The organism is Halorubrum rutilum, from assembly GCF_024494565.1.
Genome location: NZ_JANHDN010000002.1, coordinates 492,613 through 546,536 on the forward strand (window position 1 = coordinate 492,613; position 53,924 = coordinate 546,536).

At 71.4% G+C, this 53,924-nt stretch carries 57 protein-coding genes and 2 tRNA genes (2 of these 59 only partly in view); 33 read left to right on the forward strand and 26 right to left on the reverse strand.

Translation table 11 applies throughout. From position 1 onward, the window contains the following. From NO900_RS06045 to NO900_RS06075, 7 genes are all read left to right on the forward strand, one after another. Positions 1-189, forward strand: partial view of a GNAT family N-acetyltransferase gene (locus NO900_RS06045; protein ID WP_256408311.1) — the end only. The gene continues 339 nt to the left of window position 1, outside the view; only the last 189 of its 528 coding nucleotides appear in the window; its start codon lies off the left edge, out of view; the stop codon is at positions 187-189. 68 nt (positions 190-257) lie between these two features. Then, positions 258-331: transfer RNA gene (locus tag NO900_RS06050), tRNA-Thr, on the forward strand. 264 nt (positions 332-595) lie between these two features. Then, complete coding sequence (locus NO900_RS06055) at positions 596-1,690, forward strand: ABC transporter substrate-binding protein (RefSeq protein ID WP_256408312.1); 1,095 nt, start codon at positions 596-598, stop codon at positions 1,688-1,690. 1 nt (position 1,691) lies between these two features. Then, positions 1,692-2,807 (forward strand): ABC transporter ATP-binding protein, encoded by a 1,116-nt coding sequence (locus NO900_RS06060; RefSeq protein WP_256408313.1) that lies wholly within the window; start codon positions 1,692-1,694, stop codon positions 2,805-2,807. Between the two features lie 107 nt (positions 2,808-2,914). Continuing rightward, positions 2,915-3,694: an ABC transporter permease gene (locus tag NO900_RS06065; protein ID WP_425492662.1), complete on the forward strand. Its 780-nt coding sequence runs from the start codon at positions 2,915-2,917 to the stop codon at positions 3,692-3,694. Continuing rightward, a complete protein-coding gene (locus tag NO900_RS06070; protein WP_256408315.1) occupies positions 3,687-4,490 on the forward strand; it encodes an ABC transporter permease in 804 nt (267 codons plus the stop codon). Before NO900_RS06065 ends, NO900_RS06070 begins: the two co-directional genes overlap by 8 nt. Positions 4,491-4,533: 43 nt before the next feature. Then, the gene (locus tag NO900_RS06075; protein ID WP_256408316.1) at positions 4,534-4,740 is read left to right on the forward strand and encodes a hypothetical protein; all 207 of its coding nucleotides are present in this window, start codon (positions 4,534-4,536) and stop codon (positions 4,738-4,740) included. 37 nt (positions 4,741-4,777) lie between these two features. Here the strand turns inward: NO900_RS06075 and NO900_RS06080 are convergent, their stop codons facing one another. Next, positions 4,778-5,197, reverse strand: coding sequence for a universal stress protein (locus NO900_RS06080; RefSeq protein WP_256408317.1), 420 nt, complete (start codon positions 5,195-5,197; stop codon positions 4,778-4,780). Positions 5,198-5,279: 82 nt separating this feature from the next. Then, positions 5,280-5,804, reverse strand: a complete 525-nt coding sequence (locus tag NO900_RS06085; protein WP_256408318.1) for a CinA family protein — start codon at positions 5,802-5,804, stop codon at positions 5,280-5,282. Positions 5,805-5,863: 59 nt separating this feature from the next. Here NO900_RS06085 and NO900_RS06090 point away from each other — a divergent pair, with 59 nt between their 5' ends. The 3 genes from NO900_RS06090 to NO900_RS06100 all read left to right on the forward strand — a co-directional run bounded on the left by NO900_RS06090 (position 5,864) and on the right by NO900_RS06100 (position 7,310). After that, entirely contained in the window at positions 5,864-6,484 is a 621-nt protein-coding gene (locus NO900_RS06090) for a class I SAM-dependent methyltransferase (protein ID WP_256408319.1), read from the forward strand. Further along, the gene (locus NO900_RS06095; RefSeq protein ID WP_256408320.1) at positions 6,477-6,977 is read left to right on the forward strand and encodes a transcriptional regulator FilR1 domain-containing protein; all 501 of its coding nucleotides are present in this window, start codon (positions 6,477-6,479) and stop codon (positions 6,975-6,977) included. Before NO900_RS06090 ends, NO900_RS06095 begins: the two co-directional genes overlap by 8 nt. An 81-nt stretch (positions 6,978-7,058) precedes the next feature. Further along, entirely contained in the window at positions 7,059-7,310 is a 252-nt protein-coding gene (locus tag NO900_RS06100) for a DUF6199 family natural product biosynthesis protein (protein ID WP_256408321.1), read from the forward strand. A gap of 22 nt (positions 7,311-7,332) precedes the next feature. On the opposite strand, the gene NO900_RS06105 is transcribed toward NO900_RS06100, so the two are convergent. The 4 genes from NO900_RS06105 to NO900_RS06120 all read right to left on the reverse strand — a co-directional run bounded on the left by NO900_RS06105 (position 7,333) and on the right by NO900_RS06120 (position 11,034). Continuing rightward, positions 7,333-8,019 (reverse strand): thymidine kinase, encoded by a 687-nt coding sequence (locus NO900_RS06105; protein ID WP_256408322.1) that lies wholly within the window; start codon positions 8,017-8,019, stop codon positions 7,333-7,335. A gap of 89 nt (positions 8,020-8,108) precedes the next feature. Further along, positions 8,109-8,561, reverse strand: a complete 453-nt coding sequence (locus tag NO900_RS06110) for a hypothetical protein (protein ID WP_256408323.1) — start codon at positions 8,559-8,561, stop codon at positions 8,109-8,111. Between the two features lie 27 nt (positions 8,562-8,588). Continuing rightward, on the reverse strand, positions 8,589-9,698 hold the full coding sequence (locus tag NO900_RS06115; RefSeq protein WP_256408324.1) for an amidohydrolase family protein: 1,110 nt from the start codon (positions 9,696-9,698) through the stop codon (positions 8,589-8,591). Between the two features lie 67 nt (positions 9,699-9,765). Continuing rightward, positions 9,766-11,034: an HD domain-containing protein gene (locus tag NO900_RS06120; RefSeq protein WP_256408325.1), complete on the reverse strand. Its 1,269-nt coding sequence runs from the start codon at positions 11,032-11,034 to the stop codon at positions 9,766-9,768. A 103-nt stretch (positions 11,035-11,137) separates the two neighbouring features. Here NO900_RS06120 and NO900_RS06125 point away from each other — a divergent pair, with 103 nt between their 5' ends. Then, a complete protein-coding gene (locus tag NO900_RS06125; protein ID WP_256408326.1) occupies positions 11,138-11,542 on the forward strand; it encodes a universal stress protein in 405 nt (134 codons plus the stop codon). Positions 11,543-11,583: 41 nt separating this feature from the next. Here the strand turns inward: NO900_RS06125 and NO900_RS06130 are convergent, their stop codons facing one another. From NO900_RS06130 to NO900_RS06140, 3 genes are all read right to left on the reverse strand, one after another. After that, positions 11,584-12,825 carry an HD domain-containing protein gene (locus NO900_RS06130; RefSeq protein WP_256408327.1) on the reverse strand — a complete coding sequence of 414 codons (1,242 nt, stop codon included), beginning with the start codon at positions 12,823-12,825 and terminating at the stop codon, positions 11,584-11,586. A 79-nt stretch (positions 12,826-12,904) separates the two neighbouring features. Continuing rightward, complete coding sequence (locus tag NO900_RS06135; protein ID WP_256408328.1) at positions 12,905-13,474, reverse strand: helix-turn-helix domain-containing protein; 570 nt, start codon at positions 13,472-13,474, stop codon at positions 12,905-12,907. A gap of 78 nt (positions 13,475-13,552) precedes the next feature. After that, on the reverse strand, positions 13,553-14,872 hold the full coding sequence (locus NO900_RS06140) for a phosphoribosylamine--glycine ligase (protein WP_256408329.1): 1,320 nt from the start codon (positions 14,870-14,872) through the stop codon (positions 13,553-13,555). Positions 14,873-14,976: 104 nt separating this feature from the next. Here NO900_RS06140 and NO900_RS06145 point away from each other — a divergent pair, with 104 nt between their 5' ends. Next, positions 14,977-15,321, forward strand: a complete 345-nt coding sequence (locus NO900_RS06145) for a glutamyl-tRNA reductase (protein WP_256408330.1) — start codon at positions 14,977-14,979, stop codon at positions 15,319-15,321. Between the two features lie 25 nt (positions 15,322-15,346). Here NO900_RS06145 and NO900_RS06150 read toward each other — a convergent pair whose 3' ends face one another. Then, positions 15,347-15,580 carry a DUF2249 domain-containing protein gene (locus NO900_RS06150; protein WP_256408331.1) on the reverse strand — a complete coding sequence of 78 codons (234 nt, stop codon included), beginning with the start codon at positions 15,578-15,580 and terminating at the stop codon, positions 15,347-15,349. 185 nt (positions 15,581-15,765) lie between these two features. Here NO900_RS06150 and NO900_RS06155 point away from each other — a divergent pair, with 185 nt between their 5' ends. Both NO900_RS06155 and katG read left to right on the forward strand, forming a co-directional pair. Further along, entirely contained in the window at positions 15,766-16,152 is a 387-nt protein-coding gene (locus NO900_RS06155; protein WP_256408332.1) for a cupin domain-containing protein, read from the forward strand. A gap of 183 nt (positions 16,153-16,335) precedes the next feature. Next, positions 16,336-18,489 (forward strand): catalase/peroxidase HPI, encoded by a 2,154-nt coding sequence (gene katG, locus NO900_RS06160; RefSeq protein ID WP_256408333.1) that lies wholly within the window; start codon positions 16,336-16,338, stop codon positions 18,487-18,489. A 467-nt stretch (positions 18,490-18,956) separates the two neighbouring features. On the opposite strand, the gene NO900_RS06165 is transcribed toward katG, so the two are convergent. Further along, positions 18,957-19,940 carry a nucleoside recognition protein gene (locus NO900_RS06165; protein WP_256408334.1) on the reverse strand — a complete coding sequence of 328 codons (984 nt, stop codon included), beginning with the start codon at positions 19,938-19,940 and terminating at the stop codon, positions 18,957-18,959. 112 nt (positions 19,941-20,052) lie between these two features. On the opposite strand from NO900_RS06165, the gene NO900_RS06170 reads away from it, so the two are divergent. Continuing rightward, the gene (locus tag NO900_RS06170; RefSeq protein ID WP_256408335.1) at positions 20,053-20,982 is read left to right on the forward strand and encodes an HVO_0234 family beta-propeller protein; all 930 of its coding nucleotides are present in this window, start codon (positions 20,053-20,055) and stop codon (positions 20,980-20,982) included. Positions 20,983-21,478: 496 nt separating this feature from the next. Here NO900_RS06170 and NO900_RS06175 read toward each other — a convergent pair whose 3' ends face one another. Beyond that, positions 21,479-22,429 carry an aminopeptidase gene (locus NO900_RS06175; RefSeq protein ID WP_256408336.1) on the reverse strand — a complete coding sequence of 317 codons (951 nt, stop codon included), beginning with the start codon at positions 22,427-22,429 and terminating at the stop codon, positions 21,479-21,481. A gap of 177 nt (positions 22,430-22,606) precedes the next feature. Between NO900_RS06175 and NO900_RS06180 the strand changes: the two genes are divergently transcribed. Then, positions 22,607-23,674 carry a type II glyceraldehyde-3-phosphate dehydrogenase gene (locus NO900_RS06180; protein WP_256408337.1) on the forward strand — a complete coding sequence of 356 codons (1,068 nt, stop codon included), beginning with the start codon at positions 22,607-22,609 and terminating at the stop codon, positions 23,672-23,674. 28 nt (positions 23,675-23,702) lie between these two features. Here NO900_RS06180 and NO900_RS06185 read toward each other — a convergent pair whose 3' ends face one another. The 3 genes from NO900_RS06185 to NO900_RS06195 form a co-directional block, all read right to left on the reverse strand. Beyond that, positions 23,703-23,879 (reverse strand): hypothetical protein, encoded by a 177-nt coding sequence (locus tag NO900_RS06185; RefSeq protein WP_256408338.1) that lies wholly within the window; start codon positions 23,877-23,879, stop codon positions 23,703-23,705. A gap of 132 nt (positions 23,880-24,011) precedes the next feature. Beyond that, a complete protein-coding gene (locus NO900_RS06190; protein ID WP_256408339.1) occupies positions 24,012-24,311 on the reverse strand; it encodes a WNWW family protein in 300 nt (99 codons plus the stop codon). 122 nt (positions 24,312-24,433) lie between these two features. Then, positions 24,434-25,441 carry a hypothetical protein gene (locus tag NO900_RS06195; protein ID WP_256408340.1) on the reverse strand — a complete coding sequence of 336 codons (1,008 nt, stop codon included), beginning with the start codon at positions 25,439-25,441 and terminating at the stop codon, positions 24,434-24,436. Positions 25,442-25,588: 147 nt separating this feature from the next. On the opposite strand from NO900_RS06195, the gene NO900_RS06200 reads away from it, so the two are divergent. Beyond that, positions 25,589-25,951, forward strand: a complete 363-nt coding sequence (locus NO900_RS06200; RefSeq protein WP_256408341.1) for a DUF5518 domain-containing protein — start codon at positions 25,589-25,591, stop codon at positions 25,949-25,951. A 455-nt stretch (positions 25,952-26,406) separates the two neighbouring features. On the opposite strand, the gene NO900_RS06205 is transcribed toward NO900_RS06200, so the two are convergent. Beyond that, entirely contained in the window at positions 26,407-26,880 is a 474-nt protein-coding gene (locus NO900_RS06205) for a redoxin domain-containing protein (protein WP_256408342.1), read from the reverse strand. A 105-nt stretch (positions 26,881-26,985) separates the two neighbouring features. Next, positions 26,986-27,489 (reverse strand): DUF367 family protein, encoded by a 504-nt coding sequence (locus NO900_RS06210; RefSeq protein WP_256408343.1) that lies wholly within the window; start codon positions 27,487-27,489, stop codon positions 26,986-26,988. Positions 27,490-28,009: 520 nt separating this feature from the next. Here NO900_RS06210 and NO900_RS06215 point away from each other — a divergent pair. The 3 genes from NO900_RS06215 to NO900_RS06225 all read left to right on the forward strand — a co-directional run bounded on the left by NO900_RS06215 (position 28,010) and on the right by NO900_RS06225 (position 31,593). Further along, a complete protein-coding gene (locus NO900_RS06215) occupies positions 28,010-28,765 on the forward strand; it encodes a coenzyme F420-0:L-glutamate ligase (RefSeq protein ID WP_256408344.1) in 756 nt (251 codons plus the stop codon). Positions 28,766-28,767: 2 nt separating this feature from the next. Continuing rightward, complete coding sequence (locus tag NO900_RS06220) at positions 28,768-29,751, forward strand: 5,10-methylenetetrahydromethanopterin reductase (protein ID WP_256408345.1); 984 nt, start codon at positions 28,768-28,770, stop codon at positions 29,749-29,751. A 159-nt stretch (positions 29,752-29,910) separates the two neighbouring features. Continuing rightward, positions 29,911-31,593: a methyl-accepting chemotaxis protein gene (locus tag NO900_RS06225; RefSeq protein ID WP_256408424.1), complete on the forward strand. Its 1,683-nt coding sequence runs from the start codon at positions 29,911-29,913 to the stop codon at positions 31,591-31,593. A 14-nt stretch (positions 31,594-31,607) separates the two neighbouring features. On the opposite strand, the gene NO900_RS06230 is transcribed toward NO900_RS06225, so the two are convergent. After that, on the reverse strand, positions 31,608-31,850 hold the full coding sequence (locus NO900_RS06230) for a DUF8024 family protein (protein WP_256408346.1): 243 nt from the start codon (positions 31,848-31,850) through the stop codon (positions 31,608-31,610). 184 nt (positions 31,851-32,034) lie between these two features. Between NO900_RS06230 and NO900_RS06235 the strand changes: the two genes are divergently transcribed. The 7 genes from NO900_RS06235 (at position 32,035) to NO900_RS06265 (ending at position 39,579) form a co-directional block, all read left to right on the forward strand. Continuing rightward, complete coding sequence (locus NO900_RS06235; RefSeq protein WP_256408347.1) at positions 32,035-33,906, forward strand: site-2 protease family protein; 1,872 nt, start codon at positions 32,035-32,037, stop codon at positions 33,904-33,906. A gap of 67 nt (positions 33,907-33,973) precedes the next feature. Beyond that, positions 33,974-34,531, forward strand: a complete 558-nt coding sequence (locus tag NO900_RS06240; protein ID WP_256408348.1) for a GNAT family N-acetyltransferase — start codon at positions 33,974-33,976, stop codon at positions 34,529-34,531. Between the two features lie 71 nt (positions 34,532-34,602). Then, positions 34,603-35,028, forward strand: coding sequence for a universal stress protein (locus NO900_RS06245; RefSeq protein ID WP_256408349.1), 426 nt, complete (start codon positions 34,603-34,605; stop codon positions 35,026-35,028). Between the two features lie 107 nt (positions 35,029-35,135). Next, on the forward strand, positions 35,136-36,008 hold the full coding sequence (locus NO900_RS06250; RefSeq protein ID WP_256408350.1) for a sulfurtransferase: 873 nt from the start codon (positions 35,136-35,138) through the stop codon (positions 36,006-36,008). 132 nt (positions 36,009-36,140) lie between these two features. Further along, a complete protein-coding gene (locus NO900_RS06255; RefSeq protein ID WP_321169211.1) occupies positions 36,141-37,856 on the forward strand; it encodes an FAD-binding domain-containing protein in 1,716 nt (571 codons plus the stop codon). Positions 37,857-37,905: 49 nt separating this feature from the next. Continuing rightward, complete coding sequence (locus NO900_RS06260) at positions 37,906-38,139, forward strand: YgaP family membrane protein (RefSeq protein ID WP_256408352.1); 234 nt, start codon at positions 37,906-37,908, stop codon at positions 38,137-38,139. A 201-nt stretch (positions 38,140-38,340) separates the two neighbouring features. After that, positions 38,341-39,579, forward strand: a complete 1,239-nt coding sequence (locus NO900_RS06265; RefSeq protein WP_256408353.1) for an FAD-dependent oxidoreductase — start codon at positions 38,341-38,343, stop codon at positions 39,577-39,579. 38 nt (positions 39,580-39,617) lie between these two features. Here the strand turns inward: NO900_RS06265 and NO900_RS06270 are convergent, their stop codons facing one another. Together NO900_RS06270 and NO900_RS06275 are read right to left on the reverse strand one after the other, a co-directional pair. Beyond that, positions 39,618-40,202, reverse strand: a complete 585-nt coding sequence (locus tag NO900_RS06270) for an NAD(P)/FAD-dependent oxidoreductase (protein ID WP_256408354.1) — start codon at positions 40,200-40,202, stop codon at positions 39,618-39,620. A 113-nt stretch (positions 40,203-40,315) separates the two neighbouring features. After that, complete coding sequence (locus NO900_RS06275; RefSeq protein WP_256408355.1) at positions 40,316-41,275, reverse strand: hypothetical protein; 960 nt, start codon at positions 41,273-41,275, stop codon at positions 40,316-40,318. A gap of 151 nt (positions 41,276-41,426) precedes the next feature. Between NO900_RS06275 and NO900_RS06280 the strand changes: the two genes are divergently transcribed. Continuing rightward, positions 41,427-41,500: transfer RNA gene (locus NO900_RS06280), tRNA-Tyr, on the forward strand. Positions 41,501-41,790: 290 nt separating this feature from the next. On the opposite strand, the gene NO900_RS06285 is transcribed toward NO900_RS06280, so the two are convergent. Then, entirely contained in the window at positions 41,791-42,915 is a 1,125-nt protein-coding gene (locus tag NO900_RS06285) for a hypothetical protein (protein ID WP_256408356.1), read from the reverse strand. Positions 42,916-43,049: 134 nt separating this feature from the next. On the opposite strand from NO900_RS06285, the gene NO900_RS06290 reads away from it, so the two are divergent. Beyond that, positions 43,050-43,406, forward strand: coding sequence for a nuclear transport factor 2 family protein (locus NO900_RS06290; RefSeq protein ID WP_256408357.1), 357 nt, complete (start codon positions 43,050-43,052; stop codon positions 43,404-43,406). A 153-nt stretch (positions 43,407-43,559) separates the two neighbouring features. Next, complete coding sequence (locus NO900_RS06295) at positions 43,560-44,033, forward strand: universal stress protein (RefSeq protein ID WP_256408358.1); 474 nt, start codon at positions 43,560-43,562, stop codon at positions 44,031-44,033. Between the two features lie 6 nt (positions 44,034-44,039). Here NO900_RS06295 and NO900_RS06300 read toward each other — a convergent pair whose 3' ends face one another. Continuing rightward, complete coding sequence (locus tag NO900_RS06300; protein ID WP_256408360.1) at positions 44,040-44,693, reverse strand: DJ-1/PfpI family protein; 654 nt, start codon at positions 44,691-44,693, stop codon at positions 44,040-44,042. A gap of 111 nt (positions 44,694-44,804) precedes the next feature. Beyond that, positions 44,805-48,026, reverse strand: a complete 3,222-nt coding sequence (carB, locus tag NO900_RS06305; protein ID WP_256408361.1) for a carbamoyl-phosphate synthase large subunit — start codon at positions 48,024-48,026, stop codon at positions 44,805-44,807. A gap of 244 nt (positions 48,027-48,270) precedes the next feature. Here carB and NO900_RS06310 point away from each other — a divergent pair, with 244 nt between their 5' ends. Next, positions 48,271-49,281 carry a hypothetical protein gene (locus tag NO900_RS06310; protein ID WP_256408362.1) on the forward strand — a complete coding sequence of 337 codons (1,011 nt, stop codon included), beginning with the start codon at positions 48,271-48,273 and terminating at the stop codon, positions 49,279-49,281. A 66-nt stretch (positions 49,282-49,347) separates the two neighbouring features. Here the strand turns inward: NO900_RS06310 and NO900_RS06315 are convergent, their stop codons facing one another. From NO900_RS06315 to NO900_RS06325, 3 genes are all read right to left on the reverse strand, one after another. Beyond that, entirely contained in the window at positions 49,348-49,563 is a 216-nt protein-coding gene (locus tag NO900_RS06315) for a hypothetical protein (protein WP_256408363.1), read from the reverse strand. Between the two features lie 166 nt (positions 49,564-49,729). After that, positions 49,730-50,260, reverse strand: coding sequence for a DUF5815 family protein (locus NO900_RS06320; RefSeq protein WP_256408364.1), 531 nt, complete (start codon positions 50,258-50,260; stop codon positions 49,730-49,732). Positions 50,261-50,328: 68 nt separating this feature from the next. Continuing rightward, a complete protein-coding gene (locus NO900_RS06325) occupies positions 50,329-52,548 on the reverse strand; it encodes a CDC48 family AAA ATPase (protein WP_256408365.1) in 2,220 nt (739 codons plus the stop codon). Positions 52,549-52,776: 228 nt separating this feature from the next. On the opposite strand from NO900_RS06325, the gene NO900_RS06330 reads away from it, so the two are divergent. Together NO900_RS06330 and larC are read left to right on the forward strand one after the other, a co-directional pair. Further along, positions 52,777-52,965, forward strand: coding sequence for a hypothetical protein (locus NO900_RS06330; RefSeq protein ID WP_256408366.1), 189 nt, complete (start codon positions 52,777-52,779; stop codon positions 52,963-52,965). A gap of 79 nt (positions 52,966-53,044) precedes the next feature. Then, positions 53,045-53,924: the 5' portion of a nickel pincer cofactor biosynthesis protein LarC gene (larC, locus tag NO900_RS06335; RefSeq protein ID WP_256408367.1), read on the forward strand. Its footprint extends 494 nt past the window's final position; only the first 880 of its 1,374 coding nucleotides appear in the window; its start codon is at positions 53,045-53,047; the stop codon falls past the right edge of the window.

Below are 53,924 nucleotides of genomic sequence, written 5' to 3' on the forward strand. Positions count from 1 at the left end.
GCCGAACGCGCCCTCGCGGCGGCCGGGGCCGAGGCCGTCGCGCTGGAGGCGCTCGCCGACAACGACCGGGCCCGCGCGTTCTACGCCGACCGGGGGTACGACCTCCACCGCGTCGAACTGACGAAGTCGCTGTCGGGATCGGCGGCGGGCGAGCCGACGGACGGCGACGCCGCGACCGGAACCGAGTGACCCGGAGCGGGCGCCAGCCTCGCCGAAAGCGACACGCACTCATACGAGGCCCGAGTACGCCAGCCTGCGCCAGGGGAGCATGGGCGGTTCATGCACTCGACTTGTAATCGAGACTTCCGGGGTTCAAATCCCTGCCCTGGCTTCACCGACCGAGCCGTCCCGTCGACGCCGCCTCCCCGCCGGCACCGGGGACGGACCGGGACACCGACGGCGACGAGGGGCGGGAAGGAGTCAGTGATGCCGGACTCACGCCCGTCGCGACCGCCGGACTGGGCGCCCGCCACGTCGGTCTCGACCGACGAACGGCAGTCGTTCGTCACCCGCGGACAGGACCGAGTGGACGCGGCCGGGCGTCCGTCGCCGGCTGTACCGACCGTTTTTATTTGTCCGTGCCGTTACAACGGTGATGGCAAATCAGCCTGAAGGCGCCCCTGTCGGTGCCAGTCGACGGCGGTTTCTGACAGCGGCCGGCGGCGCGGCGGCGGCGGGGGTCGCCGGCTGTATGGGTGGAACGGCCAGCGGGACGGACACGCTTCGCGTCTCGGTCTGGAGCGGCACGAACGAGACGGTGTTCCGCGAGGTGATCAAGCCGATGTACGAGGAGCGGACGGGGAACACGCTCGAACTGAGCGGGAACTGGCAGGGGATCCTCTCGAAGATCCGCCAGTCCCCCGACGACGACCCGCCGTTCGACGTGACGGTCGGCGTCGGGCGAACGAACTACCGCGGCCAGCAGGACGACTTGTGGATTCCGGTCGACTACGGCGACCTCTCGAACGCCGGCGGGATCAAGGACGGCCTCCGACAGTTCCGGATGTCCGAGTCGGGCGTCCCCGTCGCCTACGGTGCACACGCCTACGTCTACAACGAGGACTCCGTCACGTGGTCGCCCGAGTCGTGGAGCGACCTCCAGTCGGACGCCGCCGAGAACGTCGCGCTTCCGAGCGACTTCTGGCTAAAGCTGTTCATGATGGCGGCGCTGCTCAGGGACGACGAGCCGATGGCCGAGGAGGTGTACGACCCCGAGTACATGGACGCCCTCTTCGACACCGTCGAGGGGCTGCCGGTGTCGACGTTCTACCAGGGTACCCAGCAGCTCTGGACGGCGCTCAGCGAGGGGCTCGCCGATGTCGGCCACTACTTTTTCGCCTACGGCCTGCGGAAGGCGAGCAACACCGACGAGTACCCGATCGGCGTCACCGTTCCCGAGCCGACGACGGGGTACATCGACTACTACCAGATCGTCCGCGGCGCGTCGGACGAAGCGATGGCGACCGAGTTTATCGATTTCATGCTCGACCCGGAGGTCCAGAGCGCGTACGCCTCGGAGTTCAACCTCGGGTTCTCCCACGAGGGGACGACGCACCCGTCGGCGACCGCGGACGCGCTGCAGATCGCGAACGACGAGCTCGACCAGATCGCGTTTCAAAACTTCGCCGGCGTCGCCAGCTTCTCCGGCGACATGAACGACCGCTTCCGCGCGTTCGTCCAGGACAACTGAGATGCTGGAACTGGACGGACTCACCGTCGAGTACGGCGACCTGACGGCGGTCGACGACGTCTCGCTCGCGGTCGGGGAGGGCGAGCTCTGCTGTCTCCTCGGTCCGTCCGGCTCCGGGAAGTCGACGGTACTCCGCGCCATCTCGGGATTCGAGACGCCCGCGGCCGGGCGGATCCGGATCGACGGCGTCGACGTGACGGACGCGCCGCCGAACGAGCGCGACTGCTCGCTCGTGTTTCAGGACTGGGCGCTGTTCCCGCGTCAGACCGCCTCGGAGAACGTCGCCTTCGGCCTGAGGATGAACGGCGTCGGGACCGCCGAGCGTGAGACGCGGGCCCGGGAAATGCTCGAACTCGTCGAGATGGAGGGACACGGAGACGCGTACCCGGACCAGCTCAGCGGCGGGCAGAAACAGCGCGTGGCGCTCGCGCGCTCGCTCGCGGTCGATCCCGACCTCCTGCTGCTCGACGAGCCGCTGTCGAACCTCGATCGGCGGCTCCGCGAGACGATGCAGCTCGAACTCAACGAGATCCACGACCGCGTCGGGACCACGATGCTGTACGTGACCCACGATCAGGACGAGGCGTTCACGCTCGGCGACCGGCTCGGGGTCATGGAATCGGGGCGGCTCGTCCAACACGACACCCCGGAAGCGGTGTACGACGACCCGGCGGACCGCTTCGTCGAGTCGTTCCTCGGGACGACGAACTTCGTCGAGTGCACCGTCGCGGAGCCGGGCCCGCGACCCCGCCTAGAGACGCCGATGGGCGTCGGGTTCGAGGCCGGGATCGAGGGCTCATCGCTGGCGCCCGGTGACGCGGTCGTCGCCTCGTTACGTCCGGAGCGGCTCTCGCTGTCCGTCGCTCCCGCCGAGGAGACGCCGGAAACGACCGTCAGCGACGGCGGCGAGTCCGCGGTCGCGGTGCCGGCGCGCGTCGAGGAGACGGTCTACCGGGGCGCCGACCTCCGGATCCGGCTGTCGGCCGGCGAGACGACGCTGTTCGTCGAGCCGTCGGTCGCGGGGGCGCCCCCAGTCGGCGCGGGCGACGCGGTAGTCGTGCGCTTCCGGCCCGCCGACGCGCTCTATTTCGACGGGACGGGTGCCAGATGTCGGTGAGCGACGCGCGGGCGGCGCTGCCGGCCGTCGAGCTGTCCGCGCGGTGGCGGACCCTGGCGCTCCTCGTCCCGCTCCTCCTGCTCGACGGGCTCGTCTTCCTCGTCCCGATGGGCTACCTGCTCCGGCTGAGCTTCGCCGAGCGCACGTCGGGCGGCGCCTTCGTCGAGAGTTCGTGGTCGCTCGCGGGGTACGAGTACGTCGTCGAGACGCCGCTCGTCCACGAGATATTCGCGTTTACCCTCGGGTTCGCCGTCCTCGTGACCGCCCTTGCGGTCGCGATCGGCGTGACGTACGCCTACGCCGTCTGGCTCGCGAGCGGCCCGTGGCGGACGGTCCTCCTGGGCGGTGCGATCTGTTCGCTGTTCACGACCGTCGTGGTGAAGCTGTTCGCGGTCGTGCTCGTGTTCTCGCCCCGGGGAGTGCTCAACGAGTTCCTCACCGGAGTCGGGGCTCTCTCCGACCCCGTCTTGCTCGTCGACAATCTCGCCGGCGCGGTCATCGCGCAGCTGTACATCGTCGTTCCCTACGCGATCCTCACCGTGTACGCCGTGTTGACGACGCTCGACGACAGCCTCGTCGAGGCCGCACAGGACCTCGGCGCGAACCGGCCGGCCGTCTTCCGCGAGGTCGTGTTGCCGCACGTCCGGCCGGGGGTCGCCGTGGCGGCGATCATCAGCTTCACGTGGTCCGTCGGCGCGTACCCCGCGCCGCTGCTCGTCGGGTCTGGGAGCGAGCAGACGACGGCGATCCTCGTCTCGCAGCTCCTGTTGACCGAGTTCGACTGGCCCGCCGCCGCCGCGCTCTCGGTGATCACCGTGGCGGTGGTGCTGACGACGCTGCTCGCCGGACTGTGGCGGCTCGACGACGGGGGTGAGATCCTTGAGTAGCGTCCGCGCGGTCCGCGGCTGGCTCGCCCGCGGGGTCGTCGCCGCCCTGTTCGGCCTGCTCGTGTCGCCGCTCGTCATCGTGGTCGCCACCGCGTTCGACGCGTCGAGCGCGGTCGTCTTCCCGCCGACGGACCCGTCGCTGCGGTGGTTCGGCGAGTTGCTCGCGTCGCCGACGTGGCTGCGGTCGCTCGCCAACAGCCTCGTCGTCGCGACCGGCACGAGCGCCCTCTCGATGGCCGTCGGAACGACGGCCGCGCTCGGGCTCCGCGGGTACGACGGACGGCTCCGCAGGGGGCTCGTAGGCCTCGCGCTACTGCCGTTACTCGTGCCGGGAGTCGTCATCGCCGTAACGCTCCTGACCTTCTTCAGTGCGTTCGGGCTGCAGCAGAGCTACCTCGCGCTCGTGTTGGCGCACTCGCTGTGGGCGACGCCGCTCACATTCTCGGTGATGCAGTCGGCGTTCGCCCGCTTCGACTGGGCGCTCCACGAGGCGGCCCTCGACCTCGGCGCGTCGCGTCTCACGGCGTTCCGGACCGTCGTCGCCCCCGAAGTCCGTGCGGGGCTGGCCGTCGGGGCGCTGGTCGCGTTCATCGTCAGCCTCCAGGAGTTCGTCATGGCGCTCTTCCTCTCCGGTCCCGAGACTCGGACCGTCCCGGTGCAGGCGTGGAACTCCCTCAGACAGAGCCTCGACCCGCTCGTGAGCGTGGTGTCCACGATCCTGTTGGCCGCGGTCGTGCTGCTCGTCCTCCTCGCCGGCGGGCTCGCCGGACTGGACCGACTGGCGACCGACACCTGACTCGCCGGGATCCGTTTATATAGGCTCCGAACCGATTCGCGATATGGATCGGACCGACACCGCGCTGCTCGGCGTCGCCGGGGTCGTCGCGGCCCTCGTCCTCGCGATGACATTCGCCGCGGGCATCCTGTTCGGTCCCGGAGTGTCGGTCCTCCGGCCGATACGACTCCTCGCCGTCGAGCCGTTCGCGTGGGTCGTCGTCGCGGCGCTGGTCGTCGCGGTCGTCGGCCACGCGTACATCGACGACTGACCGCGCGGCTCGGAGCACGTCCGGACTGACCGGTGGCTCAGCGCACGACCGTCACGGGGACCGGCGAGTGCTGGAAGACAGACTTCGCCACGTTGCCGACGAGGAGCCGGTCGGCCAGCGACCCGCCGTGGGTCCCGATCACGACCACGTCGAACTCGTCGGCGCGCTCGACGATCCGGCGCGCCGGCGACCCCACCTCGGTCATCGTCTCGATCGCGACCCCCCGCTCCGCGGCGATCGCCTCCGCCCGCTCGAACACGTCCTCGGAGAGCTCCCTGACGCGCTCCTCGCTGTCGTCCGCGAGGGCGATCCCCGTCGCCGCCCCCATCATCCGGGAGGGCTCGCCGACGACGTGTAACACGGTCACGTCGGCGTCCCGGTGCACGTCGAGCGCGTAGCGCAGCGCCCGCTCGGAGAGCTCGGAGTCGTCCATCGGCACCAGCACGCGTTCGACCATGGGAACCGTACGCGGTGCGCCGGGATAAACGCTCGCGCGCCCCGCGGCCTCCGCCGGCGCCGGCTCGGGTCGCGACCGCCCCTCAGTCGGCCTCCTCGGCGTCGACCTCGCGGACCGCCGCCACCAGCGCGTCGAGCGCGGCGTTGACCGCGCCGCGCCTCACCGCGTCGCGGTCGCCGTCGAGGACGACGCGCTCGCTCCGGACGAACGACGCCTCGGTGCCCCACGGCGCGGCGTGCGCGACGGCGACGTAGACGAGGCCGACCGGCTTCTCCGCGGTGCCGCCGCCCGGACCGGCGATGCCGGTGGTCGCGACCGCCCACGTCGCGTCCGCGCGGTCCCGCGCGCCGGCCGCCATCTCCTCGGCGACCGCAGCGCTCACGGCCCCCTCGGCGTCGAGCGATTCGCGGGAGACGCCGAGCACCTCCCGCTTCGCGTCGTACGCGTAGGTGACGAACCCCCGGTCGAAGTAGGCGCTCGCGCCCGGGACCTCGGTCACGCGCGACCCGACTAGGCCGCCGGTGAGCGACTCCGCGACCGCGAGCGTCTCGTCCCTGTCGGTCAGCAGTTCGCCGAGGACCGCCGCGGTCGACTCCGTTTCGTCCATACTCTGAGTCCGACCCGCACGCCCGTGGGGTTTACGCTCGACCGCGCGCAAGCGCCCCCATGACGGACTGGGACGAGCGGTTCGCGTCCGGCGACTACCCCCGAGCGCCGGAGCCGTCGCCCGTGCTGCGCTCGTACGAGCCCTCGATCCCCGACGGCCGCGCGCTCGACGTCGCCGCGGGGACCGGCCGAAACGCGGTGTTCCTGGCGGCGGCCGGCTACGCGGTCGACGCCCTCGACGCGTCGCGCGAGGGACTGCGGATCGTCCGCGAGCGCGCCGCGGAGCGCGGGGTCGGCGACCGGATCGAACCGATCCGCGGCGACGTCTCGACGTACGGCTTCCCGACCGAGGCGTACGAGCTGATCACGATGAGCTTCTTTCACACGCTGGACCGCTTCGCCGACATCGCCGAGGCGCTCGCACCCGGGGGCTACCTGTTCGTCGAGGGGCACCTCCGGTCCGACTCCCCGACCCCGTCCGGGCCGAGCGACGACCGGTACCGGTTCGCGGCCAACGAGCTCCTGCGGGCGGGCCTCGGGCTGACGGTGCTGTACTACGACGAGACGACCGAGGAGCGTCCCGACGACCGGCGCCGCGCGACCGCCCGCCTGCTCGCGCGTCGGTCGACCGGGGGCCGGCAGTCGTACCCGCGACGGCCGACCGAGGGCGGCGATGAGTGACCCCGGGCCCGGGGAGTCGCTCCGCGCGCTCGTGGCCTCCGCCGTCGACGGCGACCTCTCGGGACCGGACTCGTCGCTTGACGTCGCCGAGCGCGGCGACGACCCCGGTCCCGGGGCGCGACTCGCCGACGTCGTCGGCGATGGCGACGAGTCCGTCGTGGGCGTCGTCCCGCGGGTGGACTCGTCGCTCGCGCGGCGCGTCGGGGACGCGGTCGACGGGGAGATCCGGCTGGTGTTCACCGGGAGCGCGGCCGACCGCCTCGGCGGTCCAGGGGGCGCCGCCGTCCGATCGGCGCTCTCCGGGCGCGGCGTCGAGGCGTACCGCCACCGGGGGGACTCGCCGGTCGGCGTCCTCCTCGTCGGCGACCGCGCCGTCGCCGGACTGTTCGACGAGGGAGGGCTCGCCGCGGTGCTGTGGTCGGACGCCCCGCCCGTCCGGGAGTGGGCGGCGGCGACCTGTCGCCGGTTCCTCGCGGCCGCCGAGCCGGTGTGAGCGGCGTCGACTCGACGAATCCCGCCGGACGCCGACCGCCTCGGCGGGTCGTTTTTAAACACGCCCGGCGAAGCGACCGACATGAACGCCGCGCTGCTGTTGGTCGTCGGCCTCGTCGGACTCGTCCAGACGCTCGCCCCCCGCCCGGTCGTGCGGGCGTGGACCCGCGTCGCCTACCGCGACGCGGGCGACGCGGAGCCCCGCGAGTGGACGTACGCCGCCGCGCGGGCGGAGGGCGTCGTCCTCGCGCTCGTCTCGCTCGTCGGGCTCTTCCGCGTCGCGACGGACGACGCCGAGGGGTCGCCGACGACCGACGAGCGACCGGAGGAGTAGCCCGGCGCCCTCGCTCCCGGACTCAGTCGTCGCTCGCGTCCACCGGTTCCTCGGCGTCGTCGGTCGGCTTTTCCGACGCCGCATCGTCGTCGGCCAGATACGACCGGCCGCCGTCGGGTCGCTCGCCGGTCCGCAGGACGTGGCAGTCGCGACACCGGGCCTCGTACGACTCCTCGGCCCCGACGAGGATCGTCGGGTCCGCCTCGTGGGCGGGCTCGCCCTCGATGAGCCGCTGGTTCCGCGAGGCCGGCTCGCCGCAGACGGAGCAGATCGCCTGGAGCTTGTCGACGTACTCGGCGGTCGCCATCAGCTGCGGGAGCGGCTCGAACGGCTCGCCGCGGAAGGTCTGGTCGGTGCCGGAGACGATCACGCGGGTCCCCGCGTCGGCGAGCGCGTTGCAGACCCCGACGAGCGCGTTCGAGAAGAAGTTCGCCTCGTCGACCGCGACGACCTCCGGGTACGGCTCGTCGTCGAGGATGTCGCGGGGGCCGTCGCCCTCGTTGTCGACGACGGTCGCGTCCCACTGGCGCCCGGTGTGGCTCCCGATCGTCTCCTCGCCGTAGCGGTCGTCGACCGCGGGCTTGTACACCGCGACGGACTGCCCGGCGATCTCGGACCGGCGGAGCCGGCGCAGCAGCTCCTCGGTCTTGCCCGAGAACATCGACCCCGAGATGACCTCGATCCAGCCGGATCGAGTGATGGCGTGCATGAGCGATCGGGCCGGTGCCAGCGACTAAACCGTTTCTCTCCCGTCGCGGCGTCGCCGATCGGTCGGCGGTCGCGGGGAGGCGAACCGGATCAGACGCCGCCCGCGACCCCGACGAGGACCGCGGCGGCGACGACGTACGTCGCGGCCGAGAGCGCCCAGTCGCGGCGGATCGTCGCGAGGCGCTGCCGGGGGAGCCCCCGCGCCCGCGGGAGCGGGACGAGCGCGAAGAAGCCGACCATCAGCGCGAGCATCACCGCCGAAGCGACCGCGAGGGCGACGGCGCCGCCGCCGAGGCCGGTCTGCGCCGCGGCGACGAGCCCGACGAAGAGGAGCCCGGAGCCGCCGCCGGCGACGTAGTGGACCCACGTCGCCAGCCGCTCGGGGGCGTCGTCGACCGGCGTGTCGGTGAGCACGCCCGCGGCGACCTTCGGGGCGGTCGTCCCCTCCGGGAGCCGGGGCATCACGCGGTCCATCGCGAGCGTCGCGAGCAGTCCGACGACCGGTCCGAGCGCGAGGCCGGCGAGCAGCGAGAACGTGGCCATTGACGGTCGGTACGGCCGCGACCGGCTTCAGTCTCCCGCCGCGTCGCTCCCGTCGCCGCCGGTCTCGTCGCCGTCGATCTCGTCGCTATCGATCTCGTCGCCGCCGATCACGACGCGCGAGACGTCGGCGGCGCCCGCCCGCCGGACGATCGCCCGGACGAGGTCGTGCGCGCCGGCGAGGTTGTCGGAGCCGCCGTCGAGGACGAGCAGGTCGGCGTCGGCGCCGGGTTCGACGACGCCCTTGTTCAGCCCCGCGATCGCGGCGCCGTTGACGGTCGCCATCCGGAGCACGTCGCGGGCGGGGAGGTCCGCGAGCTTCGCGGCGAACTCCATCTCGCGGAACATCGAGGGGGAGTCGAGCATGACGTTGTCGGTGCCGAGCGCGACGGTCGTCCGCTCGGCGAGCTCGCGGATCGGGGGCACCCCGACCTTCGTCACGAGGTTCGAGCGCGGGCAGACGACGACCGGCGTCCCCCGGTCGTCGAGGCGTTCGAGGTGGATCGCCTCGGCGTGGACCATGTGGACGAGGAAGTCCGGGTCGAGGTCCATCGCGGGGTTGACGTCGTCGGCGTCGCGCTCGCCGGCGTGGATGCCGAACAGCTTCCCGGCCTCGCGGGTCTCCGAGCGCACGGCGTCGAAGTCGCCGTCGCGGGCGCCCGAGGCGCCGTAGCCGTCCGCGACCGAGAGCACGTCGGGGTCGTCGCGACCGAGGACGACGGGTTCGATCGCGCGCTCGCCGAAGTCGACCCCCTCGCCCGCGACCGCGTCGCGCAGCGCGGCCACGCCGTCGACGCCGCCCTCGCGGAACTCCAGGAAGCTCCCGGTGCCGGTCGACTCCATGTACCGGAGCGTCCGCGCCATGGCCGCCACCTTCTCCTCGCGGCTCGCCGAGCGCAGGAGCCGGTGTTTGAGCCCGTCCGGCGGGGCGACGAGCTCGTCGAGCGAGAGCCCCTCGCCGGCCTCCTTCGCGATGGAGTCGCCGATGTGGGTGTGGGCGTTGACGAACGCGGGGAGGATCACGTCGTCGCTCTCGACGGACGCCTCCTCCACCCGGACGACCTCGCCGTCGGCGACCACGACCCGTCCCTCGACGGGCTCGAACGCCTCGCCGACGAGTATCGTCCCCTCCAGATGCATACCCCACGGTCGCCAGCCCGGGGTTAAAACGTCACGGGAACGGATCGGTCAAGGGGTCGTTCACGCCTCACTCGAACTCGTCGAGCGTCGTCGGCACCGCCCCGCGCACCTCGGTCACGAGGCCGTCCGGGTCGAGCCCGAGCACGTCCGCCGCCGCGCGCCCGACGCGGTCGGTGGCCGGCTCGGGGGCGTAGACGCCGAGGCGCCACTGGTTGCGCTGGGCGGTCCGCAGCGCGGAGACGAGCGGCGACTGCCGCTCCAGCCGACGCACCTCGCCGCTGACCGTCACGCGGGCGGTCGACTCGCGCATCGACGGCTCCGGCGGCACGTCGAGGACCACGTGTTCGCGCGCGACGCCGGCCTCCTCGGCGATCTCGCGCTCGAAGGCGGTCTCGGTCTCGTGGTCCGCCTCGTGGACGCGTTCCGGCACGTCGTCGTACTCGGCCCACACCGCCAGCTTGTAGAGGTCGCGCTCGTCGTAGCGTCGGGAGATCTCCGCGGTCGCTCGGCAGTCGCGGATCGCGGCGAGGAAGTCGTGGTCGTCCATGCGCCGGAGCTCGGCGGCCGTCGTCGCCGTCGCGTCGAGCAGTTCGCTCGCCGCCCGCCGCAGCATCGCCTTCGAGATGCGCGCGACGTGGTGGGTGTAGACGACCGGGTTCATCAGCGCGCGGGCGAGCAGGAGGCTCTCCGCGGTCTGGACGTTCCCCTCGTCGAGGACGAGCTCCGGGCCGTTCCCGCCGGCTCCCGTCGCGGTGCTCGCCGCGTCGCTTCCCCGCTCGACGAACGTGAGATCGCGGACGAACCGCTCGGTGTCGATGGTGCCGTACGGGACGCCGGTGTGGTAGGCGTCGCGCACGAGGTAGTCCATGCGGTCGACGTCGAGCTCGCCCGAGACGAGCCCGGCGTACCGCCCCTCGCCGGCGACGATCCCGGCGATCCGGTCCGGGTCGAGGTCGTGGTCGCGGAGGGCCTCGCCGACCCCGCCGGTCGCGAGGAGCTCGCCGACGTCGTCGTGGTACTTCCCGGTGCGGCGGTGGGTGAGCGACTCCAGGTTGTGGCTGAACGGCCCGTGGCCGACGTCGTGGAGCATCGCCGCCGCCTCGATCCGCTCGGCGCGTTTCCCGCCGATCCCGAGGCCGTCGAGCGCGCGGCTGGCGAGGTGGTAGACGCCGAGGCTGTGCTCGAAGCGGGTGTGGTTCGCGGAGGGGTAGACGAGCTGGACCGTCCCGAGCTGTTTGACGTGGCGGAGGCGCTGGACCGCGGGGGTGTCGATCAGCGCGGCGGCGACACCGTCGATCTCGATATGGTCGTGGACGGTGTCCTTGACCGTGATCATGCGACCCGGTTCGGCGGCGTCGGATAAAAGGAGTGGGAGGACCGGTGGCGGCGAGCGGGAACGTCGGCCACCGTTTATAAGGGTCGTCCGCGAACGTCTAGACATGTACGAGGTGCTCATCGGGATCGACAACGAGGCGGACCGACGCGCGGTCGCGCAGGCGGAGGCCGTGGCCGACCTCCCGCACGCGGCCGACGAGCTGACGGCGCACCTGTGTCACGTGTTCCAGGAGAATCCGGAGGGGGCCTCGGTCAACCAGCTGTCGGCCGTGCGGCGCGCCCGGGAGACGCTCGAAGCCGCCGGGATCACCTGCGTCCACCGCGAGGCGAGCGGCGACCCGGCCGACGAGCTGCTCGCGGCCGCCGCCGACGTGGACGCGAACGCGATCTGCGTCTCCGGTCGCAAGCGCAGCCCGACCGGGAAGGCCGTCTTCGGGAGCGTGACGCAGGACGTCGTCCTCGGGAGCGACCGCCCGGTGCTCGCGGTGCCGGCGCCGCGGGACGACTGACCGGCGTCGTTCCCCGCGTCCAACACGTCGCCGCGCTCGACCTACGTCCGCGCGCTGGCGTCGCGGAGCCCGAGCACGTCGCGCGCGGCCTCCCCGACCGCGTCGACGTGCTCGGCCGGACAGTAGACGCCGAGCGTCCAGCGGCGGCGCTCGGCGCTCCGCAGTCCCCCGACGAGCTCCGAGGCGTCCTCCAGGCGCTGCGGGACGCCGTCGACGACAACGGTGGACCCCGACTCCTTCAGCCCGGGCCGCGACGGGACGTCGACGACGACCGCCTCGCGGTCCAGCCCGACCCTGTCGGCGATCTCGCGCTCGGCGGCGAGCTCCTCGCCGTGACCGGCGTCGACCGTCCCCGCCGGCACGTCGGCCAGCCCGACCCACACCGCCCGCTTGTAGAGGTCGCGGCGCTCGATGCGCCGGCCGAGCTCGGGGACGGTCTCGCGGAGCGCGACGAGCAGGTCGTGGTCGGCCATCCGCCGGAACGCCTCCGCGTCGGCGTCGGTCCGGTTGAGGTAGCGCTCGCAGGCGCGCTCCAGCATCGCGCCGGCGACGCGCGAGACGTGGTGGCGGTAGACGACCGCGTTCATCAGCGAGCGCGCGACCAGCAGGCTCTCGGCGGTGGGGACGTTCCCCTCGGCGAGCACGAGGCGCGCACGCTCCGGATCGATCGATCCCCCGTCCCCGGCCGATCCTTCGTCCCCGGCCGATCCCCCGTCGCCCGCGAGCCTGAGCTCGTTGACGAGCCGCCCGGTGTCGACCGTGCCGTACGGGACCCCGGTGTGATGGGCGTCGCGCACGAGGTAGTCCATGCGGTCGACGTCGAGCTCGCCCGAGATCAGCGCCCCGAGCCCGCCCTCGCCCGCGATCAGCGAGGCGACGCGTTCGGGGTCGAGCCCGTTGCGTTCGAGGACCTGACACGCCTCCCGGTCGGCGTCGGTCAGGAGCCACGCGACGTCGTCGTGGTCCCGGCCCGTCGCGCGCCGGATGATCCCCTCCGTCTGGTGGCCGTAGGGGCCGTGGCCGACGTCGTGGAGGAGCGCCGCCGCGCGGACGTGGGCGGCGGTGTCGGCGTCGAGGTCGAACCCCTCGACGGCGCGGCCGGCGAGGTGATAGACGCCGAGGCTGTGCTCGAAGCGGGTGTGGTTCGCGGAGGGGTACACCAACCGGACGGTGGACAGCTGCTTGATGTGGCGCAGCCGCTGGAAGGCGGGGGTGTCGATCAGCTCGGCCGCGAGGTCGCCGAGCCGAACGTGACCGTGGACGCTGTCCTTGATCGCCTTCATCGCCCCGCGGTCGCCCGGGACCGGATCGGTCGCCTCGGGTCGGCGTCGACGCGGCGCCGCGAGCGCGGTCGCACGCGGGTCACTCGTCGACGATCTCCACGCCGAGCCGCTCTTCGAGGGCGCGGACGACCGACCCGCCGACGCCGGCGGTCGCGGCCCGGCCGTCCTCCACCGCGAACACGTCGTCCTCGTCGACGTCGAGCTCCGCGGCCAGCTCCTCGACGGTGAGGCCGGCCTCCTGCCGGGCCGCCGCGACGTCGTCGCCGTAGCCGGAGACGAGGTACGGGAGCCGGTCGGACTCGTAGCTCGTGCCTCCCTCTTCCCAGTGCTTGGAGTCGCCGCTCACGGAGTCGTACATCTTCGCCTGCTTCCGAGCGAGCTCCTTCTTCCGGCTCTCCGAGCCGCTCGACTCGGCGCTGGCGCCGCCCGGACTGCCGCCGGAACTCCCGCCGCGGCCGCCGCCCGATCCCGAGCCCCCCCGATTCTCGGGCGCGTTGCCCGCGTCGTCGTGCGGGCGGCAGTCCGGACACACCAGCAGCTTCGCGCCGGCGACCGTGGCCCGCTGGAGCTTCGTCGTCTCCCGCCCGCAGAGCTCGCAGGCGTCGCCGTCGTCGCCGCCGCCGCCACCGCCCGTCGAGTACTTCGCCATACCGCGAACGGTGGACCCGGACGGTTAAAAAGTCGTGGAGGGACGGCCGCTCGGCGGGGCGACGCGACGGCGACGCACTCACTCGCCCGCCGGTCCCAGGTACCCCCACGCCTGCAGCCGGTCGCCGTCGCCGTCGACCCAGCGCTCCCCGATGTCGTCGCGGTAGTACATGTTCGGCATCACGACGTCGTCGATGCGGCCGTACGCCTGTTCGCGCGCGGCTCCCATCGTCTCGCCCTTCCCGGTGACGACGATGGGCATCCCGTTGTCGCCGGCGACGCGCCACTGCCCGTCGATCCGCTTCGCGTCCTCGATGTGGATTCCCTCCCTGTCTTCCGTCTCGAACACCACGGCCGCGTTCCGGGAGTTCTCGTCGTACGTCTTCTCGTCGTCGAACGGGAACGGCGGGAGCACGACGCGGACCGCGATCTGGTAGCCGTTGTGCACCTCGACCTCGGGCTCGTCGCCGTGCGCGAGGTCGTAGAAGAACTCCCCGGTGGACGACTCGATCGACTCCTCCTGTAACGCGATCGTCGGGTAGCCGAACCGCGGCGTGAACTCCAGCGGGTAGATCCCGCGCTCGTTGACGATGCAGTTGATGTCGATGCTCCCGACGTACCCCTCGTCGGCGAGCCAGTCCTCGATTTTCCCGAAGGTTTCTTCGAAGAGTTCGTTCTGGCCCGCCCAAAACATCGACGTCCCCATCTCTCCGGTCGAGGGACCGATGTTCCCCGGGAACAATTTCTTATGCTCAAAATTAAAATTGACCTGGTCAATAAACTCGTTCCCGTTGAAGAACCCGCAGATAGCGATTTCGACGCCCTCTACTTTGCGTTGCAGCTGGAAGCCCTTCATCCGGTGACCCCACGCCTTCTTGTACGCCTTCAGCACGTCGACCACGTCGCTGCCGTCGTCCTCGTTCCCAACGTACAGTAGGCGCTTGACGTTCTGGACTTCGCCGAGCGGCTTGATCACATACGGGGCGGGATTCTCCTGAACGTGTTGTATCCCCGCGTCGAAACTGTCGAAGATATGGTGTTCGACGGTGTTCACACCGTGTTCTTCGAGGATCTCCATCGCGTATCCTCGATCCTCTTCGAGATGATCGGTGTTGGGCGTCCCGCCGACGACAGCTTTCCCCTTCTCACGGAGTTCCTCTGCGAGTTCACCCGTGCCGATGTCGGAACCAACCCAGATATCGTCGAAAATGATGACATCTGCCCAGTCGACTTCTGCGCGCCAGTCGTCCGTCTTCGGGACGAAACCGTTGCCAATCTCCCGATCGCCTTCGGCTTCGATGTAGTATTTCACGTCGTGGCCTTCGCGGTGAACTTGCCAGGCGAGGTCGGTGATCAGCGCGGCGTCGGCCGAGACGAACAGGAAGCGGGCGGGGTCCATACCCAGACCTCTCGCGGCGAGGACTTGAGTGTGTGCCCGTCGCGGGCGGCGGGGCCGAACACGTTCGTGGGAACCCTCACCCGCGTGGGGGCTGAGGGATCGACGTGGCACTCGAACGTTCAGACGCCCGATCGGATTCGCGGACCGACGCGCGGGTCGATCCGGACCGCGTCCGACGGCGGCTCCGGCGCCGGGCCGAGCGGATCGAGCGCCGCGAGGTCGCGGAGGCGGTCTCGAAGCTGGAGTCGCGCGGCGACCTGACCGACGAGCAGCGGGAGACGGTCCGTCGGCTCGGCGCCGTCCTCCGCCGTCGGCTCACGTCGCGTCCCGACGCGGCGCTGGAGCGGGCGAGCGGCGGCGGCGCGACCGCCCGCGCCCTCGCGCGGCTGTTCGACGCCGACGGAGAGACGGCGATCGCGGCGGGCGAGCGGTCGCCGGAGACCGAGTAATCGCCGGGGACCGAGTCGTCGCCGCCTACGCGTCCGTCTTCGGGAACTCGGCGACGAACTCGTCCGGCGCCGCTCGCCGGACCTCGTACCCCTCCTCGTCGAACGCGGGTACCTCCGCGGCCATCTCGTAGTACAGCGGCTTCGGCTCGTGGTCGTTGACGATGGTGAGCGTCTCGCCGGGGTCCATCCCGTCGAACGCCTCGTGGATCCGGTCGTGTCTGTTCACCGGCGGGATGTCGCGGACGTCGAGTCTCGGCATGGCGTCCGAGCCTTCGCGACGCGCTCGCATCCGCCTTGAGACGAATATGTTCGGGCACAGCCACTCACCGCACGGGCCCGAGGGTCCGAACATGCGAGACCGACCGACGCCGTCGTTCGAGCGGAGCGCGAACGGGTACCCCGATTCGACCGGGCGAGGCGACTCGCTCCGCCGGGGTGAGTGACGTGCCGGCGACGAGCCTCGACGCGGAGCGGACGTACGACGAGGAGCGGTTCTCGACGAGCGGCGTGTTCCGGAGCGACCGGGCGAAGGCCGTCTGCGGGTACTTCGAGCCGGGGCAGTTCATCCCCGTCCACGCCCCCGACAGCGACGTGGTCGTCACGGTCCAGTCCGGCACGGGCACGGTTCGAGAGGGCGAGACCGATCACGCCGTCGGTCCGGGCGACGTGGTCGCCGTCGAGGCCGGGACCGAACGCGGCGTGAAGGCCGACGACGACGCGCGCCTCGAGGCCGTGCTCGTCACCGCGCCGCCACCGACCGAGACCGAGCACGAACCGGTCCGGGAGGGGATCCGGCGCGACGAGTTCGACCCGCGGAACGGGCCGGAGTGACCGTCGCGGGGTGATCGACGTCGACACGCCCGTATACGCCGACCACGTGTAACAAAGTCGCACGGATTTTGCTGTACCGAAACATATCTTCATAATGAAGAAATACGGGTTATCTTTGCCGGGAATATCTCTGTAACTTGAACACCTTTTTATCTGAGGTGGCGGAAGACTCGGACGAACCTAATGTCTCAGAAGACCAATCAGGAGTGGTGGCCCAACCAGTTGAACCTGGACATCCTCGACCAGAACGCCCGCGACGTCGGACCCTACGACGACGACTTCGACTACGCCGAGGCGTTCCGGTCGCTCAACCTCGACGAGGTGAAGGCGGACCTCGAAGAGCTCATGACGACGTCACAGGAGTGGTGGCCGGCGGACTACGGCCACTACGGGCCGCTGTTCATCCGGATGGCGTGGCACAGCGCCGGGACGTACCGGACGGCGGACGGCCGCGGCGGCGCCGACGGCGGCCGACAGCGCCTCGCCCCCCTCAACAGCTGGCCGGACAACGCGAACCTCGACAAGGCGCGCCGGCTGCTGCTCCCGATCAAGCAGAAGTACGGCCGCAAGCTCTCCTGGGCCGACCTGATGGTCCTCGCCGGGAACGTCGCCATCGAGTCGATGGGGTTCAAGACGTTCGGCTTCGCCGGCGGCCGCGAGGACGCCTTCGAGCCGGACGACTCCGTCTACTGGGGCCCCGAGTCCGAGATGGACACGCAGGAGCGCTTCGAGGAGCCCGGCGAGATCGAGCCGGGGCTCGGCGCGTCCGTGATGGGGCTCATCTACGTGAATCCGGAGGGACCGGACGGCCGGCCCGACCCGATGGCGTCGGCGAAGAACATCCGCCAGACGTTCGACCGCATGGCGATGAACGACGAGGAGACGGCCGCGCTCATCGCCGGCGGCCACACGTTCGGGAAGGTCCACGGCGCCGACGACCCCGACGAGAACCTCGGTCCGGAGCCCGAGGCGGCACCGATCGAGGCGCAGGGGCTCGGCTGGGAGAACGCGCACGGCACCGGCAAGGGGGGCGACACGATCACGAGCGGGATCGAGGGCCCCTGGACCGGCTCCCCGACCGAGTGGGACATGGGGTACATCGACAACCTCCTGGAGTACGAGTGGGAGCCCGAGAAGGGGCCCGGCGGCGCGTGGCAGTGGACGCCCACCGACGAGTCGCTCCACGGCAGCGCCCCGGACGCGCACGACTCCGACGAGAGCGTCACGCCGATGATGCTCACGACGGACGTCGCGCTGAAGCGCGACCCCGCCTACCGCGAGATCGTCGAGGAGTTCCAGGAGAACCCGATGGCGTTCGGCATGAACTTCGCGAAGGCCTGGTACAAGCTGACCCACCGCGACATGGGCCCGCCGTCGCGGTTCCTCGGCCCGGAGGTCCCGGACGAGGAGATGATCTGGCAGGACCCGATCCCCGAGGTCGACCACGACCTGATCGGCGACGCGGAGGTCGAGGAGCTCAAAGCCGAGATCCTCGACAGCGACCTGACGCGCCGGCGGCTCGTCAAGACCGCGTGGGCCTCCGCGTCCACCTACCGCGACAGCGACAAGCGCGGCGGGGCGAACGGCGCGCGCGTCCGGCTCGACCCCCAGCGTAACTGGGAGGTCAACGAGCCGGAGCAATTGGACGCGGCGCTGGAGACGCTCGAAGCGATTCGGGAGGCGTTCAACGCCTCGCGCGACGACGACGTGCGCGTCTCGCTCGCCGACCTGATCGTCCTCGGCGGCAACGCCGCCGTCGAGGCGGCGGCCGCGGACGCCGGCCACGACGTGACGGTCCCGTTCGAGCCGGGGCGGACCGACGCCACGCGGGCGCAGACCGACGCCGACTCGTTCGAGGCGCTCAAGCCGCGCGTGGACGGGTTCCGGAACTACCTCGGCGACGGCGTCGACCACCCGCCCGAGGAGCTGCTCGTCGACAAGGCCGACCTCCTCGACCTGAGCGCCGCCGAGATGACGACGCTCGTCGGCGGCATGCGCGCGCTCGGCGCTACCTACGAGGACACGGACCGCGGCGTCCTCACCGACAGCCCCGGCGCGCTGACGAACGACTTCTTCGTGAACCTGCTCGACATGAGTACCGAGTGGCGGCCCGTCGAGACGGGCGCGGAGGAGGCCGACGTGTACGAGGGGATCGACCGCGAGACCGGCGCGGTCGAGTGGGAGGCCACCCGCCTCGACCTGATCTTCGGCTCGAACTCCCGGCTCCGCGCGATCGCGGAGGTGTACGGGAGCGAGGACGCCGAGGCGAAGCTCGTGGACGACTTCGTCGACGCGTGGACGAAGGTGATGCGGCTCGACCGCTTCGACCTGGAATAAAGCGAGGGCGTCCCGATCCCCGCGGATATCGTTTTCATTCTCGCCGTCGATCACCTATCTGAGCTCGTTACCTGTGGACTGACGGTGAACACCGCCAAAGGCCCAGCCGCTGGGCCTGACGCAATCGACTACTCTGCGGAGAGGACCTCCAAAGCCCCAGCCGCGAGGCCGCAGTACGCTCGTTGCGCTCCTCGCTCGCGCTGCTCGCTGCGGTGCTTCCGTCGCCTACTGCGGCCTCGCGACTGCCCCTTTGAGTCCCACCCCACACCGCACAGCGACCGCACCTCACGCCTCCCCAGCCTCGTCAGTCACCCTCCGCGTTGCTCCGGGCGACTGACTCCCTCGCACGCGCTCCTCGCGCCCGGTGGGCGCTCGGCGGCGCGCACCGACCGAATTTCATTTCATAAATTGCTTCCGGAGCCGCGGTCGGCAGTCGTGGTGACACCGGTCTCGCTCGACGACTCGCCTCACCACACCGGCGCGAGCAGCAGCGCGACCGTCGCCGAGATGAAGACGAGCTTCAGGGCGGTGTTGACGGCGATCACCTTCGTGCCGAACTCGGCGCCCCAGATCCCGTACTGGAAGGGGATCGAGCGCCGGAAGGTGGAGACGGCGAAGGAGAGGATCCCGCCGATGAGCAGGGTCGCGACGGCGGTCCGGGTGGTGAACACGCCCGCCTCGGTCCCGGCGAGCGTCACGGCCCCGGCCGTCGTGTCGAGGGTGTAGACGGCGATCACGGGGACCGCGGCGCCGGGGAGCCCGAGGAGCCCGGTCACCGGCTCGGCGACGCTCGTCAGCGCCTCGACGTCGTAGTAGGTGACGAACGCGATCACGAGCGTGTAGACGACCGCGAGCCGGGGAACGATCCGGCGGAGGGTCGACCACGACTTCTCGGCGGCCTCGCGAACGCGCTCGCGGCTCGTGCGGTCGTCGGCCTCGGGCCCGCTCGCGTCGACCTCCGAGAGCGCCGACCGGTCCACGTTGCGCCCGGAGAGCAGGACGCCCCCGGCGAGCACGCCCGTGACCGTGATCGCGAGGGCGATCCCGGCCCGCGCCGAGACGTAGACGGTCCCCGTCTCGACGCCTAGAATCGGGATCAACACCGGAATATAGAACGTGAACACGTGCTGGACGAAGCCGAAGAACGTGTTGATCGTCACGGCGACGAGCGTCGCCCGGTCGTCGAGCAGCCCGGACTCGCGGTACTCGGCGAGCGTGGCGTAGCCCGCGGTCGTCGACGCCGCGGTCGTGAGGATCGCGGTCCCGACCTCGTCGGGGAGGTTCGCGGGTCGGGTGAGCCACCCCGCCAGCCCGGCGACGTACCGGATCAGCCCGAACGCGACCGCGACGTTGGCGGCGAAGACGCCGACGGCGATGAACGCCGCGATACGGGCGAGCCGCGGGGCGACCTCGGCGAGCAGGGCGACGACCTCGGCGGCGACCGGTTGCACGACCGGCGGTACGCGGCCGCCGACCTAATGCGCGTCGAAACGGGCGGACGCCAGTCGATCTCGATTCGCCGCCCGCGAGGCTTATGGGAGCCGCGCCCGAACCCCCGGGTCGATGGCACCCGCGGAGGACGACATCTCGATCGAGGAGAAGCGCGTGTACGCCGGGACGGCGGGCCGTACCGACGCGTACGTCGCCACCGGGAACGGCGTCGTCCGGGTGGCGCTGTCGGCCGACAAGGTGGGCGCGTTCGACATGGTCGCCCGCGAGCCGGCCCGCGACGTCGCGGTCCTCCCCCGCGACGGCGACCCGGACCTCGTCGGGATCGCGACCGCGGACGGGCTGCGCGTCGCGCCCGTCGGCGACGACCCGGCGTTCGAGCCGGTCGTCCCCGGTTCCGCGGTCGCGGTCGGCGTCCTCGACGACGCGTTCCTCGTCGCCGGGGAGGAGGGCGGGATCGACCGCGTCGCGGTGGGCGGCGCGGCCTCCGATCTGGCCGCGGCCTCCGATCCGGCCGCGACCTCGATCGGGACCGCGTCGGACCCGCGCGCGATCGACGGCCCCCTCGTCGCCGCCGGGGACGGCGTCCACCGGGTCCGCGGGAGCCGGGGCGGAGGCGGAGACCCGGACCTCGCCGCCGTCGGCCTCGACGACGCCCGCGACGTCGCCGGCGCGGGGATGCCCCTCGCGGCCACCGGGTCGGGGCTCTACTGGCTCGGCAACGGCTGGATGACGGCGCTGGAGGGGTCCGCCGAGGAGGTCGCGGCCGACGGCGACGGCCACGCGATGGCGGTCGTCGAGGGCGAGCTTCTGGTCCACGCGGGGGAGGAGGACGAAGACGGGACGGACGCGTGGGACGACGACGCGTGGCGCGCGACCGAGCTCCCGGTCGACGAGGACGCGGTCGCGCTCGGCTACGGGCCCGGGATCTCCGTGGTCGTCACCGCGGCCGGAACGCTCTGCGTCGACGCGGGCGACGGCTGGCGGCATCAGGTGGTCGGCGTGCGAGACGTGGCGGGCGTCGCGCTCGCGGTCGTCGAATAGAGCGTCGATCAACTGTACGAGGTCGGTCTCGCGAAGGATACTGCTGTCGGTTCAACCGCTCGTTTATAACTGGCTGGTGATGGGTCGGCGGTGACTACCTCCAAAGCCCCAGCCGCTCGGCCATACGTTGTTGAGCCCGGATCGGCGGTGACTACCTCTAAAGCCCCAGCCGCTCGGCCATACGTTGTTGAGCCCGGATCGGCGGTGACCACCTCCAAAGCCCCAGCCGCGAGGACGGCGTACGCTCGCTGCGCTCCGCAGTCGCTCGCGTTGCTCGCTCCTTGCGGTGCTTTCGTCGCCTACGCCGTCCTCGCGGCTGCCCCTTTGAGTCCTGCCCCGACCGCACCGCAACCGCGCCTCACGCCTCCCCAGCCTCGTCGCTCCCTTCGGTCGCGACTCCCTCGCGCGTGCTCCTCGCACCCTTCGGGCGCTCGGAGGCACGCGCCGACCGCAACGTTCGTTTATAAATATCCGACCGTCTCTGATCCCGTCACTCCTACGCGGTCGGCAACTCGACCTCCTCGCCGTCGGCGTAGACGGTCGGGTTCCGGAGGATCCCGTCGAGGTGGATCGGGGCGTCCGTCTCCCCGCCGATGCCCGCGTCGTCGCCGATCGCGATGTGCACGGTGCCGCCCGCCTTCTCGTCGAGGAGGACGGAGCCGACCAGCTCGTCGACGCCGACGTTGGTCCCGATCCCGAGCTCGGCGAGGTTGTAGGCGGCGTCGCCGACCGACTCCGCGGCCGCCTCGACGTCGGCGCGGACCGCGTCGTCGCCGATGGCCGTGACTAGTCCGTCCTCGACTTCGAACGTCAGCTCCTGGTCCTCGTCGAGCAGGCCGTGGGGCATCATCGTCCCGTCGACGACGAAGGTCCCGGTCGCGGTCTCCGGCGCGACGAACACCTCGCCGGCCGGGAGGTTCGAGAAGTCGCCGGGGTCGCGCACCATGCCGGTGTCCGAGAGCCACTCGCGGTCCCCGATCCCGAACGCGATATCGGTGCCCGCGGGCGAGGTGACCCGGACCTCGTCGGCGCCCGCGACCTGCGCGAGCACGTCGTCGCACGCGGCCTCGATGGCGGCGTAGTCGGCGTCGAGCCCCGCGGCGAACACGTCCTCGGTGATCCCCGGGAGCGTCGCGCCGCGGGCGCCGGCGTCGCAGGCGGCCCCCCGAGCGCGGGTGTGGCTGAGGCTCTTCGTCGTCGGCGCGAGGAAGGCGTCGCTCTCGGCCATCGCGGCCGCCACGGGCGCGGGCGGCTCGGTGCCGTGCTGTTCGGCGGGGGGGTACCTGAGGAGCGTCGCGTCGTCGGTGACGGCGACCGCGGCCTCGTACAGCGCCTCCCCGACGGGTTCGCGCTCGTCGTCGGTGATCACGACGACCGATTCGTCCGGCCCGACGTTCAGACACTGGTTCACGGCGGTCGCCGCCGCCTCGGAGAGGGTCGGTGACATACGCGACGATCGGTGCTCGCGGGCGTTAGACCTTCGGATCCGCCTTCATTTACTCTCTTTCGAAACTCAGTTACGGCTTTGCGTCACCCGAATTTACCGACGCGTTACTCACGCCGTAGTTAATTTCTCTCAAAAATACTCGAAAACATTATCCCATTACGGAATCCAGTGAACGACATGATACGCGTGGGCGTCAACGGGTACGGCACGATCGGGAAGCGGGTCGCGGACGCGGTCGCGGCCCAGCCCGACATGGAGCTCGTCGGCGTGACCAAGACGAGCCCGAACTACGGCGCCGAGGGCGCGGTCCGACGCGGCTACGACCTCTACGCCGCGATCGACGACCGGGTCGACGAGTTCGAGGCCGCCGGCCTCGGCGTGGCGGGAACCCTCGCCGACCTGCTCGACGCCGTCGACGTCGTCGTCGACTGCTGCCCCTCCGGCGTCGGCGAGCGCAACCGGCCGACGTACGAGGCCCACGACGTGCCCGCGATCTACCAGGGCGGCGAGGACGCGGACATCGCCGACGCCTCGTTCAACGCCCGCGGGAGCTACGAAGCTGCCCGGGGCGCCGGCTCGCTCCGCGTCGTCTCGTGTAACACCACCGGGCTCTCCCGGCTCCTCGCGCCCCTGGACGAGACGTACGGCGTCGAGAAGGCGCGCGTGACGCTCGTCCGCCGCGGCGGCGACCCAAGCGAGACCGACCGCGGACCCATCAACGACGTCGTGCCCGACCCGACGACGGTCCCGTCACACCACGGCCCCGACGTGAACGAGATCCTCCCGGACGTCGACGTCGACACGGCCGCGCTGCGCGCCCCCGTCACGGCGATGCACACCCACAGCGTCAACGTCACCCTCGACGAGGAGCCGAGCACCGAGGCGGTCAGGGACCTCCTCGGCGGCGAGAGCCGAGTGTTCCTGATCCCCGAGGGCGCCGGGATCGACGGCGCCGGCGCGCTGAAGGACTACGCCGCCGACGTCGGGCGCCCGCGCGGCGACCTCTGGGAGAACTGCGTCTGGGAGGAGTCGATAAGCGTCGAGGGGCGGGACCTCTACCTGTTCCAGAACGTCCACCAGGAGGCCGACGTCGTCCCGGAGAACGTCGACGCGATCCGGGCGCTGGCGACAGACGCGTCCCGCGCCGAGTCGGTGGCGCGGACCGACGAGTCGCTGGGGGTCGGCCTCGACAGCCTGCTCTCCGACGGCGGCGCCGCGCGGAGCCCGCTCGCGGCCGACGACTGACGCTTCTCCGCAGATCCGAGACCCGTCCTCACTCCGACGGTCGCGTCACCAGGAACGTCCGCCCGCCGCGGCGCTCCAGGGCCACCTCGCTCCCGCGCACTCGGTTCACGCGAACGCGGTCGGCGATCCGGTCGGTTCGACAGTCGGTGACGTCTCTCCGCGTCGGGGTCGCGTACTGCGGTCGGTCGGGAGTGATCGCGCTCATACGTCGCACTCCGGCCGGAACGCCCCTATAACCGAGCCATCCCCGGAGTGAAACTGAAAGTGGAAGCGTCGACGGCGAACGCCGCCGATTTCGTTCCCGACTCCGGTCCCACCCCCGCCCCGCGCTCCCGGCTTACCGGCGGAGCCCCGCCTCCTCGTCGTCCTCGACGAACCGGACGGTGAAGTAGTCGTACCCGCCGTAGGCGGCTTCGAGCGCGCCGAGCCACCAGTTCCAGCGCTCGACGAGCGAGGAGCCGTCCGGGGCGTCGTCGAGGTGGTCGACCACGCCGGGGACGGTGAGCGCGTGCCCCCGGTCCTCGGAGGGCCGGCCGGAGTCCGCGAGGTCGCAGGCCGCCCGGGCGACCGCCCGCCGCTCGGCCTCGGTGCCGCCGAACGCCTCCGCCAGCGCGTTCTCCAGACGTGTTCTGTCCATGCGCGACGCTACGGCCGCCGACTATATGAGTCGCGTGGTAGGGGGTGGCACGTCCGGTGTCGACGACGGTCGGGATCCCGCCCGCGACCGGAGCCGAGGGCTGACCGTGAGCCTCGCGGGAATCACAGTCGGGCCGCGAGCGCGAGGAAGAGGAGACTGAACGGCGCCGTCAGGAGCGTCAAGAGCAGTCCGGCCGCGGCCTCGCCGGCGGCGAGGGACATCGAGAGACCGACGACGAGCGAGGCGGATCCCACGACCGCGAGGGTGACGCGCTCGGGGACGCTGGCCCGGTCCGGCCCGTCGCTGCGCGCCAGCGCCTCGTCGAGCGCCCGCTCGACGCGGTCGGCGAGTCCGGTCGGGACGAACAGCCACGGCGTCGACCGGTACCAGGCGTTCCCGCGGTACGCGATCAGGAACACGGTCGTCCACGGGAGGTCGATCCGGCGCGTCCGGACGGCGGACCCGAGGTCGTCGGTACGGCTGCGGTCCCGGCCCCGATGCGTCCGCTCCACGGTCAGCTCCGTCGGGTCCAGCCGCACGTCGGTCCCCTGCGTCCGCGAGAGCGCCGGAAGCACCGCGAACAGGGAGACGACGAGCGGGGCCAGCCCCGGGGCGGCCCACGCCCCCGGTCCGAGCGCCGTCGCCCCGACCGCGAGCGCGGCGCCCGTCCCGAGGAGCGTCCACCCGAGCCGGAAGTGAGAGGGATCGAACGAGCCTCCGCCGAGCGGCGACAGGAGCTCTCGCCGGCGCTCCGGAGACGCGCGATCGTACGCGATCAGCAGGTAGAACAGCGACGCCGGGCCGCCGACGAACAGGAGCACGACGAGCGCCGACGCCTCCGTCGGTATCCCCCCGCCGGCCGGGAGCGAGAGGGCGAACGCGACGGCGACGCCGAGCGCCAGCAGGAGGGCGGCGCCGACCGCGACGAGCGTCGCCCCGAGGGCCAGCGACCGCAGGCGCTCGAATCGGATCGGTCCCCACTCGACCGGGGCCGCGTCCCGAGCGAAATCCGAGGGCGCGTCCGGATCGGTGCCGGGGACCGTTTCCGGGCCGTCGCCGCGAGCGGTGCCGGGCTCCCGGTCCGCCGACCGCCCCGTCTCGTCGACGGGCGTACTGGGCTCGGAGGGCATACCCGGGCGTTGGGGCGATGCGAAGTTAAACTCCGGCCGTCGGAGCGGTCGACCGACGGGATCGGCCGTCTCGGTCGTCACGTCGGGACATCGGCGCACCGACAGAAACGGCGGCGAGTACTTCCCTCGGGACCGACTACCGGGGGTATGACACAATGGCGCGCCGTCGGCTACGGGTTCGTCGTGATGCTGATCGCCGGGCTGCTCGCGACGTCCGCTCCGGTCGTCGGGCACGTCGGCGCGGGGCTGATCGGGGGGTTCGTCGCCGGCTACGTCGCGGGCGGCGGCCTCCTCTCGGGGGCGTGGCACGGCCTGCTCGCCGGGTCGATAAGCGGGGTCGCCGTCACCCTCCTGCTGGCCGCGTTCGGCGGGCTCCTCGGGCTCGCCGGCGGTCCCGTCGGGAGCCTGCTCGGCGGCGCGGGGGTGCTGGTCGTCGGCCTGTTCGTGACGGTCCTGTTCGCGGTCGACTCGGCGCTCGCGGGCGCGATCGGCGGCGTGCTCGGGGAGTGAGTCGTTTTTCGATCCGGTATAGATTGAGCGATGAGTGTGACCAGTTGTTGGCGCGCGCCTCCGAGCGCCCTGATAAGGGCGCGAGGAGCGCCGCGCGAGGGACGCGGCGAGCGACGCGGGCGACCGGAGGGAGCCCCGAGCGAGCCGCGAGGTTGGGGAGGTGCGAGGCTGCGATGCTGTGCGGGGCGGGGCGGGAATCAAAGGGGCAGCCGACGAGGCGGGCGCAGGCGTTCACGAGAGCTCCGCTCTCGTGAGCCAATCAGAACGCGAAGCGTTCTGATGACGACACAAGGACCACAGGAGGGAGCGAAGCGACCGACCGAGGACCGCAGCGAGCGTGCGCCCGCCTCGTCGGCTGGGGCTTTTGAGGCGTTCACCCTCGATCTACCGTCAGCCGTTTATAAATGATCGAATGAAAAGGTGACCGAATCCGCTACTCCTCGCTCAGATCCGTCCTACGCGCTCTCGGCCGCGTCGAGGACGGCGTCGTAGTCGGGCTCGTTGGTCGGGTCGTCGGCGACCCAGTCGTAGACGACCTCGCCGTCCTCGTCGAGCACGAAGACGGCGCGGTTGGCGATCCCGTGGAGCCCCAGCTCGGCGATGTCGATCTCCAGGTCGTACGCCCGGATTGCGTCGCCGGCCATGTCGCTCACGAGGTCGAACTCGATCCCGTGCTCCTCGCGGAACGCGCCCTGGGAGAACGGCGAGTCGGCGCTGATCCCGAAGATCGTCGCGCCGGCCGCCTCGAAGGCGTCGGCGTGCTCCTGGAACGCGATCATCTCGTTCGTACACGGCGGCGTGAACGCGCCCGGGAAGAAGGCGAGCACCACCGGGCCGTCGCCGAGGTGGTCGCCGAGCTCGAACGGTTCGTGGTCGCTCGTGCCGATCGTCGCGGAGATGTCGGGTGCGGTGTCACCAGTGGATACCATCGACTCACAGTAGGGGGGATTCGTGCAAAAGGCTTGCCGCACCCCCGTTCGGATCCGGTATCCGCCGCGACCGCGAGGCGCTCGGGCGGGGCGTCTGCGCCGCGGCTACTCCCGGTCGAGGTACTCCCGCTGAATCGCGACGATTTCGGCGGAGTCCTCGCAGTTCGCGTACCGCCGGAGCGGCTCCTCGTTGAGGTCGAGGAACGTCTCGCCCCACGTGAACTTCGCCATGATCCGCTCCGCGTGATCCGGCTCGCCCAGGATGCGAAGCGCGGCCGCGAACGCCTCCACGGTTGTGAGCCGCATCGGCCGACCGAAGTTCACGGGGTTGCCGGCGACCAGGTACGGGAGCGCGCGGTGTTTGCCCGGGAGGCCGAACATCTTCTCGCCGGCCGACTCCCATGAGCAGTCGAGCGCGACGAGCGCGTTCTCGCGGGCGAGGTCGCCGTCCGCGGGCGAGAGCGCCCGCTCGGCGTGGGGATTCAGCACGACGCCGTTGGGGGTCGCGCGGTCCGAGCGGTGCAGCTCCGCGAGGTCGAACCGCGCGAGCTTCCGGGCCGTGCACTTGTCGGGGTCGTCGTCGCCCTCGTACCGGACGTGCAGGTCCACACGTACGAGGTCGTCTGAGTCGTTTATAAGATGTGCGGAGCGGCCGGATATTGACTATTGTATATCGCTTCTCGCCGATCACCGGTGAACACCTCCAAAGCCCCAGCCACTCGGCTGTGCGCGACTAATACTTGACATTGGGTGAACACCTCCAAAGCCCCAGCCGGGAGGCGGGCGCACGCTCGCTGCGCTCCTCACTCGGTCGCTGACGCTCCCTCGTTGCGGTGCTTGCGTCGCCTGCGCCCGCCTCCCGGCTGCCCCTTTGAGTCCCACCCGACCGCACGGCGACCGCACCTCACGCCTCCCCAGCCTCGCCGCTCACGCCCTGCGGGCGTTCGCGGCGTCCCTCGCACGCGCTCCTCGCGCCCTGCGGGCGCTCGGAGGCGCGCGCCACCGCGGTTCAGTTTATAAGCGATCGGCGCCGTCCCGGTAGCGAATTCCCCGTTTCACCGTGAGCCCGATACCGTCAAACCGACCCGGTACCGGCGGGGTTTTTCCTCGTCGCCGCCCACCCGTTCGTATGGAGCTGTTCGCCGTCCCGGGCCTCCCGGAGATCCGGGAGGGAGACGACCTCGCGGCCATGATCGACGAGCGCGTCGACCTCCGCGAGGACGACGTCGTCGTCGTCGCCAGCACGGTCGTCTCCAAGGCCGAGGGGCGGACGTTCGACCTCTCCGACTTCCCGGCCGGACCGCGCGCGAACGAGGTCGCAGACCGCCTCGCGGCGATCGCCGGCGAGGAGCGGGACCCGCGCTTCGCGCAGGCCGTCATCGAGGAGTCGACGGAGCTGATCATGGAGGCGCCGTTCCTCCTGACGGCGACGCGCTTCGGTCACATCGGCGTCAACGCCGGGATCGACCGGTCGAACGTCCCCGACGGCGACCTGCTGCTGCTCCCGGAGCGCCCCTCCGAGAGCGCGGAGCGGATCCGCGAGGGGATCGCGGCCGACCGCGTGGTCGTCAGCGACACCTGCGGGCGCCCGTTCCGTCACGGCCAGCGCGGCGTCGCGATCGGCTGGGCCGGCCTGCCGGCGGCCCGCGACTGGCGCGGCGAGCGCGACCGCGACGGCCGGGAGATGGGCGTCACCGTCCAGAACGTGATCGACGAGCTCGCGTCGGCCGCGAACCTCGTCGCCGGCGAGGGCGCGGGCGGCACCCCGGTCGTCGTCGTCCGCGACTGGGCGTTCGGCGACCACGAGGGGTCGGACAGCCACTTCCGCGAGGTCGAGGGCGACTTCGTCCGGCAGGCCCTCCGCCAGTGGACATTCGACGGATAACCATGCTCGGTATCGAACTCACCCCCGAACACGACTTGCACCGCCTCGTCGACCTCGGCGTCCGCGCCGAGGCGGCCGGCTACGACGCCGTCTACTCGACGTGTCACTACAACAACCGCGACCCGTGGGCGTTCCTCTCGCAGCTCGCGACCGCCACGGACTCGGTCCGGGTCGGCCCGGGCGTCGCCAACCCCTACGAGACCCACCCCGTGACGCTCGCCTCGAAGGTCGCCACCCTCGACGAGCTCTCCGAGGGCCGGGCCGTCTTCGGGCTCGGCCCCGGCGACCCCTCCACGCTCGCGAACCTCGGGCTCGAAGACGAGCGCGGGCTGCGGCCCGTCTTGGAGGCGTTCAAGACGGCCCAGAGGCTGTGGGCCGGCGAGCGCGTCGACCGCGACGGGACCTTCGACGCCAGCGAGGCGGGGCTCAACTACGAGCCCCCGCAGGGGGCCGCGATCCCGGTCCACGTCGGCGGCGAGGGGCCGCACATGTGCCGGATGGCCGCGAAACACGCCGACGGCCTGCTGTACAACGGCTCGCACCCGAAGGACCTCGCGTGGGCCCGCGACCAGGTCGACGACGGCCTCGGCGACCGCCCCGACGAGCGGGGCGAGTTCGACCTCATCGCGTACGCCGCCGTCTCGATCGACGAGGACGAGTCGGCGGCCCGCGAGGCCGCCCGCCCGCCCGTCGCGTTCATCGCCGCGGGCGCGGCGCCCCCGGTGCTGAAGCGCCACGGGATCGACCCGGACGCGGCGAGCGAGATCGGCGAGCGCGTCTCGGCCGGCGAGTTCTCCGCGGCCTTCGAGCTCGTGACTCCCGAGATGGTCGACGCGTTCTGCATGGCCGGCTCGCCGGCGACCGTCCGCGAGCGCGCGGCCGCCGTCGCCGAGCACGCCGACGGGCTCGTGGTCGGGTCGCCGCTCGGCCCGGACTTGGAGGACGCCGTCGACCTCGCGGCCGAGGCCGTCGACGGGGTCTTTTAAAATCACCGCGGCGATCTCGCGGTCTGGGAATCGGGAATCGCCCGTGAGAACTCGGACCGGAGGTTCATAACCCGGTCCCGCCGAGTCCGGAGCATGTCGATCGATCGAGGACGACGCCCGGGAGTCCGCGGGCGGTACGAGGATCTCCTCTGGGGCACGATGGACCGCCTCGGCGTCTCCGAGTCGATAGAGCGGAAGGTCGTGACGGCCGTCGGGATACAGTTCCTCGTCACCGTCGGGATCTTCCTCGCGCCGTTCCTCCTCTCGGGAGCGCTCGCGTCCGCCGTCTCCGGGGCGCTGTTCCTCGCGGCGATCGTCGCGATCTACAACACCCTGCTCATCGTGCGCCGGGACTTCGTCGCGCCGCTCACGCGGCTGGAGGCCGGGGCCGACGCGATCGCCGCCGGGGACGTCGGCGGGGCCGGCAGCGGGGCGACCGCCGAGACGGCGACGCCGGGCGCCGACCAGTCGGACGAGATCGGCGGCCTCGTGGACTCGTTCGTCGAGGTCGAACGCTACCTCGACACCGTCTCGGCGCAGGCCGAGGCGCTCGCGGCGCGGGAGTTCGACGATCCGGTCCTCGACGAGGAGGTCCCGGGAGGCTTCGGCGACGCCCTGGACGAGATGGCCGCGAACATGGCCGCGTACACGACGGAGCTGGAGTCGGTCGTCAACGCGTTCGGGAACGCGGCCGAGCGCGCGCAGGACGGCGACCTCACGGCGACGATAGACGCCGAGTCGCTCGCCGCGGACGACGACCGGTACGACGAGCTCGTCGGGAACTACAACCGGCTCGTCGCCACGCTCGGCGAAACGGTCGGCGAGCTCCGCTCGTTCACGGGCGACGTCGCGGCGGCGAGCGACGACGTGCGCGCGAGCATGGACGAGGTCGACGACGCGAGCGAGGCGGTGGCGCGGTCCGTCCAGGAGATCTCGGACGGCGCGGCCGAGCAGCGGAGCGACCTGGAAGCGGTCTCCGCGGAGATGAACACGCTCTCGGCGACCGTCGAGGAGATCGCGGCCTCCGCGGACGACGCGGCGACGACCGCCCGGAGCGCCGCGGACCGCGGGCAGGCCGGCCGCGAGGAGAGCGCCGAGGCGATCGCGGAGCTCGAGGCGCTCGAATCGCGGATCGGGGAGACGGCGACCGCCGTCGAGGACTTCGTCGACCGGATCGGCGAGATCGACGAGATCGCGGCCGTGATCGACGGGATCGCGGAGGAGACGAACCTGCTCGCGCTGAACGCCTCGATCGAGGCCGCCCGTGCCGACGGCTCCGGCGACGGGTTCGCCGTCGTCGCCGACGAGGTGAAGTCCCTCGCCGAGGAGACCCGGGCGGAGGCGGCGGCGATCTCGGAGCGCATCGACGAGGTGCAGGAGGCGTCCGCCGACGTGGCCGCCGACGTCGGCGCGATGGAGTCGCAGGTGTCGGAGAGCGTCGGCGCCGTCGAGTCCACCCTCCGCGAGTTCGAGGAGGTCGTCGAGGACGTGACCGCGGTCGACGAGACGGTTCGGGAGATCAGCGAGGCGACCGACGATCAGGCCCGGACGACCCAGGAGGTCGTCGACATGGTCGAGGACGTCGCCGACGTGAGCGGCCGGACCGCGAGCGAGGCCGAGACCGCGGCCGCGGCGGCGGAGGAGCAGACCGCGAGCGTCTCCGAGGTGACCGACAGGGCGCACGCGCTCGCGGACCGCTCCGACGAGCTGCTCGCGCGGCTCGACGAGTTCGAGGTGCCGGCGGACGACGGCGAGCTATCGGCGGACGACGGCCGTTCGCCCTCGCCCGCCGTCGAGCCGGGAGCGCGCCTCCGGACGCGGACGAGCTCGACGGACGACTGAGCCCCGGCGGCGGGTTACTGATCCGACCGACCGCGACCGCCGAGCGACGGCAGCGTCACGCCGATCTCCTGCAGCAGCGCGCCGACCGCGGCGTAGCCGAGCACCGACACGGAGGCGACGATCAGGACCTGTCCGACGACGATCAGCAGCGCCGAGAGCGGGTCGCCAGCGCCGAGGATGAGGTCGTTCAGGAAGATGTCGACGAAGCGGCCGACGTCGCCGACGACCCGCGAGACGAAGTCGATGAGCGCGAACATGTGACGGGGTTGATCGGCCGGGTACTTGGGTGTTGAGTTCCCGGCCGTCCCTCTCGCGTCGCGTCCGCGGGCCGCCCGGAGGGGTCGCGACGGGTTCCGCGGCCCGTCGCCGGCGTCGCCGCTCGTCCGCGAGCGGTTCCGGTAACCGAACGCCTTACACCCGACGGACACGGACGTGCCGGTAATGAACGCGCTGACGGACCTGTTCGCCGAGAACACGCTTCTGTGGGTCCTCACCGGTGTCCTCGCCTACTCCGCGGTCGCGCTGTGGCTCCGAAACCGCGGGATACTCCCGGAGTCGGTCCGCGTCTCGGGTCCGATACTCACCCTCCGCACGCTCCGCGGCCGCGAGTTCCTCGATCGGCTCGCGGCCCCGCGGCGGTTCTGGCGCGGCCTCGCGAACCTCGGGCTCGGCGGGGCCCTCGTCGCGATGGTCGGATCGTTCTTCCTCATCCTCTCGTCCGCCGCTTCGGCGCTGAACACCGCCCAGCCCTCCGCGATCCAGCAGCCGCAGAACTTCCTCATCATCCCCGGCGTCAACGACTTCCTCCCGCTGTCGGTCGCGCCCGAGATCGTCGCCGGGCTCGCGGTCGCGATGGTCGTCCACGAGGGGGCACACGGCCTGCTCTGCCGCGTCGAGGGGATCGACATCGAGTCGATGGGGCTCGTCTTCTTCGCGGTCCTGCCCGTCGGCGCCTTCGTCGAGCCGGACGAGGAGGCGACGCGGGCGGCCTCGCGCGGCGCCCGAGCGAGGATGTTCGCGGCCGGCGTCACCGCCAACACGCTGCTCACGGTGCTCGTGTTCGCGCTGCTGTTCGGCCCCGTCGTCGGCGCCATCTCGCCGGCCCCCGGCTACGCCGTCGGCGAGGTGAACCCCGACTCGCCGGCCGACGCGGCCGGGCTCTCGGCGGGCGACCGGATCGTCGAGGTCGGCGGCGCGCCGGTCGACACGGCCGCCGAGTTCGAGGCCGCGATCGCGGACGCGGGCGACGCGGTGACGGTCACGGCCGCCGACGGCGACGGGGAGCGCGAGGTCACGGTCGACCGGCGGCTGCAGGCCGTCGGCTCCGCCGGCGGCAACCCGCTCGGCGTGACGGTCACCGAGGCGCCGCTGACGGTCGCGTCGGTGAACGGCGATCGGGTGGCGACCGAGCGCGGCTTCTACGACGCCGTCGGCGACGCGGAGCGCGCGACGGTGTCGGTGCGCCGCGCCGGCGCGGGCGGCGGGGACGCGAACGCGACGACCGCGGAGATCCCGATCGGCGCCTACGCGCTCGGCGTGCAGGCGGACGGCCCGCTCGACGACGCGGGCGCGGAACCGGGCGAGCCGCTGACCATCGTCTCCATCGACGGGGAGCGGACCCGCGACGCAGAGGACCTCTCGGCGGTGCTCGGCGATCGCGACCCCGGCGCGACCGTCGAGGTGATCGCGTACGACGGCGGCGACGAGCGGCGGGCGTACGACGTCGAGCTGGCCCCGCATCCGAACCGCGACGGCGGGTTCGTCGGCGTCACGGTGTTCCCCGGCTCCAGCGGGCTCGCGCTCGACGACTTCGGCGTCTCGCAGTACCCCGCCGGCGCCTACCTCGAACTGCTCGGCGGCGACGGCGGCGAGACCGGGGCCGACGGGGTCGCGATCGGCGGGCTGACGGACTCCCCGCTCGGGCTCGTGTTCGTCTCGCTGATCCTCCCGCTCGGCAGCCTGTTCGGGCTCCCGTTCAACTTCGCGGGGTTCACCGGCGACGTGACCAACTTCTTCGTCGTCGACGGGGCGCTCGGCGCGCTCGGCGGCGGGGTGTTCCTGCTCGCGAACCTCCTCTTCTGGACCGGGTGGATCAACATCCAGCTGGCGCTGTTCAACTGCCTCCCGGCGTTCCCGCTCGACGGCGGACGGATCCTCCGGATGGTCGCCGAGGCGGTGATCAGCCGGGTCCCGCTCTCCGACCGGCACGCCGCCGTCCGGACGATCACCGTCTCGTCCGGGCTCGTCATGCTCGCCGGGCTGATCGCGATGATCTTCGGGAACCAGATCCTCATGGCGCTCGGGCTGATCTGAGCGAGATGAGTCGTCCCCCCACCGCCGAGAACCGCGGCGCCGATCGCCCGGAGCGCGGGGGAGAGCGATGACGGTCCGCGTTCGACCGTACGACCCCGCGACCGACGCCGAGGGGCTCTACAGCTGCAAGCTCGCCTTCGAGCGCGGGCTCGGCGAGACCACCGGCGGCGACGCGAAGGCGACCGCCTACGAGGCGAAGCTCACCGACGGCTACCGCGAGCGGTGGCTCGCGTGGGTCGACCGGTGCGTCGCGGACGACGAGCGGTGCGTGACGGTCGCGGTCGACGGTGGCGGCGGGAGCGAGGGCGGCGGCGGAGACGACGACGAGAACGGCGACGACGGCGGCGAGCTCGTCGGCTACGTCTTCGTCCTCCCCGAGCGGCTCGCGATGGTCTGGGACGCGGCCGTGATCAACGAGCTCTACGTCGCCCCCGACTACCGCGGCACGGGCGTCGCCGACGACCTCCTGGCCGCCGCCGTCGACCTCGCGGGCGACCAGTCGCTCCCGCTGGACCGGATCGTGCTCGACGTCGACCCCGCGAACGAGCGCGCCCGGGCCTTTTACGACCGTCACGGCTTCGCGCCGTGGGGCGAGCTGGTCGCGCGACCGGTCGACCGCGACTGAGACCGACCCGGAACCGCAGGCCGTGAGAACGCCGGACAGGAGTTATATGCGAGCCGGCGCGACCGTCGCGTATGAGCTATCTCGTGGCCACCGACGGATCGGCGGAGAGCGACGAGGCCGTGCGGTACGCGGCGCGGCAGGCGGTCGCGTTCTACGAGACGCTCGAGATCGCCCACGTGCTGACGCCGGACTCGGAGCTCGTCGACGGGACGATCGTCCTCCCCGGCGAGGAGGCCGCGGTCGACGCCGGCCAGAGCGTCCTCGCCAGCGCCCGGACGATCGCCGAGGAGGCGGTCGGGGACGAGTCGATCGACGTGGAGACGCAGCTGCTCACCGGACGGCCGGCCGACGCGATCGCTGACTACGCGGCCGACGCCGACGTCGACGCGATCTACGTCGGTCACCGCGGGCTGAGCGAGGAGCGCGAGCAGGTGGTCGGCAGCGTCGCGAAGAGCGTCGTCGACAAGGCCGACGTGCCCGTGACGGTGATCCGGTAGGGTGACGTGCCCGAGCGGAGGTCGAACTCGGCGGGGCGCGTCAGAGACGCTGGCAAGCACCTCCGTTACCCGGTCTTCAAAAGTGGTTGGACGCGTAAGATGAAGTGATGTCTGAAGACGTACTCGTCACGGCGGACTGGGTCGAAGAGCGACTCGACGCGTTCCAGGACGACGACTCCGATCACCGGCTCGTCGAGATCAACAACCCGACCGTCACCGACGAGTCGGAGTACACGCCCTACGAGGAGGGCCACATCCCGGGCGCGCTGAACTTCGAGTGGGACGAGGTGTTCACCGACGAGACGGAGCGCGACATCGTCTCGAAGGAGGACTTCGCGGCCCGGAACGGCGAGGGCGGCATCGACGCCGACACGACGGTCGTCGTGTACGGCGGCGGCCGCGTCCCGAACTGGTTCGCGCTGTTCGGCTACTGGATCTACAAGTACTACGGTCACGAGGACGTCCGCGTGATCGACGGCGGGAAGGGGTACTGGGTCGAGAACGACTACCCGCTCTCCACCGAGGAGCCCGACTTCACCCCGCGCGAGTACGAGGCCCGCGGCCCCTTCGAGAGCGTCCGCGCCTACAAGGACGACATCGACAAGGCGATCGAGGAGGGGATCCCGATGGTCGACGTGCGCTCGCCCGAGGAGTTCTCCGGCGAGGTCATCGCGCCCGAGGGGCTCAACGAGACGGCCCAGCGCGGCGGTCACATCCCCGGCGCGAGCAACGTCCCGATCGGGACCACCCTGAACGAGGACGGCACGTTCAAGAGCGCGGACGAGCTCCGCGAGCTGTACGAGGAGGCCGGCGTCGACGGCGACGAGTCGACGATCACCTACTGCCGCGTCGGCGAGCGCTCGTCGATCGAGTGGTTCCTCCTGCACGAGCTGCTCGGCTACGACGACGTCCGCAACTACGACGGCTCGTGGACCGAGTGGGGCAACCTCGTCGGCGCGCCGATCGAGACCGGCGAGTAGGCGACGCTCGGGCGCTGACTGTCCCGCCGCTATTTTCGAACCGCTCCGATCGACGGCGATCCGTCTGACCGCCGCCGCGCCGGGACCGTCGCCGACAGGCCCATGTCCCGAGAGCCCGAAGCGACGGTGAGTATGGACGCGGGCGCGGACGACGACTCGACGGCCCTCCCGACGGTCCCGGACCGGGACGCGATCCGGTCGCTCGCTGGGTCGCCGGCCGAGGCCGGGACCGTCGTCTGGCACCGCGAGGACCTGCGGATCGCGGATAACCCCGCGCTCGCGGCGGCGGCTGACTCGGCGGCCGCGAAGGCGGGAACCGACCCGACCGTCCTCCCCCTGTTCGTCTTCGATCCGGCCTTCTACGGCGACCGCGGGACGGCCTGCGACGCCCGGATCGCGTTCCTCCACGACTGCCTTCGCGACCTCGACCGGCAGTATCGCGACGTGGGCGCACCGGGCCTGACGTACGCCCACGGCGACCCGATCGAGGTGCTCGCCCGCTTCGCCGACGCCGGGTGGGACATCGTCGCGACGCGGAGCGTGACCGGCCGGTACGGGCTCCGCCGCGACGAGCGCGCGGCCGAGGAGGTCGGCGTTCGATTCGTCGACGGGGACGGGCTTGTCCGGGACGCCGACCGCCCGCGCCGGGAGTGGAAGGCGGCGATCGAGTCGTGGCTGGCCGCGGACCCGTTCGACTGGGACCCCCGACGCGTCGCGGTCGAGCGGATCGCGGCGGATCCCGGGTCGGACGCGAACGTGGACCGAGGTCGCGGCGGCGCGTTCGCCCCGACGCCCGAGTCGGTCGCGGCCGCCTACGACGTGACCCCCGAGAAGTCGATGATCCCGGAGGGCGGCCGGGCGGCGGGGCGCGACCGGCTGGAGTCGTTCGTCGCGCGGATCGGCGACTACCCCGGGAACGTCTCCTCGCCGGTCGACGCCCGCGAGGGGACGAGCGGCCTCTCGCCGTACCTCCGGTTCGGCTGCCTCTCGCTCCGGGAGGTGCACCGGTACGTGACCGAGCACGCGCCGGACGGTCGCGGCAGGTCGATGTTCGTCTCCCGCCTGTTCTGGAACCGTCACTACCGGCAGAAGCTGGTCGACTGGCCGGGGTGGCTCGACCGCGCCGTCAACCCCGTCTACGAGGGGTTCAACCGCGACCGCCACGACCCGGAGCTCGTCGCGGCGTGGAAGGCGGGCGAGACGGGGTTCCCGATGGTCGACGCGAGCATGCGCTGTCTCCGCGAGACCGGCTGGCTCAACTTCCGGATGCGGGCGCTCTGCGCGAGCGTCTACTTCCACGTCCTCCAGCAGCCGTGGCGGATCGGCGCAGACCACTTCTACGAGCACCTGATCGACGCCGACGCCGCGATCAACTACACGCAGTGGCAGTCGCAGTGCGGGCTCGTGGGGCGGCCGGGGCTCCGCCTCTACAACCCGCGCAAGCAGGTCCGCGACCAGGATCCCGACGGCGAGTTCGTCACGCGGTGGGTCCCCGAGCTGGGACCGCTCCCGACCGAGCACCTCGACCGCCCCGAGCGCACCCCGCTCGCGGTCCAGGCGGAGTGCGGCGTCGAGATCGGCGAGGAGTACCCGTACCCCGTCGTCGACTTCGAGGCGGCTCGGGAGGCGTTCGAGCGGCGGTACTACGACGCCCACCCCGCGGCCGCGGCGCGGCTGGCCGACGAGCCGATCGCCCGCCGCGCCTCGCTCTCGGGCGGGTTCGACGCCGCGCGAGCGATCGCGGAGGAACACGGCACCGCCGCGCCCGAAGCGACCGACGGCTCGCGCGACCGCGAGGGTGACCGCGGTCGTCAGACCGACCTGTCCGCGTTCGAGGCAGACCGCTAGCCGCCGCCGACGGCAAAGTTATTTACGGTCGTGCGTAGTATTGTGTATTATGAACCAGAACGTCGGCTCGACGGATAGACGCGTCAGAACGGCCCTCGGTGCGGTGCTCGGGGGCCTCTCGTTCGCGACCCTCGGCGGAGCCGCCCCGCTCCCGGCGCTCGCCGCGCCCGTCTTCGGCGTCGCGTCGCTGCTCATGCTCGGGACCGCCGCGACCGGGACGTGCGCGCTCTACTCCCTGTTCGGCGTCGACACGTGCCCGGCGTCAGCGGGCGGGTCCCGGTAGGCCCCCTTCCGGATCGGTTACCGCCGCGAAGCGGACCGAGACGACCGTTCTCGACGGGTTTCGAGACCGCCGCCGACGGTAGCCTCAAGTGTGGCTGGTCGTAACGTCTCACATGAGACCCCGACGCAGACCCGTCGTCGATGCGGCCGTGCCCGACGGACACCCAGTCGACCGGACTCCCGCCGACCGAGGTGACCGCGCGTGACCGACGATCCGACCGTCCTCGTGATCGGCGGCGGCGCGACCGGGGCCGGCGTCGCCCGCGACCTCGCGCTCCGCGGGGTCGACGTCACCCTCGTCGACCGCGGCGGGCTCGCGGGCGGCACGTCCGGGCGCTCGCACGGCCTGCTCCACAGCGGCGCCCGCTACGCCGAGGACGACCCTCGGGGCGCCGAGGAGTGCCTCCGCGAGAACCGCACGCTCCGGGAGATCGCCGGCGCGTGCGTCCGCGAGACGGGCGGCCTGTTCGTCCGGCTCGCCGGCGACGACCCCGAGTACTTCGAGGAGAAGATCGCCGCCTGCGAGGAGATCGGTATCGAGACCGAGCGGCTCGACGGCGACGAGGCGCGGGCGGTCGTTCCCGGGCTCTCCGAAGATGTCGTCGAGGCGTTCCGGGTGCCCGACGGCGTGATCTACCCCTCTCGGCTGGTCGCCGCGAACGCCGCCGACGCGGAGCGACACGGTGCCGACGTCCATCCGCACGCGCCGGTGGACGGGATCGAGGTCGACGGTGAGGGAGGCGGCGGCGCGGTCCGCGTCCGCGTCGGCGGCGACGTCGACGCGACCCTCGAACCGGACCACGTCGTCAACGCGACGGGCGCGTGGGCCGACCGGATCGCCGACATGGCCGGCGTCGAGGTGGGGATGGCGCCCAGCCGCGGCGTGATGGTCTCCGTCGAGTACGACGGGCTCGACCCGGTGTTGAACCGGTGTCGCGACCCCGACGACGGCGACATCGTCGTCCCCCACGAGGGGGAGGCCGTGCTCGGCACGACGAGCGTTCCGGTCGACGACCCGGACGACTACGAGACCGCCGACTGGGAGGTGGAGCGGTCGGTCGAGGAGTGCGCGGCGATGCTCCCCGCGGTCGCCGACGCGCCGGAAGTGAGGCGGTGGTGGGGCGTCCGCCCCCTCTACGCGCCCGACGAGGCGGGGGCGAACCGGCGCGGCATCTCGCGCGGCTTCACCGTGATCGACCACGCCGACGAGGGCGTCTCGGGCCTCCACACCGTGGTCGGCGGAAAGCTGACGACCTACCGGGAGATGGCCGAGGTCACGACCGATCGCGTCTGCGAGCGGTTGGGGGTCGACGCCGCCTGCGAGACCGCGACGGAGCGGCTCCCCGGCGCCGACGATCCGGACCGGCTCGACGAGTTCGTCGAGCGGTACGGCGGCGCGAACCCGACCGACGCCGGCGTCGTGAACGCCGCCGGCGACTGAGGGACTGGAGGAAGGAATACCGCGACCGCGGGCGAGCGCTACTCGTCGTCGATCAGGTCGCCGAACACCGAGGTTGCGGTGTCGGGGACGTCGAAGTCGTGGTAGTGCTCGCCCTTCTCCTTCGAGAGGACGTTGAGTGCCGCGGCGGCGCCGTCGCCGGCCGAGATGACCGCCTGCCACTCCTCGGCGCGGACCATCGCGCCCGTCGCGTAGGCGTCGTCGACGCTGGTCTCCATCGAGACGCCGACATCGACGAGGTCGCCGTCGAACGCGCAGCCGAGCGACTCGGCGAGGTCGCGGCTCGCGCCCGTCGCGAGGACGAGGTAGTCGGCCTCGTACTCGCCCTCGCCGGTCGTCACCGCGAACCCGTCGCCCGACTCGGCGACGTCGGTCACTTCCTCGCCCTGCTTCCGGTCGACGCCGAAGTCGTCGGCCTGCTGTCGGAGGGTCGCGAGGAACTCGCTGCCGCCGACCGAGCCGATCCCGGGGTAGTTGAACAGGTGCGCCTTGTGCATCCAGGTCTTGTCGGTGTCGAACAGGACCGCGTCGAGCCCGTTCTTGCCGGCGAACAGTCCCGCGCTGAGTCCGGCCGGTCCGCCGCCGACGATAGCTACGTCTGCCATGGTCGACGTTCCGGCCGCGACCTGATAAGGGTTGGCGGAAGCGGCGACCGAGGCGCGGTAGCTCCCGCTCGCCGCGGCCGGCACGGCGGGGCTCCCGTCGAGTTCGCCGACGGCTACGAGGAGAAGTCGGACAGCGACCCGCGCGGATCGGCGTCGCCGTCGGGTTCGTCGTCCTCGTCGCGCTCGCCGTTCTCGTCGCGCCCGCCGTCCTCATCGCGCCCGCCGTCCTCGCCGATCCGGTCGCTCTCGTTTCCGCCCGCCTCGCCCCGATCGCCCTCGTCTTCTCCTTCCTCGCCGCCGCCGATCGTCTCGGGCTCGCGCCACGGGTCCTCCGGGTCGACGGGCTCGACGGCGCGGTCGAGCTCGGCGGCGGAGTAGTCGCGCTCGTCGTCGAGCAGCATCGCGAGGCGCTGCCACCGGGCGCTGTGCTCGCCCTCGCCCTCCGGGCCGACGCGGGCGCCGCGGGTCTTGAAGAAGCGCGTGCCGCGCCCCAGCTTCGACCCCTCGCCGGTGTGGCCGTCGAAGATCGGGTCGAACTCGCCGCCGGGTTCGAGGTCACCGACGGGGAAGTCGTGAGCCGGTTCCTCGCCGCGCTCGCGGGCCTCGGCGCGCAGGTCGGCGACGGCCCGGAAGTACTCGTCGGCGTTGGGGGCCTCGCGGGTCGACCGCGCGCGGGCGGCCGCCAGCGCGGCGTGGATCGCGCAGAGGCGGCCCTTCCACTCGGCGGGCTCCCAGCGCTCGGTCGCGAGCTCCTCGTAGCGCTCGATCGTCAGCGCGACGTCGCTGCCGGCGCGGAGGTCCTCGACGACGTACAGCGTCAGGCGGTCCCAGAGGTTCCACGCGTAGCCGGAGCGCGCCAGCTCCCAGGCCGCCCACGCGGCGACCTCCTCGTCGGAGCGGCGCACGGCCTTCTGGAGGAGGCTGGAGACGGCGTAGCGGCTGTACCCCCCGTCGGTCTCGTTCGGCTCCTTGGGCTCGCCGAAGTCGTTCTCGCCGGTCGCGTCCGGCGTCGTGTCGGTCTCCAGACTCCCGTCCGACCCGAACGTCGCCTGTCGGTCGTCGCCGTCGGCCATACCTCCGCTCCCGCCGCGAGCGACTTAAAAACCGCGCGGCGGGCGGAGACCGAAGGGGCCGGTCGCGGGCCCGAGGCCCGCGCGGTACGGCGGATCACACCTGCGCTGAAAGGGAACTCTTAAGTCGAATCCGGCGGCTAGAATACGGTAACCGCCCTTAGCTCAGCCTGGTAGAGCAGTCGACTGTAGATCGACTTGTCCCCCGTTCAATTCGGGGAGGGCGGACTGAATCTCAGCACCCGTGAGCGACAGCGAACGGTCGCTGTCCGTGAGGGACGACCGACCCGAATTGGGCACGGAAGTCGCAGCATGCGAACGGGGTGAGCATGACCGTCTTCCGGGGTTCAATTCGGGGAGGGCGGACTCGTTCTCCGGTCGAACCGCAGTCGATCGCGGACCGGGTCGTCACCCGCGTCCTCGTGAGCGACAGCGAACGGGGGCTCGGACGTCGCGCGCAGCGAGCCGCATCCCGATACGGAACACGTAGTTCGCCCGGCGAATCGCCGCGCCGAGGCCTATATCGCCGCCAGTCCCAACTGAACGGCCTTCGGGAGGATGATACTGATCAGGAGCTGCGACCAGATGCTGAACGTCGCCGGGTACTCGCGCGTGGCGCTCACCGTCTCGATCCGCTGCTGTAACTTCTCGACGAAGTCCCGTTTTTCCTCGTCGACGTCGTACCGCTTGATGTCCCACGGGTTGTCGACCGTCTCTCGGAACAGCCGATCGAGCCGGTGTAGCTCGCGGCGCTTCTCCTCGCGCATGAACTGATGAAGGACGAACACGGCGAACGCCACCGTCGCGACGGTCCCGAGCCAGACCGCCGTGAACACGACGCTGGTGGTCGCCGTCGGGCCCCAGCTCGACGCCGAGACGACCGGCCCGTACACGACGAGCGCGAACGCGATCAAGCCGGCGACCATGTAGTAGTACGCGTGTTTGACGAGTTCGCCGATCGGGCGGAGCCCCCCGAGGCCCTCCGGGTCGAGGAAGTCGACCCCGACGTCCGACCTGTACAACCGCCACGGGGCGATGATCTCGACGCCGACGTAGACGGCGACGAACTGAACCGCGAGCACGGACCAGAGCGGATTCAGTATCCCCCACCCGACGACCATGGTCAGCCCGCCCTCTCGATAGATGGCCCCGAAACCCCCGAGCGCCCAGACGCGAGCCGCGATCTGGAGCAGCGCCGCGACGAAGAGGGCCCACGGTAACCAGGTCGGGACGACGTCGAGCAGCGGCTCGGGGTCCGCCGCTCGCTCTTCGAGGTTCATCTCCTGGGCGACCCTGTGATAGCGCCGACGGAGGGCGCGGGCGCCGAACACCCCGCCGACGATAGCGAGCGGCTGGAGAACGAACAGCGGGTTCTGAATATAGACGACGGGGTCACCCGCGAGGTAGGCGTAGGCGTTGATCGTCGGGACGATACTGCCGACCAGAATGACAGCGAACAGGTACGAAGGCGGGACGTCGCCGGGGAGGCGCCGCGAGAGCCGGCCGAACCCGACGCGGCGGGCCAGCCGATCGAGCCAGAGGTCTCGATCGAACGGCTCGATAAGCGACCGGTCAGACGCGAGCTCGGATTCCGTGACGTCGAACACCCCGCTGTGGGGCGACGCACCGGACTGATCTCCCATACTCCGGGGCTGATCGAGAGGCCTGAAAATAGTACGGTGAACGACCGGCTCGACCGCCGGGTGAACGGAACCGCCGCTCGCCCTCGCCCGCGACGAATCACAGCGTATTTGACACGTTGCGTCGAACGGAACCCATGGGAAACGCGGATCCGGCCGTCGTCCGGTCGTACTACGAGTCCATCGACGCCGAGGCGTACGAGTCGGTGTTCGCGCTGTTCGATGAGAACGTCGTCTACGAGCGCCCCGGCCAGGGCGACATCGAGGGGATGGACGCGCTGCGCGACTTCTACCTCGACGGGCGGCCGCTCGCGGAGGGCTCACACGAGGTCCACTCGATGACCGCCGAGGACGACACCGTCTCGGTCAGGGGGACGTTCAGGGGCGTCCAGGACGGCGACCGGGTCGCCTTCGGCTTCGCCGACTTCTTCGTGTTCACCGACGACGGCACGGTCGGTCGCCGGTACACCTACACCGACCGCGACGAGGTGTGATGGCGGGGGATCGAGACGCCCCGTCGGCGGCGCTCCGTCCGGCACGGTCCGCGACGTCGTGGACACGGCCGTCGGGGCGCTCGGCGGTCCCGATTCTCAGTTCGGTCACTCGCACCGACAGCGTATTTATCCCCGCCGCGTAACCGACCAGACATGACTCTCGTCGTGGTTCCGGTCCGGTTCCCGCCGTCGTCGCACTCGGCGGCGACGCTCCGGGAGGCCGTCCGCGTCGCGGAGGAGCGCGACGCCGACCTCACGATCCTCCACGTGGACCTCTATCAGAGCTCCGGCGGCGTCTCCCGCAGCGACCTCAAGCGCGCCGTCGAGAAGCGGATCGGCCGGCTGGACCGCGCTCGGTACGTGGTCCGACGGGGGTTCCTCGTCGAGGAGACCATCCTCGAAGAGATCGTCGCCGAGAAGGCCGACGTCGTCGTCATCGGCTCGAAGCAGGCGGGCCGGTGGCGCCGGATGGTCCAGAAGCTCCTCTCGGACCCCGACATCGACTCGTTCCTCCGCAGCGAGCTCGACTGCACCGTCATCACGGTCGAGGCCGACGGCGAGACGACGACCAACGAGGCCGGCGACGGCGGGGCCGACGCCCCGCTGCCGGACGACGGCGACGACTGACCGGGGTCAGGCGCTCTCGTTCCCGCTCCGCCTCCCGCCCGCGACCTCGTGGCGTCGCTCGTACTCGACGACGGTCGCGACGCGGTCGGCCACGGCCGCCCCGAACTCCCGCTCGACGAGGTACAGCGCCAGGTCGAGGCCGGAGGTGACGCCGCCGGCCGTGAGCAGGTCGCCGTCGTCGACGACGCGCGCGTCCACCACCTCGGCGCCCGACTCGCGCAGCTCGTCGACCGCGTCGGCGTGGGTGACCGCCCGCCGTCCGTCGGTGACGCCGGCCTCCGCGAGCAGCATGGAGCCGGTACACACCGAGGCGATCCGCGTGCCCGCCCCGTGGTGCGCGGCGAGCGCGCGGGGCACGTCGCCCTTCCGCGCCTCCGCCCACGCGCTCGCCGTCTCGTCGCGCGCGTTCCAGCCGCCGCCGGGGACGAGGAGCAGGTCGGGGACATCGGCGGCGCCCGGCTCCGGGAGGGTCCCGTCGACGCCGACGCGCGTCCCGTGGCTCGCGGTCACCGACTCGCGCTCGTCGAGGGTCACGTACCGGACGCGGCCGGCGGAGCCGCCGCTCTCGTTCGCGTACTCCATCGCGTAGTCGAACACCTCGTACGGGCCGATCCCGTCCAGCTCGTCGAAGCCGTCGTACAGCAGGATGTCGACGTTCACACCGACTCGGAGGGAGGCGGGCGGCTTGTGCGTTCCCCTCCGAGAAGACGGGGACGCCCGCTCAGGTTCGGGACTCGGTCGCGCCCCGGTCCGCTCGCTCGAGCTCCGATCTCACTCGCTCGCGCCCCACTCCTCGACGCGCTTCGGCCGGTCGGAGACGGCCATCACGTCGAGGTCGTCGGCGGCGTGATCGAGCGCCTCCAGGGCCGCCTTCGCGGAGGCGTGCGTCGAGAAGTACGTGATCTCCTCCTCGACGGCGACCTCCAACAGGTCGCGCTGCCGGGAGACGATGAGGTCGAGCTCGCCGCGCTTCGCGGCCTCGATCAGGTCCGTCGCCGTCGAGAGCTCGAAGTGTTCTGCGTACCCGTCGACCAGCGCCTCGCCCGCCTCGGTGTCGGGGTCCGGGAACTCCTCGGCCGAGAGGTCGACGACGGCGGTGCCGGACTCCGGGATCGGCTTGCCGGTGGCGTCCTGCGCCTTGTCGTAGGCCTTGCCGAAGGAGGTCGCGGTGCCCATCACCTCGCCGGTCGACTTCATCTCCGGGCCGAGCCGCGGGTCCGAGCCCGGCAGGCGGTCGAACGGGAGGACGACCTCCTTCACGCTGCGGTGCTCCGGGATCTGCTCGTCGACGTCGAGGTCGGCGAGCGACAGGTCGTTCGTCATCACCTTCGCCGCGAGCTTCGCGATGGGGACGCCCGTCGCCTTCGAGACGAACGGGACGGTCCGCGAGGAGCGCGGGTTCGCCTCCAGCACGTACACCTCGCTGTCGACGTCGTCGCCGACGCCCGTCACCGCGAGCTGGACGTTGAGCAGGCCGACCGTGTCGAGCGCGCGGGCGATGTCTTCGGTGACCTCGCGCACCCGCGCCATCGTCTCGTCGCCGAGCGAGCGCGGCGGGATCATGCAGGCGGAGTCGCCCGAGTGGACGCCCGCGCTCTCGACGTGCTCCATCACGCCGCCGAGCAGCACGTCCTCGCCGTCGGCGACGGCGTCGACGTCCAGCTCGACGGCGTCGTCGAGGAACTGGTCGATCAGGATCGGCTTGTCGGGCGAGACCCGGACCGCCTCCTCGATGTACTCCTCCAGCTCCGCGTCGCTCTCGACGACGCGCATCGCGCGGCCGCCGAGGACGTAGGAGGGGCGCACGAGGACGGGGTAGCCGATGTCGTGGGCCAGCGCCAGCGCCTCGCTCTCGCTCGTCGCGGTGCCGCCCTCGGGCTGGGCGATCCCCATCTCGTCCATCAGGGCGTTGAAGCGGTCGCGGTCCTCGGCGAGGTCCATCGCCTCGACGCTCGTCCCCATGATCTCGCAGTCGAGCCCGCGGCGTTCGAGCTCCGCTTCGAGCGGTTCGCCGATGTTCACCGACGTCTGCCCGCCGAACTGGACCATCACCCCGTCGGCGCCGGTCGCCTCGGCCACGTCGGCGACCTCCTCGGCGGTGATCGGGTCGAAGAACAGCCCGTCGGAGGTGTCGTAGTCGGTCGAGACGGTCTCGGGGTTGTTGTTGACGACGTGCGCCTCGACGCCGAGCTCGCGGAGCGCCTGGATCGCGTGGACCGAGCAGTAGTCGAACTCGACGCCCTGCCCGATCCGGATCGGACCGCCGCCGACGACGACCACGCTGTCGACGCCCTTGTCGACGACGAGCTCGCCCGCCGCGGCGTCGCCCTTCAGCGGCCCGCGCTCGAACTCGGACTGGCGCGCGGAGTAGTAGTAGGGCGTCTCGGCGGCGAACTCGCCGGCGCAGGTGTCGACCTGCTTGTACGAGCGACCGGGGACGTCCTCCTCGACCGCCCCGACGTCGACCTCGCCGCCGGCGAGGGCGGCGATCTCCGCGTTGGTGTGGCCCGCGGTGGCCGCCCGCGTGAACTCGCCGTTCTGCGCGGCCTGCGCGGAGTCGCTGACGCGCTTGAACCGCTCGAGGTACCACGGCTTGATCCCGGTCAGCGCCTCGACGTCCGCGACGGTGTAGCCGCGGTCGAACGCCTCGAAGATCGCGTACGGGCGGTCCGGCGTGGGCCGTTCGAGGTAGTCGGTTTCGAGGGTCTCGTCGTCGACCGCGGCCCAGTCGACGGCCGGGTCGTACTCGGAGGAGCGGAGCGACTTCAGCAGGCTCTCCTCGAAGTTCCGGCCGATGGACATCGCCTCGCCGGTGGACTTCATCGCCGTGCCGAGCTCGAAGTCGACGTCGTCGAACTTGTCGATCGGCCACCGCGGCACCTTCGTCACCACGTAGTCGATGGCGGGCTCGAAGGCGGCGGTCGTCTCGCCGGTGATCTCGTTGTCGATCTCGTGGAGCCGCTTGCCCAAGGCGACCTTCGCGGTGACGCGGGCGATCGGGTAGCCGGTCGCCTTCGACGCGAGCGCGGAGGAGCGCGAGACGCGGGGGTTCACCTCCACCACGCGGTACTCGCCGCCGGGCGTCCCGTCGTCGTGCCACGCGAACTGGATGTTACACCCGCCCTCGATGCCGAGGTCGCGGATCACTTCGAGCGCGGCGTCGCGCATCTCCTGGTGTCCGTCGTCGGGGATCACCTGCGAGGGGGTGACGACCGTCGACTCGCCCGTGTGGATCCCCATCGGGTCGATGTTCTCCATGTTGCAGATGATGATACAGGAGTCGTCGGCGTCCCGCATCACCTCGTACTCCAGCTCGACCCAGCCCGCGATGGACTCGGTGATCAGCACCTCGCTGTTCCGCGAGAGGCGGAGCCCCTTGCGGACGCGCTCGACGAGCTCCTCGAACTCGTCGACGACCCCGGAGCCGGAGCCGCCCAGCGTGTACGTCGTCCGCGCGATGACGGGGAGCCCGCCGACCGCGTCGACGGCGTTCTGCACGCGCTCGCGGAAGTACTCCTCGTCGAAGTCGGTGACCGACTCGTCGTCGTCCAAGGAGATGGTCGTCGACTTCGGGACCGGCTGCCCGAGGTCCTCCATCCGCCGGCGGAAGAGGTCGCGGTCCTCCGTCGCGTAGATGGTGTCGAGCGGCGTCCCCATCACCTCGACGTCGTGCTCCTCCAGAATGCCCTCCTCGGCGAGCTCGGCGGTGACGTTGAGGCCGGTCTGGCCGCCGAGCCCCGCGATGACGCCGTCCGGCTTCTCGATCCGGATGACCTCCGAGATCGCCTCGGGCGTGATCGGCTCGATGTACACCCGGTCCGCCGTCTCCGGGTCGGTCATGATCGTCGCCGGGTTCGAGTTCACCAGGACGACGCGGGCCCCCTCCTCCTGGAGGGCGCGACACGCCTGCGCGCCGGAGTAGTCGAACTCGGCCGCCTGTCCGATCTGGATCGGTCCGCTTCCGATGAGTAGTATCGTCCGGTCCTCGCTCATTACGCGGACGGAATACGTTCATCGTAATAAGGCCGACGATAGAATACGAATCTCGCAGCGAGTTTGCGATTTTCGCAAGTGAAGGCGTACCACGGTGGTCGGTACACGGTGACACGCGGAACGGTATCGACCGGGCGTCCCCGCCCGCCGCGGTCCGGTTCGCTCGACGCGTCGCCGTCCGATCGTCGGTCCGAGCAACTCGCCGCAAGGGATTTATCCCGAAATCGAAAACTCTGGAACGGTCATGCCCTGTTCCCGCCGCCGCGCCCTCCGACTCCTCGGCGCCGCCGCCGCGACCGCCGCGACCGCCGGGTGCCTGAACTCGGGGAGCCTCGACTCGTACGCGCTCATCGCCGACGAGCTGGACCTGTCGTCCGTCGGACGCCCCTACCTGCGGTCCGATCCCACGGCCGTCGACGCCACGACCCGCGTCGACTTCGCGACGGAGACGAAGGAGGCCTCCCTCTCGGAGCTGTTCGAGACCGGGAGCGTGACCGTCAGGCAGTGGCCCCTCGTCGGCCGCGACAGGTGGGGGACGGAGACCCGGCCGCGACCGACGTTCCTCGAACGCGACGGGACCTTCTACGAGGTGCGGATCACCGACGAACGACGCCTCGAACGGGAGCGGTGGCACTTCGGGCTCGAACGGCTCGACGAGGCGCCGCCCGACGACGCGGCGGTCGCGCGGGAGCCGTTCGACCTCTCGGACCAAGACGAGCGCGTGCTCGACGCGGCGCTCGACGCGGTGTACGCGGGCCACGACGGCTTCCTCGGCGACCCCGAGTTCGACGAGCTCCAGGCGGTCGAGTTCCACCACGGGCTCGACGCGGGGGCCAGCGCCCTCGTCCCGTCGCCGCCCTTCGAGTTCGTCGAGTACGGGGACGAGTTCTTCCGGCCGGTCGCCGAGCGACGGACGGTCGAGGTCCCGGAGTGGACGTACGCGATCACCGAGATCGCCGACTCGCGGGGGGAGTTCGTAGCGTCCGCGCGAGACGCGATAATCGAGCGCGATCTGAACGAGGCCGGGCTCTCCGAGCCGGCGGCCGGCGTGTTGGACGACGCCATCGCCGAGGAGCCGCGCCGCTACGAGGAGGGCGCGCCGCCGTCGGAGAAGCTCGACGAGGCCCTCGGCGCGCTCGGTATCGCCGAGGACCTCGAACCGATAGCGAACTACGAGGACCGGGTCGACTTCCGGAACGTGGTCGTCGAGTACCGGGACGGGGTCTACCGGTTCGACCTGATCGTCTCGCCGTGACGACGGGCCCGGCCCGACGCTCGCCTCTCGCCGCGACCGACCGCCGGCCGTCGGCGCGGGCGGCGCTCAGGTCGCCAGTCGGTACCGGTAGGGGCGGTCCGCGATGACCTCGACCTCGCCGCGCTCCGCCCACCGGCCGAGCACGGTCGCCACGCGGTGCGGGCTGTCGAGCTCCTCGCACTCGTCGGCGAGCGCGAGGATCTCCCGCGCCGTCAGCGGCTCGTCGGCCTCGGCGAGCACGCCGCGAATTCGGTCGTATCGGTCGTATTCGCCGGCACTCATGTGTCTTACGTACGGGAGCCGCACGTATATGATTCAGTGAGACAGGAGTCGGACAAACGTCTGACACGGCGGCTGAAACGCGCGTTCTCCGGAGTTTCGGCGGCGCGCGCCGACCGTCCCGTCGCCGATCCCACGCCCCCGCTCGGGCCGTCAAGCGTGCTGGTCGTCAGGCGTACGGGTCCTCGGCCTCGAGGTCGCGCTCGGCGCGGTACTGCTCGACGAACTCGCTCACGTCGAACTCGACCATCTCCCGCTCGAACGCCGAGAGCGCCTCGTCGTCGTCGGCGTGGCTCACGGCGTGTTCCATCAGCTCGACGACCAGCTCGACGACGACCTCGTGGAGGCGCCGGGAGTCGAAGTCGGTCACCCACGCCATCGCGTACCCCACGTCCGCGTTCTCGCTGGCGTCGTAGGCGACGACGGCCTCGGGGAACTCCTCTAACACGACGCCGAGCAGGTGCGGCGTGTCGAACTCCGGCATCTCCTCGCTGGTCGTCTCGATTGCCTCGCGGAGCACCTCGACGAGGAAGTCGGGGAGGAACCGCTCGGGCGGGTGCACGTCCATCACGACCGCGTGCGTCTCGCCGCAGTCGCACTCGAACTCGCGCATCCCGAGGTCCAGCTCGCCGGCCGCCATCGTCCGCCCGCAGGGCAGCTCCAGCGTGTTCTCGTCGCCCGGGACGCGCGGCTGGGACATGGGCTCGCTTGGTCGCTGCCGGGGTTAAAAGGCGCGGAACGCGACCGATCGGACCCGGGACGGCGGGGCTACTGGAACCCGATCCGGCCGCCGGTGTCCCGGAGCGTCTCGCCGCCGCCGCCGAACTGCTGTTCGATCTCCTCGTAGTACGAGAGGATGTCGTCGTTGACGGTCGGCCGCACCGACTCCATGGCGCGCCGGAAGTGCTTCATCTCGACCTCCTCGGCGTCGTCGTCGTCGCGCAGCGCCTCGATGGCGGCCTCGCGGGCGATCCCCTCCAGGTCGGAGCCGACGTAGCCGTCGGTGATCTCCGCGACCTCGCGGAGGCTCACGTCGGGCGCGAGCGGCGTGTCCTGCGTGTGGATGTCGAGGATCTGCTCGCGGCCCTCCTGGTCGGGTTGACCGATCATCACGAGCCGGTCGAACCGGCCCGAACGCAGCAGCGCGGGGTCGATCATGTCCGGGCGGTTGGTGGCGCCGATCACCATCACGTCGCCCATGTCCTCCAGGCCGTCGAGCTCGGTGAGCAGCTGGTTGACGACGCGCTCGGAGACGTTGTTCCCCATCTCCTGCCCGCGCGAGGGCGCGAGGCTGTCGAGCTCGTCGAAGAAGATGATCGTCGGGCTCACCTGCCGGGCCTTCCGGAAGGTCTGCCGGATCGCCTTCTCCGACTCGCCGACCCACTTCGAGAGCAGCTGCGGCCCCCGCACCGAGATGAAGTTCGCGTTCGTCTCGTTGGCGACGGCCTTCGCCATCAGGGTCTTCCCGGTGCCCGGCGGGCCGTACAGCAGGACGCCCTTCGGGGCGTCGACGCCCATCCGGTCGAACTTCTCCGGGGAGGTGAGGGGCCACTCGACGGACTCCTGGACCTGCTGTTGGGCGTCGCTGAGGCCGCCCACGTCGTCCCAGGAGATCTTCGGGAGCTCGACGAGCACCTCCCGCATCGCCGACGGCTCCACCTCCGTGAGCGCGCCCGAGAAGTCGTCGCGCTTGACGATCATCCGGTCGATGAGGCTCGGGGGGACCTCCTCGTCGTCGAGGTCGATCTCGGGGAGGTAGCGCCGGAGCGCCTTCATCGCGGCCTCCTTCGTCAGGCTCTCGATGTCGGCGCCGACGAAGCCGTGCGTCTCGTCGGCGAGGTGGTCGAGGCTGACGTCGTCGGAGAGCGGCATCCCGCGCGTGTGGATCTGGAGGATCTCCTTGCGGCCGGTCTCGTCCGGGACGCCGATCTCGATCTCGCGGTCGAACCGCCCCGGGCGGCGGAGCGCGGGGTCGACGCTGTCGACGCGGTTGGTCGCGCCGATGACGACCACCTGCCCGCGCGTCTCCAGCCCGTCCATCATCGTCAGCAGCTGGGCGACGACGCGGCGCTCGACCTCGCCGGTGACGTCCTCGCGCTTGGGCGCGATCGAGTCGAGCTCGTCGATGAAGATGATGCTCGGGCTCTCCTCTTTCGCGTCCTCGAAGATCTCGCGGAGCTGCTGTTCGGACTCGCCGTAGTACTTCGAGATGATCTCGGGGCCGGCGATCGAGAAGAACGACGCCGACGTCTCGTTGGCGACGGCCTTCGCGAGCAGGGTCTTCCCGGTGCCCGGCGGGCCGTGCAGGAGGACGCCCTGCGGCGGCTCGATCCCGAGCTTCGAGAAGATCTGCGGGTGTTTCATCGGCAGCTCGACCATCTCCCGGACGCGCTGGATCTCGTTCTGGAGGCCGCCGATGTCCTCGTAGGTGATCCCGCCGCCCGTCTTCTCGAACCCGGAGATCGGCTCCTCGCGGAGCTCGACCTCGGTGTCCTCGGTGATCAGGCAGACGCCGTCGGGCTCGGTCTCCACCGCGATCAGCGGGATCGCCTGTCCCGGCGACCGCATGAACGGGTGGTTCGTCGACGACATCACCGGGACGATGTCGCGCTCGACGACCGGCCGCTTGAGGATCTGGCGCTTCACCATGCCGGCCGCGTCGGAGCCGAACTGGACCGACGCCTCCTCGGGCGGGGCCAGGACGAGCTTGTCGGCCTTCTCGGCCTCGGCCTTCCGGATGGTCACGCGCTCGCCGATACCGACGTCGGCGTTCTGGCGGGTGAAGCCGTCGACGCGGACCGTGTCGGTGTTCCAGTCCTGACGGTCGGCGCGCCAGACCTTCGCCGCGGTGGTCTCCGCGCCCTCGATCTCGATGATGTCGCCGGGCGAGAGCTTGAGGTGCAACAGCGTGTCGGGGTCGAGCCGGGCGATGCCGCGCCCCGAGTCGTTCGGGTACGCCTTCGCCACTTCGAGTTGGACTTCGTTCATGGTTCCTCGCGGGGGTTACCCGTATCTCCTTCCGGTTCGGGAATAAGCCTGTTGCCCGTGTCGGCGCCGCCGATCCGTCCGGGAGAATCGGCGGCCGCGGCGGACTGTGTCATCATATGGCACGGTACGGACCCCCGACTTAAAACGCCGTCGTAAGCGTGCGTTTTCGCCGTCGATCGACGCCCGGTTCGGCGCACCGTTTTTGTCCGTTCGAGGCGATTTTCCGGCGTGCTCGAATCGCTCTCGGACCCCATGCGCTCGCTGCTCTCGCGGGTCGCCTTCCTCGCGGTCGGCGCGCTCCTCGGCCTCGGGCTGTACGCGCTCGGCGCGGGGGGCGCCCTGGTCGTCCCGCTCGCGGTCGTCGGGACCCTGGTGATCGGCGAGCTGTACCTGTTCGCGGCCGCCGAGGCCGCGTAGCGCCCGCCCCCGTCGGCGGTGGTTCGAGCGCCGATCCCCGACCACGGGGTATTTGTTCCGCGATCGCCTCCGGTCTGCCATGCGAACGCTCGCCTTCGACGGCCGGACCGGCGCCGCCGGCGACATGGTCTGTGCCGCGCTGATCGCGGCCGGCGCCGACCCCGAGGTCCTCTCGCCCGTGACCGACCGGCTCCCGGTCCGGTACGAGGTCGGGGAGACGACGAGGAACGGGATCCGGGCGACGACCGTGGACGTGCTCCTCGACGGCGAGGACGGCGACCGCGCTCACGACCGCGATGACGAGCACGAGCACGCTCAGGAACACGAAAACGCCCACGACCATGAGCACGCCCGCGACCATGAGCACGCCCGCGAACGCGACGACGAACGCGGGCACGCCGAGGGCGCCGGCGTCAGTCGCAGCTACCCCGAGGTCGTCGCGCTCGTCGAGTCCATGGACCTCCCCGAGTCGGTCGAGTCGGTCGCGCTCGACGCCTTCGAGCGGCTCGGGCGCGCCGAGGCGTCGGTCCACGGCACCGACCTCGACGAGACGCACTTCCACGAGGTCGGCGCGGACGACGCGATCGCCGACGTGGTGGGCGCGGCGCTCCTCCTCGGCGACCTCGACCCCGGCCGCGTCGTCACCACGCCGGTCGCGACCGGCGGCGGCGAGGTCGAGACGAGCCACGGCGTCTACCCGGTCCCCGCGCCGGCGACGACCCGGATCGCTGCGGACGCCGACTTCTCGACCGCCGGCGGCCCGGTCGACCGCGAACTGCTCACGCCGACCGGGGCCGCGGTCCTCGCCGCGGTGGCCGAGGGCGTCGACCGGCTGCCCCCGCTCGACATCGCCGCCGACGGCTACGGGGCGGGCGACGCGGCGTTCCCCGACCGCCCGAACGTCCTCCGCGTCCTCGTCGGCGACGGCGGTGACGGGGGCGAAGCGGGCGTTGGCGAGG

Excerpts from the sequence above, each read along its gene's own strand:
- NO900_RS06190 (WP_256408339.1), bottom strand. The coding sequence starts at position 24,311 with ATGGACAGAACACGTCTGGAGAACGCGCTGGCGGAGGCGTTCGGCGGC.
- NO900_RS06220 (WP_256408345.1), top strand. The coding sequence starts at position 28,768 with ATGCTCGGTATCGAACTCACCCCCGAACACGACTTGCACCGCCTCGTC.
- NO900_RS06140 (WP_256408329.1), bottom strand. The coding sequence starts at position 14,872 with ATGGACCCCGCCCGCTTCCTGTTCGTCTCGGCCGACGCCGCGCTGATC.
- NO900_RS06175 (WP_256408336.1), bottom strand. The coding sequence starts at position 22,429 with ATGTCACCGACCCTCTCCGAGGCGGCGGCGACCGCCGTGAACCAGTGT.
- NO900_RS06310 (WP_256408362.1), top strand. The coding sequence starts at position 48,271 with ATGCCCTGTTCCCGCCGCCGCGCCCTCCGACTCCTCGGCGCCGCCGCC.
- NO900_RS06095 (WP_256408320.1), top strand. The coding sequence starts at position 6,477 with ATGAGTGACCCCGGGCCCGGGGAGTCGCTCCGCGCGCTCGTGGCCTCC.
- carB (WP_256408361.1), bottom strand. The coding sequence starts at position 48,026 with ATGAGCGAGGACCGGACGATACTACTCATCGGAAGCGGACCGATCCAG.
- NO900_RS06080 (WP_256408317.1), bottom strand. The coding sequence starts at position 5,197 with ATGGTCGAACGCGTGCTGGTGCCGATGGACGACTCCGAGCTCTCCGAG.
- NO900_RS06185 (WP_256408338.1), bottom strand. The coding sequence starts at position 23,879 with ATGAGCGCGATCACTCCCGACCGACCGCAGTACGCGACCCCGACGCGG.
- NO900_RS06255 (WP_321169211.1), top strand. The coding sequence starts at position 36,141 with ATGGACGCGGGCGCGGACGACGACTCGACGGCCCTCCCGACGGTCCCG.
- NO900_RS06205 (WP_256408342.1), bottom strand. The coding sequence starts at position 26,880 with ATGGTATCCACTGGTGACACCGCACCCGACATCTCCGCGACGATCGGC.
- NO900_RS06090 (WP_256408319.1), top strand. The coding sequence starts at position 5,864 with ATGACGGACTGGGACGAGCGGTTCGCGTCCGGCGACTACCCCCGAGCG.
- NO900_RS06110 (WP_256408323.1), bottom strand. The coding sequence starts at position 8,561 with ATGGCCACGTTCTCGCTGCTCGCCGGCCTCGCGCTCGGACCGGTCGTC.
- NO900_RS06260 (WP_256408352.1), top strand. The coding sequence starts at position 37,906 with ATGAACCAGAACGTCGGCTCGACGGATAGACGCGTCAGAACGGCCCTC.
- NO900_RS06200 (WP_256408341.1), top strand. The coding sequence starts at position 25,589 with ATGACACAATGGCGCGCCGTCGGCTACGGGTTCGTCGTGATGCTGATC.
- NO900_RS06125 (WP_256408326.1), top strand. The coding sequence starts at position 11,138 with ATGTACGAGGTGCTCATCGGGATCGACAACGAGGCGGACCGACGCGCG.
- NO900_RS06235 (WP_256408347.1), top strand. The coding sequence starts at position 32,035 with ATGAACGCGCTGACGGACCTGTTCGCCGAGAACACGCTTCTGTGGGTC.
- NO900_RS06270 (WP_256408354.1), bottom strand. The coding sequence starts at position 40,202 with ATGGCAGACGTAGCTATCGTCGGCGGCGGACCGGCCGGACTCAGCGCG.
- NO900_RS06315 (WP_256408363.1), bottom strand. The coding sequence starts at position 49,563 with ATGAGTGCCGGCGAATACGACCGATACGACCGAATTCGCGGCGTGCTC.
- NO900_RS06135 (WP_256408328.1), bottom strand. The coding sequence starts at position 13,474 with ATGGCGAAGTACTCGACGGGCGGTGGCGGCGGCGGCGACGACGGCGAC.
- NO900_RS06275 (WP_256408355.1), bottom strand. The coding sequence starts at position 41,275 with ATGGCCGACGGCGACGACCGACAGGCGACGTTCGGGTCGGACGGGAGT.
- NO900_RS06285 (WP_256408356.1), bottom strand. The coding sequence starts at position 42,915 with ATGGGAGATCAGTCCGGTGCGTCGCCCCACAGCGGGGTGTTCGACGTC.
- NO900_RS06320 (WP_256408364.1), bottom strand. The coding sequence starts at position 50,260 with ATGTCCCAGCCGCGCGTCCCGGGCGACGAGAACACGCTGGAGCTGCCC.
- NO900_RS06065 (WP_425492662.1), top strand. The coding sequence starts at position 2,915 with ATGGGCTACCTGCTCCGGCTGAGCTTCGCCGAGCGCACGTCGGGCGGC.
- NO900_RS06225 (WP_256408424.1), top strand. The coding sequence starts at position 29,911 with ATGGACCGCCTCGGCGTCTCCGAGTCGATAGAGCGGAAGGTCGTGACG.
- NO900_RS06105 (WP_256408322.1), bottom strand. The coding sequence starts at position 8,019 with ATGCACGCCATCACTCGATCCGGCTGGATCGAGGTCATCTCGGGGTCG.
- NO900_RS06060 (WP_256408313.1), top strand. The coding sequence starts at position 1,692 with ATGCTGGAACTGGACGGACTCACCGTCGAGTACGGCGACCTGACGGCG.
- NO900_RS06240 (WP_256408348.1), top strand. The coding sequence starts at position 33,974 with ATGACGGTCCGCGTTCGACCGTACGACCCCGCGACCGACGCCGAGGGG.
- NO900_RS06180 (WP_256408337.1), top strand. The coding sequence starts at position 22,607 with ATGATACGCGTGGGCGTCAACGGGTACGGCACGATCGGGAAGCGGGTC.
- katG (WP_256408333.1), top strand. The coding sequence starts at position 16,336 with ATGTCTCAGAAGACCAATCAGGAGTGGTGGCCCAACCAGTTGAACCTG.
- NO900_RS06230 (WP_256408346.1), bottom strand. The coding sequence starts at position 31,850 with ATGTTCGCGCTCATCGACTTCGTCTCGCGGGTCGTCGGCGACGTCGGC.
- NO900_RS06130 (WP_256408327.1), bottom strand. The coding sequence starts at position 12,825 with ATGAAGGCGATCAAGGACAGCGTCCACGGTCACGTTCGGCTCGGCGAC.
- NO900_RS06075 (WP_256408316.1), top strand. The coding sequence starts at position 4,534 with ATGGATCGGACCGACACCGCGCTGCTCGGCGTCGCCGGGGTCGTCGCG.
- NO900_RS06115 (WP_256408324.1), bottom strand. The coding sequence starts at position 9,698 with ATGCATCTGGAGGGGACGATACTCGTCGGCGAGGCGTTCGAGCCCGTC.
- NO900_RS06085 (WP_256408318.1), bottom strand. The coding sequence starts at position 5,804 with ATGGACGAAACGGAGTCGACCGCGGCGGTCCTCGGCGAACTGCTGACC.
- NO900_RS06055 (WP_256408312.1), top strand. The coding sequence starts at position 596 with ATGGCAAATCAGCCTGAAGGCGCCCCTGTCGGTGCCAGTCGACGGCGG.
- NO900_RS06150 (WP_256408331.1), bottom strand. The coding sequence starts at position 15,580 with ATGCCGAGACTCGACGTCCGCGACATCCCGCCGGTGAACAGACACGAC.
- NO900_RS06245 (WP_256408349.1), top strand. The coding sequence starts at position 34,603 with ATGAGCTATCTCGTGGCCACCGACGGATCGGCGGAGAGCGACGAGGCC.
- NO900_RS06250 (WP_256408350.1), top strand. The coding sequence starts at position 35,136 with ATGTCTGAAGACGTACTCGTCACGGCGGACTGGGTCGAAGAGCGACTC.
- NO900_RS06295 (WP_256408358.1), top strand. The coding sequence starts at position 43,560 with ATGACTCTCGTCGTGGTTCCGGTCCGGTTCCCGCCGTCGTCGCACTCG.
- NO900_RS06100 (WP_256408321.1), top strand. The coding sequence starts at position 7,059 with ATGAACGCCGCGCTGCTGTTGGTCGTCGGCCTCGTCGGACTCGTCCAG.
- NO900_RS06215 (WP_256408344.1), top strand. The coding sequence starts at position 28,010 with ATGGAGCTGTTCGCCGTCCCGGGCCTCCCGGAGATCCGGGAGGGAGAC.
- NO900_RS06170 (WP_256408335.1), top strand. The coding sequence starts at position 20,053 with ATGGCACCCGCGGAGGACGACATCTCGATCGAGGAGAAGCGCGTGTAC.
- NO900_RS06195 (WP_256408340.1), bottom strand. The coding sequence starts at position 25,441 with ATGCCCTCCGAGCCCAGTACGCCCGTCGACGAGACGGGGCGGTCGGCG.
- NO900_RS06290 (WP_256408357.1), top strand. The coding sequence starts at position 43,050 with ATGGGAAACGCGGATCCGGCCGTCGTCCGGTCGTACTACGAGTCCATC.
- NO900_RS06325 (WP_256408365.1), bottom strand. The coding sequence starts at position 52,548 with ATGAACGAAGTCCAACTCGAAGTGGCGAAGGCGTACCCGAACGACTCG.
- NO900_RS06120 (WP_256408325.1), bottom strand. The coding sequence starts at position 11,034 with ATGATCACGGTCAAGGACACCGTCCACGACCATATCGAGATCGACGGT.